This is a genomic window from Oceanimonas sp. MB9 (assembly GCF_011319775.1).
GTDB lineage: Bacteria > Pseudomonadota > Gammaproteobacteria > Enterobacterales > Aeromonadaceae > Oceanimonas > Oceanimonas doudoroffii.
In genome coordinates this window covers 111039-166480 of record NZ_VFBE01000003.1, presented here as the reverse complement: position 1 = coordinate 166480, position 55442 = coordinate 111039, and the positions used below count along the sequence as shown (strand labels likewise).

The 55442-nt window shown below is 60.6% G+C and carries 58 protein-coding genes (2 of these 58 cut by a window edge); 29 read left to right on the top strand and 29 right to left on the bottom strand.

Annotated elements, in window-relative coordinates; translation table 11 throughout:
- On the top strand, positions 1-217 hold the 3' portion of the coding sequence (gene hslO, locus OJHNALOF_RS02280) for an Hsp33 family molecular chaperone HslO (RefSeq protein ID WP_165661040.1). It extends 644 nt beyond the left edge of the window; only the last 217 of its 861 coding nucleotides appear in the window; its start codon lies off the left edge, out of view; its stop codon occupies positions 215-217.
- Positions 218-515: 298 nt separating this feature from the next.
- Entirely contained in the window at positions 516-2129 is a 1614-nt protein-coding gene (gene pckA, locus OJHNALOF_RS02275; protein ID WP_165661039.1) for a phosphoenolpyruvate carboxykinase (ATP), read from the top strand.
- 56 nt (positions 2130-2185) lie between these two features.
- Here the strand turns inward: pckA and OJHNALOF_RS02270 are convergent, their stop codons facing one another.
- Both OJHNALOF_RS02270 and OJHNALOF_RS02265 read right to left on the bottom strand, forming a co-directional pair.
- On the bottom strand, positions 2186-4627 hold the full coding sequence (locus OJHNALOF_RS02270) for a bifunctional diguanylate cyclase/phosphodiesterase (RefSeq protein ID WP_240919627.1): 2442 nt from the start codon (positions 4625-4627) through the stop codon (positions 2186-2188).
- A 205-nt stretch (positions 4628-4832) separates the two neighbouring features.
- Entirely contained in the window at positions 4833-5720 is an 888-nt protein-coding gene (locus OJHNALOF_RS02265; protein WP_165661037.1) for a LysR family transcriptional regulator, read from the bottom strand.
- Positions 5721-5861: 141 nt separating this feature from the next.
- Here OJHNALOF_RS02265 and fdhD point away from each other — a divergent pair, with 141 nt between their 5' ends.
- Entirely contained in the window at positions 5862-6653 is a 792-nt protein-coding gene (fdhD, locus tag OJHNALOF_RS02260; RefSeq protein WP_165661036.1) for a formate dehydrogenase accessory sulfurtransferase FdhD, read from the top strand.
- The gene (locus tag OJHNALOF_RS02255; RefSeq protein WP_165661035.1) at positions 6650-8941 is read left to right on the top strand and encodes an FdhF/YdeP family oxidoreductase; all 2292 of its coding nucleotides are present in this window, start codon (positions 6650-6652) and stop codon (positions 8939-8941) included. The genes fdhD and OJHNALOF_RS02255 overlap by 4 nt, the downstream gene beginning before the upstream one ends.
- A 28-nt stretch (positions 8942-8969) precedes the next feature.
- Here the strand turns inward: OJHNALOF_RS02255 and OJHNALOF_RS02250 are convergent, their stop codons facing one another.
- Positions 8970-9899, bottom strand: a complete 930-nt coding sequence (locus OJHNALOF_RS02250; RefSeq protein WP_165661034.1) for a LysR substrate-binding domain-containing protein — start codon at positions 9897-9899, stop codon at positions 8970-8972.
- Positions 9900-10060: 161 nt separating this feature from the next.
- On the opposite strand from OJHNALOF_RS02250, the gene OJHNALOF_RS02245 reads away from it, so the two are divergent.
- The 9 genes from OJHNALOF_RS02245 (at position 10061) to OJHNALOF_RS02205 (ending at position 17273) form a co-directional block, all read left to right on the top strand.
- Positions 10061-10618, top strand: a complete 558-nt coding sequence (locus tag OJHNALOF_RS02245) for a TRAP transporter small permease (RefSeq protein ID WP_165661033.1) — start codon at positions 10061-10063, stop codon at positions 10616-10618.
- Positions 10611-11909 (top strand): TRAP transporter large permease, encoded by a 1299-nt coding sequence (locus tag OJHNALOF_RS02240; RefSeq protein WP_165661032.1) that lies wholly within the window; start codon positions 10611-10613, stop codon positions 11907-11909. The genes OJHNALOF_RS02245 and OJHNALOF_RS02240 overlap by 8 nt, the downstream gene beginning before the upstream one ends.
- A gap of 18 nt (positions 11910-11927) precedes the next feature.
- Positions 11928-12929 carry a TRAP transporter substrate-binding protein DctP gene (gene dctP / locus OJHNALOF_RS02235; protein WP_165661031.1) on the top strand — a complete coding sequence of 334 codons (1002 nt, stop codon included), beginning with the start codon at positions 11928-11930 and terminating at the stop codon, positions 12927-12929.
- Positions 12930-12981: 52 nt separating this feature from the next.
- A complete protein-coding gene (locus tag OJHNALOF_RS02230; protein WP_165661030.1) occupies positions 12982-14106 on the top strand; it encodes an FAD-binding oxidoreductase in 1125 nt (374 codons plus the stop codon).
- Complete coding sequence (locus tag OJHNALOF_RS02225; RefSeq protein ID WP_165661029.1) at positions 14084-14416, top strand: (2Fe-2S)-binding protein; 333 nt, start codon at positions 14084-14086, stop codon at positions 14414-14416. Before OJHNALOF_RS02230 ends, OJHNALOF_RS02225 begins: the two co-directional genes overlap by 23 nt.
- The gene (locus tag OJHNALOF_RS02220) at positions 14403-15803 is read left to right on the top strand and encodes an NAD(P)/FAD-dependent oxidoreductase (protein WP_165661028.1); all 1401 of its coding nucleotides are present in this window, start codon (positions 14403-14405) and stop codon (positions 15801-15803) included. The genes OJHNALOF_RS02225 and OJHNALOF_RS02220 overlap by 14 nt, the downstream gene beginning before the upstream one ends.
- 52 nt (positions 15804-15855) lie before the next feature.
- Positions 15856-16212, top strand: coding sequence for a RidA family protein (locus OJHNALOF_RS02215; protein ID WP_165661027.1), 357 nt, complete (start codon positions 15856-15858; stop codon positions 16210-16212).
- Positions 16213-16523: 311 nt separating this feature from the next.
- A complete protein-coding gene (locus OJHNALOF_RS02210; protein WP_206063539.1) occupies positions 16524-17000 on the top strand; it encodes an Lrp/AsnC family transcriptional regulator in 477 nt (158 codons plus the stop codon).
- Positions 17001-17027: 27 nt separating this feature from the next.
- Positions 17028-17273 (top strand): Rho-binding antiterminator, encoded by a 246-nt coding sequence (locus tag OJHNALOF_RS02205; RefSeq protein ID WP_165661026.1) that lies wholly within the window; start codon positions 17028-17030, stop codon positions 17271-17273.
- Between the two features lie 4 nt (positions 17274-17277).
- Here the strand turns inward: OJHNALOF_RS02205 and OJHNALOF_RS02200 are convergent, their stop codons facing one another.
- The 5 genes from OJHNALOF_RS02200 to OJHNALOF_RS02180 form a co-directional block, all read right to left on the bottom strand.
- Positions 17278-18075: a hypothetical protein gene (locus tag OJHNALOF_RS02200; RefSeq protein WP_094201152.1), complete on the bottom strand. Its 798-nt coding sequence runs from the start codon at positions 18073-18075 to the stop codon at positions 17278-17280.
- Between the two features lie 215 nt (positions 18076-18290).
- The gene (locus OJHNALOF_RS02195) at positions 18291-18938 is read right to left on the bottom strand and encodes a DUF799 domain-containing protein (RefSeq protein WP_165661025.1); all 648 of its coding nucleotides are present in this window, start codon (positions 18936-18938) and stop codon (positions 18291-18293) included.
- Positions 18935-19294, bottom strand: coding sequence for a DUF4810 domain-containing protein (locus OJHNALOF_RS02190; RefSeq protein WP_165661024.1), 360 nt, complete (start codon positions 19292-19294; stop codon positions 18935-18937). Before OJHNALOF_RS02190 ends, OJHNALOF_RS02195 begins: the two co-directional genes overlap by 4 nt.
- Positions 19295-19317: 23 nt before the next feature.
- Entirely contained in the window at positions 19318-19989 is a 672-nt protein-coding gene (locus OJHNALOF_RS02185; RefSeq protein WP_165661023.1) for a CsgG/HfaB family protein, read from the bottom strand.
- Between the two features lie 155 nt (positions 19990-20144).
- The gene (locus OJHNALOF_RS02180) at positions 20145-20771 is read right to left on the bottom strand and encodes a DUF1826 domain-containing protein (RefSeq protein ID WP_165661022.1); all 627 of its coding nucleotides are present in this window, start codon (positions 20769-20771) and stop codon (positions 20145-20147) included.
- A 98-nt stretch (positions 20772-20869) separates the two neighbouring features.
- Here OJHNALOF_RS02180 and zigA point away from each other — a divergent pair, with 98 nt between their 5' ends.
- The 14 genes from zigA (at position 20870) to OJHNALOF_RS02110 (ending at position 35125) form a co-directional block, all read left to right on the top strand.
- Positions 20870-22069: a zinc metallochaperone GTPase ZigA gene (gene zigA, locus OJHNALOF_RS02175; RefSeq protein ID WP_165661021.1), complete on the top strand. Its 1200-nt coding sequence runs from the start codon at positions 20870-20872 to the stop codon at positions 22067-22069.
- A 349-nt stretch (positions 22070-22418) separates the two neighbouring features.
- Complete coding sequence (gene greB / locus OJHNALOF_RS02170; protein ID WP_094201157.1) at positions 22419-22901, top strand: transcription elongation factor GreB; 483 nt, start codon at positions 22419-22421, stop codon at positions 22899-22901.
- A 3-nt stretch (positions 22902-22904) separates the two neighbouring features.
- Positions 22905-25229 (top strand): Tex family protein, encoded by a 2325-nt coding sequence (locus OJHNALOF_RS02165; protein ID WP_165661020.1) that lies wholly within the window; start codon positions 22905-22907, stop codon positions 25227-25229.
- A gap of 118 nt (positions 25230-25347) precedes the next feature.
- Positions 25348-26586: an MFS transporter gene (locus tag OJHNALOF_RS02160; protein ID WP_165661019.1), complete on the top strand. Its 1239-nt coding sequence runs from the start codon at positions 25348-25350 to the stop codon at positions 26584-26586.
- Positions 26587-26699: 113 nt separating this feature from the next.
- Entirely contained in the window at positions 26700-27770 is a 1071-nt protein-coding gene (locus OJHNALOF_RS02155) for an ADP-ribosylglycohydrolase family protein (protein ID WP_165661018.1), read from the top strand.
- A 29-nt stretch (positions 27771-27799) separates the two neighbouring features.
- A complete protein-coding gene (locus tag OJHNALOF_RS02150; RefSeq protein ID WP_240919619.1) occupies positions 27800-28513 on the top strand; it encodes a pseudouridine synthase in 714 nt (237 codons plus the stop codon).
- 95 nt (positions 28514-28608) lie between these two features.
- The gene (locus OJHNALOF_RS02145; protein ID WP_094201161.1) at positions 28609-29028 is read left to right on the top strand and encodes a GNAT family N-acetyltransferase; all 420 of its coding nucleotides are present in this window, start codon (positions 28609-28611) and stop codon (positions 29026-29028) included.
- Between the two features lie 182 nt (positions 29029-29210).
- On the top strand, positions 29211-30773 hold the full coding sequence (locus OJHNALOF_RS02140; RefSeq protein ID WP_165661017.1) for a BCCT family transporter: 1563 nt from the start codon (positions 29211-29213) through the stop codon (positions 30771-30773).
- A gap of 179 nt (positions 30774-30952) precedes the next feature.
- Positions 30953-31354, top strand: a complete 402-nt coding sequence (locus OJHNALOF_RS02135; RefSeq protein WP_165661016.1) for a DUF2170 family protein — start codon at positions 30953-30955, stop codon at positions 31352-31354.
- Positions 31351-32037: a PspA/IM30 family protein gene (locus OJHNALOF_RS02130; RefSeq protein WP_165661015.1), complete on the top strand. Its 687-nt coding sequence runs from the start codon at positions 31351-31353 to the stop codon at positions 32035-32037. Before OJHNALOF_RS02135 ends, OJHNALOF_RS02130 begins: the two co-directional genes overlap by 4 nt.
- A gap of 75 nt (positions 32038-32112) precedes the next feature.
- A complete protein-coding gene (locus tag OJHNALOF_RS02125) occupies positions 32113-32754 on the top strand; it encodes a YjfK family protein (RefSeq protein ID WP_165661014.1) in 642 nt (213 codons plus the stop codon).
- A 161-nt stretch (positions 32755-32915) separates the two neighbouring features.
- Positions 32916-33332: a DUF350 domain-containing protein gene (locus tag OJHNALOF_RS02120; protein WP_094201166.1), complete on the top strand. Its 417-nt coding sequence runs from the start codon at positions 32916-32918 to the stop codon at positions 33330-33332.
- Between the two features lie 9 nt (positions 33333-33341).
- Entirely contained in the window at positions 33342-33959 is a 618-nt protein-coding gene (locus OJHNALOF_RS02115; protein WP_165661013.1) for a DUF1190 domain-containing protein, read from the top strand.
- Entirely contained in the window at positions 33959-35125 is a 1167-nt protein-coding gene (locus tag OJHNALOF_RS02110; RefSeq protein ID WP_165661012.1) for a glutathionylspermidine synthase family protein, read from the top strand. The genes OJHNALOF_RS02115 and OJHNALOF_RS02110 overlap by 1 nt, the downstream gene beginning before the upstream one ends.
- A gap of 125 nt (positions 35126-35250) precedes the next feature.
- Here OJHNALOF_RS02110 and OJHNALOF_RS02105 read toward each other — a convergent pair whose 3' ends face one another.
- The 3 genes from OJHNALOF_RS02105 to OJHNALOF_RS02095 all read right to left on the bottom strand — a co-directional run bounded on the left by OJHNALOF_RS02105 (position 35251) and on the right by OJHNALOF_RS02095 (position 37748).
- On the bottom strand, positions 35251-36231 hold the full coding sequence (locus tag OJHNALOF_RS02105) for a porin (RefSeq protein WP_165661011.1): 981 nt from the start codon (positions 36229-36231) through the stop codon (positions 35251-35253).
- An 80-nt stretch (positions 36232-36311) separates the two neighbouring features.
- Positions 36312-36608, bottom strand: a complete 297-nt coding sequence (locus tag OJHNALOF_RS02100; protein WP_094201170.1) for a hypothetical protein — start codon at positions 36606-36608, stop codon at positions 36312-36314.
- 405 nt (positions 36609-37013) lie between these two features.
- Positions 37014-37748 carry an endonuclease/exonuclease/phosphatase family protein gene (locus OJHNALOF_RS02095; RefSeq protein ID WP_165661010.1) on the bottom strand — a complete coding sequence of 245 codons (735 nt, stop codon included), beginning with the start codon at positions 37746-37748 and terminating at the stop codon, positions 37014-37016.
- Between the two features lie 97 nt (positions 37749-37845).
- Between OJHNALOF_RS02095 and OJHNALOF_RS02090 the strand changes: the two genes are divergently transcribed.
- Positions 37846-38220, top strand: coding sequence for a VOC family protein (locus OJHNALOF_RS02090; protein WP_165661009.1), 375 nt, complete (start codon positions 37846-37848; stop codon positions 38218-38220).
- 97 nt (positions 38221-38317) lie between these two features.
- Here the strand turns inward: OJHNALOF_RS02090 and cyoE are convergent, their stop codons facing one another.
- The 9 genes from cyoE to OJHNALOF_RS02045 form a co-directional block, all read right to left on the bottom strand.
- Positions 38318-39205 carry a heme o synthase gene (gene cyoE, locus OJHNALOF_RS02085; protein ID WP_165661008.1) on the bottom strand — a complete coding sequence of 296 codons (888 nt, stop codon included), beginning with the start codon at positions 39203-39205 and terminating at the stop codon, positions 38318-38320.
- Positions 39206-39299: 94 nt separating this feature from the next.
- Positions 39300-39620, bottom strand: a complete 321-nt coding sequence (gene cyoD, locus OJHNALOF_RS02080; protein ID WP_094201174.1) for a cytochrome o ubiquinol oxidase subunit IV — start codon at positions 39618-39620, stop codon at positions 39300-39302.
- Complete coding sequence (gene cyoC / locus OJHNALOF_RS02075) at positions 39617-40237, bottom strand: cytochrome o ubiquinol oxidase subunit III (RefSeq protein WP_094201175.1); 621 nt, start codon at positions 40235-40237, stop codon at positions 39617-39619. Before cyoC ends, cyoD begins: the two co-directional genes overlap by 4 nt.
- A complete protein-coding gene (gene cyoB / locus OJHNALOF_RS02070) occupies positions 40237-42219 on the bottom strand; it encodes a cytochrome o ubiquinol oxidase subunit I (RefSeq protein WP_094201176.1) in 1983 nt (660 codons plus the stop codon). The genes cyoC and cyoB overlap by 1 nt, the downstream gene beginning before the upstream one ends.
- 1 nt (position 42220) lies before the next feature.
- Positions 42221-43129, bottom strand: coding sequence for a ubiquinol oxidase subunit II (gene cyoA / locus OJHNALOF_RS02065; RefSeq protein ID WP_165661007.1), 909 nt, complete (start codon positions 43127-43129; stop codon positions 42221-42223).
- Between the two features lie 171 nt (positions 43130-43300).
- Positions 43301-43705 carry a hypothetical protein gene (locus tag OJHNALOF_RS02060; protein ID WP_240919625.1) on the bottom strand — a complete coding sequence of 135 codons (405 nt, stop codon included), beginning with the start codon at positions 43703-43705 and terminating at the stop codon, positions 43301-43303.
- Between the two features lie 136 nt (positions 43706-43841).
- A complete protein-coding gene (locus OJHNALOF_RS02055) occupies positions 43842-44450 on the bottom strand; it encodes a LysE family translocator (protein ID WP_094201178.1) in 609 nt (202 codons plus the stop codon).
- A gap of 101 nt (positions 44451-44551) precedes the next feature.
- Positions 44552-45481 (bottom strand): LysR family transcriptional regulator, encoded by a 930-nt coding sequence (locus OJHNALOF_RS02050; protein ID WP_094201300.1) that lies wholly within the window; start codon positions 45479-45481, stop codon positions 44552-44554.
- Positions 45482-45587: 106 nt separating this feature from the next.
- On the bottom strand, positions 45588-46439 hold the full coding sequence (locus OJHNALOF_RS02045; RefSeq protein ID WP_165661006.1) for a bifunctional allantoicase/(S)-ureidoglycine aminohydrolase: 852 nt from the start codon (positions 46437-46439) through the stop codon (positions 45588-45590).
- 170 nt (positions 46440-46609) lie between these two features.
- Here OJHNALOF_RS02045 and OJHNALOF_RS02040 point away from each other — a divergent pair, with 170 nt between their 5' ends.
- Positions 46610-47479 (top strand): LysR substrate-binding domain-containing protein, encoded by an 870-nt coding sequence (locus OJHNALOF_RS02040; RefSeq protein ID WP_094201180.1) that lies wholly within the window; start codon positions 46610-46612, stop codon positions 47477-47479.
- Between the two features lie 19 nt (positions 47480-47498).
- Here the strand turns inward: OJHNALOF_RS02040 and OJHNALOF_RS02035 are convergent, their stop codons facing one another.
- The 9 genes from OJHNALOF_RS02035 to bioH form a co-directional block, all read right to left on the bottom strand.
- Complete coding sequence (locus tag OJHNALOF_RS02035) at positions 47499-48197, bottom strand: GntR family transcriptional regulator (protein ID WP_094201181.1); 699 nt, start codon at positions 48195-48197, stop codon at positions 47499-47501.
- A 128-nt stretch (positions 48198-48325) separates the two neighbouring features.
- On the bottom strand, positions 48326-49759 hold the full coding sequence (locus OJHNALOF_RS02030) for an NCS1 family nucleobase:cation symporter-1 (protein ID WP_165661005.1): 1434 nt from the start codon (positions 49757-49759) through the stop codon (positions 48326-48328).
- A gap of 109 nt (positions 49760-49868) precedes the next feature.
- On the bottom strand, positions 49869-50675 hold the full coding sequence (locus OJHNALOF_RS02025; RefSeq protein WP_240919618.1) for an aspartate/glutamate racemase family protein: 807 nt from the start codon (positions 50673-50675) through the stop codon (positions 49869-49871).
- A 69-nt stretch (positions 50676-50744) separates the two neighbouring features.
- Positions 50745-52133 carry an NCS1 family transporter gene (locus OJHNALOF_RS02020; RefSeq protein WP_094201183.1) on the bottom strand — a complete coding sequence of 463 codons (1389 nt, stop codon included), beginning with the start codon at positions 52131-52133 and terminating at the stop codon, positions 50745-50747.
- 87 nt (positions 52134-52220) lie between these two features.
- Positions 52221-52955 carry an aspartate/glutamate racemase family protein gene (locus OJHNALOF_RS02015; protein ID WP_094201184.1) on the bottom strand — a complete coding sequence of 245 codons (735 nt, stop codon included), beginning with the start codon at positions 52953-52955 and terminating at the stop codon, positions 52221-52223.
- A 355-nt stretch (positions 52956-53310) separates the two neighbouring features.
- Entirely contained in the window at positions 53311-54027 is a 717-nt protein-coding gene (locus OJHNALOF_RS02010; RefSeq protein ID WP_094201185.1) for a YebC/PmpR family DNA-binding transcriptional regulator, read from the bottom strand.
- Positions 54028-54113: 86 nt separating this feature from the next.
- Positions 54114-54824, bottom strand: coding sequence for a ferredoxin--NADP reductase (locus tag OJHNALOF_RS02005; protein WP_094201186.1), 711 nt, complete (start codon positions 54822-54824; stop codon positions 54114-54116).
- Positions 54825-54842: 18 nt separating this feature from the next.
- A complete protein-coding gene (locus OJHNALOF_RS02000) occupies positions 54843-55163 on the bottom strand; it encodes a hypothetical protein (RefSeq protein ID WP_094201187.1) in 321 nt (106 codons plus the stop codon).
- A gap of 61 nt (positions 55164-55224) precedes the next feature.
- Positions 55225-55442: the 3' portion of a pimeloyl-ACP methyl ester esterase BioH gene (gene bioH, locus OJHNALOF_RS01995; protein WP_094201188.1), read on the bottom strand. 553 nt of this gene lie beyond the right edge of the window; the window shows 218 of its 771 coding nt (coding positions 554-771); its start codon lies off the right edge, out of view — the gene reads right to left on this strand; the stop codon is at positions 55225-55227.

Genomic DNA, 55442 nt, shown 5'->3' with positions numbered 1-55442 from the left:
GGAAGCGGTACGGGTGTTCGATCCGCAGCCGGTACGCTTTCAGTGCACCTGTTCAAAGGAAAAGTGCGAACAGGCGCTGCTGCAGGTGGGCCAGGAAGAAGCCATGGAAATTATTCAGGAGCAGGGCAATATTGAAATGCACTGCGACTATTGCGGCCGTCATTACCGCTTTGACGGCAGCGACGTGCAGAATCTGTTTGGCCAGACCCTGCACTAAGCCGGTGCATTGATGATCACGGGCGAGGCCGGTTGCCGGCCTCGCCCTATTTTCAACGGCCACGGCCTTTTCCTTCCCCGCCTTGCCCTGCCCCGCGCGCATAAGGCAAAATAAAGACACAGCCAATTAACAATAACACAGCATAAATCACGCCAATTTTACCCACCTCTCCTTAATTCGTTTCGCAAAATTATAAAATTTGAAGCAGATCCCCTAATTAACATTCTGTTGTTGCTAAGCTTGGATTTCAAAAAAACGAATAACCAACAACCCCTCTGTACCTATCCAGGAGTGAACAATGACGCCCAAGGCGCAACAACTCGGCTTGTCCCGCTACGGTATTACCGACGTCACCGACGTGCTTTACAACCCTTCCTACGAGCAGCTGTTTGAAGAAGAAACCCGCGCCGATCTGGAAGGCTTTGAGAAAGGCGTGGTAACCAGCCTGGGCGCCGTCGCCGTGGATACCGGCGTGTTCACCGGCCGCTCACCCAAAGACAAGTACATCGTGCGTGACGACACCACCCGTGACACCGTGTGGTGGGCCGATCAGGGCAAAAACGACAACAAGCCCATGACCCAGGAAACCTGGGAGCAGCTCAAGGGCCTGGTCACTCAGCAGCTGTCCGGCAAGCGTCTGTTCGTGGTCGATACCTTCTGTGGCGCCAACGCCGACACCCGCCTGGCGGTGCGTTTCATTACCGAGGTGGCCTGGCAGGCCCACTTTGTTAAAAACATGTTTATTCGCCCCAGCGAAGAAGATCTGCAAAATTTCGAGCCGGACTTCGTGGTGATGAACGGCGCCAAGTGCACCAACCCCAACTGGCAGGAACAGGGCCTGAACAGCGAAAACTTCGTGGCCTTCAACCTGACCGAGCGGGTGCAGCTGATCGGCGGCACCTGGTACGGCGGCGAAATGAAGAAAGGCATGTTCTCCATGATGAACTACCTGCTGCCGCTGAAGGGCATTGCCTCCATGCATTGCTCCGCCAACGTAGGCAAGGACGGTGACGTGGCCATCTTCTTTGGCCTGTCCGGCACCGGCAAGACCACCCTGTCCACCGATCCCAACCGTGAGTTGATCGGTGACGATGAGCACGGCTGGGACGACGACGGCGTGTTCAACTTTGAGGGCGGCTGCTATGCCAAGACCATCAAGCTGAGCAAGGAAAACGAGCCGGAAATCTACGCCGCCATTCGCCGCGACGCCCTGCTGGAAAACGTGACCGTACGGGAAGACGGCAGCATCGATTTTGACGATGGTTCCAAGACCGAGAACACTCGGGTCTCCTACCCCATTTACCATATCGATAACATCGTCAAGCCGGTGTCCAAGGCCGGTCACGCCAAGAAGGTGATCTTCCTGACCGCCGACGCCTTTGGCGTGCTGCCGCCGGTGGCCCGACTGACCCGGGATCAGGCCCAGTACCACTTCCTGTCTGGCTTCACCGCCAAACTGGCCGGCACCGAGCGCGGCATCACCGAGCCGACCCCGACCTTCTCCAGCTGCTTTGGCGCGGCCTTCCTGAGCCTGCACCCGACCCAGTACGCCGACGTACTGGCCAAACGCATGGACGCCGTGGGCGCCGAAGCCTACCTGGTCAACACCGGCTGGAACGGCACCGGCAAGCGCATCTCCATCAAGGCCACCCGCGCCATCATCAACGCCATTCTCGACGACTCCATCGAGAACAGCGAGTTTGTTGAACTGCCTTACTTCAACCTGGCCATTCCCACCGCGCTGGCAGGCGTGGAAGACGCGTCCATTCTGGATCCGCGCAACACCTATGCCGACGCCGCCGACTGGGAAACCAAGGCGAAGGATCTGGCCCAGCGTTTCGTGAACAACTTCGAGAAGTTCACCGACACCGCCGAGGGCAAGGCCCTGGTGGCCGCCGGCCCGCAACTGTAAGCCACGGCGCCTTCACTAAAAACCCCGGCCTCGGCCGGGGTTTTTGTTATTAAAGACTATTGCAACCGCAGCCGCTGGTTCCACTCCGCCAGCCACTGGTGCACCTCTTCGGCAGGCAGCGGGTGGGAAATGCCGTAGCCCTGCACATAGTGGCAACCCAGTTGCTGCAGGCGATCACTCAGCTCCGGCTGCTCCATGCCTTCTGCCAGCACCAGCATGCGCAACGCCGAAGCCAGCTGCACCACCCCTTCCACCATGCTGGCTTCATCGGAGCCGGCCAGCAGCTCGTTGATAAAGCGCCGATCGATCTTGATGATGTCCACCGGCAGCCGGTTGAGGTGCACCAGGGAGCCGTGGCCAGAGCCAAAGTTGTCGAGGGAAATCACCAGCCCGAGGTCCCGGCACTGCTCCAGTACCGCCGCCGCCTTCTGCACGTCTTCCAGCACCGCGCTTTCCTGAAACTCCAGCTCCAGTCGCTCCGGCGCCACCGAGGCATAGAGGCTCAGTAAGTAGGTGAGGTTGCTGAAGAACTCCTCATGCATCAGCTGACCGGCACTGACGTTGAAGCTGGCGCAGTAGTCATGGCCGGCCTGACTCCAGGCGGTCATCTGCTGTAACAACCGGCGAATCACCCACTGACCCAGTTCAAACTCCATGTCGCTGTCGAGCACCGCCGGCATAAACTCCACCGGGGTCAGCAGGCCCTTTTGCGGGTGCTGCCAGCGCAACAGCGCCTCCAGCCCGATCATGTGCCGGCTGAACAGATCGATCTTGGGCTGGTAGTGCAGCAGAAATTCGTCGTTGATCAGGGCCTGGCGCAACTCCTGGTAAAGGCGATAACGCTCCTGTTCCTGCAGGTGCAGCACCGGCTCAAAAAACAGGTGGCGGCGCTTGCCCTGTTTCTTGGCCTCGTACATGGCCTTGTCGGCATAGCGCAGCAGGGTCTGGCCATCGCTGGCATCCTTGTCATAGACCGACACGCCAATGCTGGCGCTCACCCGCGCCTGATGACCGTCAAGCCGCACCGGCACGTCGATGGCGGCCAGCACCCGGTCAAGGATCTCGGTGCACTCCAGTTCGTGATGCAGGCCAGTTATCATTAGGGCGAACTCGTCGCCACCCAGACGAGCCACGGTGTCGCAGTTTCTCAGCACCAGCTCCATGCGCCGGCCCATTTCCATCAACAGCTGATCGCCGGCGGCGTGCCCCAGGGTGTCGTTCACCTGCTTGAAACCATCGAGATCCAGGTAACACACCGCCAGCATGGTCTGGCTGCGATCCGCCGCGGCCATGGCCTTGTCGAGCAGTTCGCTGAACAGCTGGCGATTGGGAATGCGGGTCAAGGGATCGTAGAGGGCACGCCGGCGCAATTCGGCCTCGTGCTCCTTGAGCAGGGTGATATCGGTCAGCACCAGGGCATGGTATTGCACCTTGTCGGCCTTGTCCCGAATCACCGAGATGGCCAGCAACAGGGCGCATTCACTGCCGTTTTTGCGCTGAATAAAGCACTCGCCCTGCCAGTGCCGGGGCGATCCTTCCTGCGCCGGCAGCGGAATCTCATGGGAATCCAGCCCGAACAGGGCCGCGGGCTTGTCCAGCGCTTCGTCTGCTGAATATCCGGTGATGCGGGTAAAGGCCGGATTGACGTGCAGCACTCGGTTGTCGGCGTCGGTCAGTACGATGCCGTCATAGCAGGAGTCAAACACACTGGCCGCCAGCCGCTGCTGGTTTTCCAGCTTGCGCTGCTCGGTGATGTCGTGCCCCACGCAGATCATGTCGCCGTTGGGCAGCACTATATTGGCCCACAGCGTGGTCAGCCTGCGACCGGCCCGATCCACCGGATGCCATTCACGAAACTCACAGCCGGTGGGCGCCTCAAAGGTGGCAATGACCTGACGCCGGTCTTCCGGATCGGGGTAAAACACGCTGATGGGAGAGACTTCGGCCTGCAGCTCCTCAAAACGCCAGCCAAAGACCCGCTCGCACTCGTCGTTCCACAGAATACAGCGGCCATGGCGATCAAAGCCGTTGACCAGAATGGGGGCATTCATAAACAGGGGTTTCAACCGGCTTAGCAGTCGTTCGGTCGACAACTCGGGCCGCGCCCGTACTTGAGCCTGCTCCTGCTCCCGCCACAGCAGGGCACCGTGCCCGGCCAGCAGCGCCAGCAGCTCCCCCTGTTCGCATGGCACCTTGGCCTCGCCATACAGCAACAGCAGCAAGCCGCGAGTGTCGCCCCGCTCCGCCGGCACGACGGCATAAAAGGCGTCGCTGTCGAGGTGCAGCTCGCGACAGGGGCGCAACCACTCGTCCCCCGGCTGTCGTCCCGCCGCCGCGTAATGGGGTGGCGCCCAGCCGTGAAAACCGCCTCCGGGCACATGGGGCAACCCTGGGGTTGTGGAAGAAAAGAAAACGAAGCAGGCGTCGTCAGCCCCGGCCACTCCGGTGGCCTGCTCACACAACCTGCGCCACTCCCCGCCTTGGTCCTGCAACAGCATGGACACGACGGACGCTTGATCATCCTGTCTTTTTTGAGCTCGCATTTCCCTGCGTATCCTGGTGATGAACTGTTCTGAAGAGCACGTAAACCGCACGGCCCGGCCATCATCAGCGTCAGCACCATGATAAACAGCCGCCTGCCTCGCCATTACTCCGAATGGCTGAAGTTCAAGCATAGAACATCATTCCGGCCCGCGCGCCGGCCTAGCGTTGCCGCCACACCTCCTGTGCGGCCTCAAAAAAGCCCTGGGCCAGCAGGCTGGCCTGGCCATCGTTGCGCATCACCAGAGCTCCGACCCGAGCCATGGCCGGCATGGCCAGCGGCCGGCAGCGCACTCCGGGCAGCTCATCAAACAGCGCACTGCCCGCCGGGATCAGGGCACAGCCGAGACCGGCGCGCACCCAGTGCATCAGCCGGTACACCGAGTCGGAACTCAGCACCGGCTGCAGGGTGACCCCCTCGCGCTCGAAACAGGTTTCGAGGTAACGGCGAAAATACATGCCCGGCCTGGGCAGGCACAGGGGCAGGGCTGCGAGATCAGCCAGGCTCGGACGAGCAGGCAGGCGTTCGCTCCAGTCGGGGCCAAAGGCCAGCACCACCCCCTGCTCGGGCAGCGCCAGGCTGTCAAAGCGGGACAACACCTCGGGCTCGAAAAAGCCGCCACCAATGTCCAGGGTGTTGTGACTCAGTCCGTTGAGAATGGCATCGGCGGTCATGTCATTGATTTCAAAACCAATGCCGGGATGACGCTGACGCAGCCGGGCCAGCACCGGGCTCAGATCCATGCAGCTGAGCGGCACCAGCCCCAATCGCACCGTGCCGGTGAGCCGGCCTTTCATGGCGTCCACTTCCAGGCGCAGGTTGTCATACTGGCCCAGCAGGGCCCGGGCCCGGGCCAGCACTCGCTCGCCTTCCGGGGTAAAGCCTTCAAACTGCTTGCCCCGGTGCACCAGCACCACCCCCAGTTCCTGCTCCAGCTGGCGCACCCGCATCGACAGCGTAGGCTGGGTCACACAGCAGGCCTGAGCGGCACGGCCAAAGTGGCGGTGCTCGGCCAGGGCGCACAGGTAGTTCAGTTGCCTGATGTCCATAAAGGGCCGCCTTTCATCACAATTTAAAATCGATACTTCGCTCTTTAATAAATCATATCTTTCAGAATATCGAATCTTTCAATTAGAAACCCCGCCCGCGGCTCCTTACACTGGGGGCATTGCCTCAGCCCGGATAGCGCCATGCTCGATGCCGATACCCTGCCCGATTACCAGTTTGTCGCCACCACCGACGGCGACCGCCATGCCCTGGTCAGCGAAGTGCCCCTGGCGGTGGTGCTGAACGGCGTCAGCCATGCGGTGATGATGGTCAGCCCCAACCAGCTGGACGCCTTCGTTACCGGCTTTTTGCTGAGCGAGGGCATTATTCGCCATCACCGGGAAATCCATGACCTGGAGTTTTCCCGTGCCGGCCGGGCGCTGGAAGCCCACGTTACCCTGTCCAACGGCTGCCATTACCGCTGGCAGGCGCACAGGCGCAGCCTGGCAGGTCGCACCGGTTGCGGCCTGTGCGGGCTGGAATCTCTGGAGCAGGCGGTGCCCGAGCTCCCCGCCCTGTCCCCAACCCCGTTACCGGCCCTGGCCTCGGTAGAGGCGCTGCTCCGGCAGCTGAACGACTGGCAACCCCTGGGGCAGGAGTGTGGCGCCCTGCATGCGGCCTTTTACGCCAACGCCGAGGGCAGCATTGTTCATTCCTGCGAAGACGTGGGCCGGCACAATGCCCTCGACAAACTGCTGGGCTGGCACCATCGCCACGGCCCGGGTCAACCGGGTATGGTGCTGATCACCAGCCGCTGCAGCATAGAGCTGGTGCAGAAAATGGTACGCGCCGGCCAGCCCACCCTGATCACCCTGGGCGCTCCCACCGAACTGGCCGTGCACCAGGCCAAAGGCGCCGGCCTTAACCTGCTGCACCTGACTCGCCGGCAGGGCCCCCGTGTTTATTCCGTATCCAGCCATCACACAGTGTCATGACCAAGAAAATCAGCAATTACAAGGCCGCCGCCGGCGGCTGGGGCGCCCTCGCGTCCACCACCCGCTTCGTGCTGGGCAGCAAAAAACCCGCCGCCAACATTCGCAACCTGCTGCGCGCCAACAAGGTAAAAGGCTTTGACTGCCCCGGTTGTGCCTGGGGCGATGAACAGGGCAAACATTTTTCCTTCTGTGAGAACGGCGCCAAGGCGATCAGCTGGGAAGCCACCGCCCGCCGCGTCACCCCAGCCTTCTTCAAGCAGCACGCGGTCAGCCGGCTGCGCCGGCAGAGTGATTACTTTCTGGAATATCAGGGCCGGATTGAGCAGCCCATGTACCTGAACCGGGACACCGACCACTACGAGCCCATTTCCTGGGACGACGCCTTCGCGCTGATTGGCCGACACCTGAACCGGCTGGACCATGCTGATCAACTGGAACTCTATACTTCGGGCCGGGCCAGCAACGAGGCCGCCTATCTTTATCAGCTGTTTGGCCGGGCCTTTGGCACCAACAACTTTCCCGACTGCTCCAACCTCTGCCACGAGGCCAGCGGCGTGGCCCTGACCCGGGCCATTGGCGTGGGCAAGGGCACCGTGACCCTGCAGGACTTTGATCAGGCCGACGCCATTTTTGTGTTTGGCCAGAACCCGGGCACCAACCATCCGCGCATGCTGCACAGCCTGCGCAACGCCGCTCGCCGGGGCACCGCCATCGTGACCTTCAACAACCTCAAGGAGCGTGGGCTGGAGCGCTTTGCCGATCCGCAAAGTCCGGTGGAGATGCTCACCCCCAAGGACTCACGCATTTCCAGCCATTATTTCTGTCCGCGTCTGGGCGGCGACATGGCGGCGGTCAGGGGCATGGTCAAATTGCTGCTGGAATGGGACGCCGAGGCCCTGACCAAGGGTGAGCCGGGACTGCTGGATCGGCAGTTTATCGCCCAACACACGCAGGGCCTGGACGACTACATGGCACAGGTGGCAGCCACCCCCTGGCAGCACATTGAGCAACAGTCGGGCCTGAACCGAGCGCAGATTCAACAGGCCGCCGAGGTCTATGCCGGTGCCGAGCGGGTGATATGTACCTGGGCCATGGGCATTACCCAACACAAGCACTCGGTGGCCACCATTCGCGAGCTGGTTAATCTGCAACTGCTGCGCGGCCAGATTGGCCGCCCGGGGGCCGGACTGTGCCCGGTGCGCGGCCACAGCAATGTGCAGGGCAACCGCACCCTGGGCATTAACGAGCAGCCCGATGAGGCCTTTCTCGAGCGGCTGGAGCACCATTTCGACCTGCCCATGCCACGCCGTCCTGGCCATAACGCCGTGGCCGCCATTCAGGCCATGCTCGACGGCCACGCCCGCGTGTTTATCGCCCTTGGCGGCAACATAGCCGCCGCCGCTCCCGACACTAATGCCACCGCCGAAGCCCTGGCCAATTGCGACCTGACCGTGCAGATCAGCACCAAGCTCAACCGCAGCCACCTGATGGCCGGCAAGGAAGCGCTGATCCTGCCCTGCCTGGGACGCACCGAGGCCGATGTGCAAGCCAGCGGACCGCAGTTTATTACCGTGGAAGACTCCTTCAGCATGGTGCACGCTTCTCAGGGCGTAGGCACCCCCAACAGCCCGCACCAGCGCTCGGAAACCGCCATTATTGCCGGCATGGCCCAGGCCACCCTGGGTAGCAAGCCGGTGCACTGGCCGGCACTGGCCGACGATTACGACCGCATTCGCGATCACATTGCCGCCACCATTCCCGGTTTTGAGCACTTTAATGAACGGCTGCAGCAACCGGGCGGATTTTATCTGGGCAACAGTGCCGCCGCATACTGCTGGCACACCGCTACCGGCAAGGCCAACTTTGCCGCCGAGCCCCTTCCAGAAGCACTGCTGCCCGCCGCAGCCAACGGCGAGGTGGTGTCGACCCTGCAGACACTGCGCTCTCACGATCAGTACAACACCACCATCTATGGCATGGATGACCGTTATCGAGGCGTGTATGGCCAGCGCATGGTGGTGTTTATGCACCCGGATGAAATTCGCCGGCGTGGACTGAACAAAGGCGACGTAGTGGAGATGATCTCGCTCTGGCATGACGGCGTGGAGCGCAGAGTGGGCGGCTTCAAGGTAGTGCCCTACGACATTCCCGATGGCAACGTGGCCGCCTATTACCCGGAGACCAACCCGCTGGTGCCGCTGCACAGCACCGGCGACGACAGCCACACCCCCACCTCCAAGTCGGTAGCGGTGCTGATCCGCCGCCTGCAATCCGGCCGAATTCTATGATCCGAACGGCCTTGTCAGGACATTCTGCCTAGCCCCTGAGCCGAATCAGGCCATTGGCGTTTTCGGTGAGCCGCTGCAGTTCCCGCTGCAGCAGTTCACTGAATTCCAGCGTTGCCCGGGAGCGCGCTCGATGAGCCGGATACAACAGGTGGTAGGAAAACGACACCCAGGGTTCAAAGGGACGGAACACCAGGTTGGGGGACTGAAAGTGAAGGGCGGTGATCGGGTCGACCAGAGCCACTCCCGAGCCGGCATCCACAAAAGCGCAGGCCACGTGTGACAACTGGGTATCAAACACCAGCTGACGGCTGACCCTGGCCTGTTCAAAAGCCTCGTCTACCTTGTAGCGCACACTCTGCTCCGGTCCCAAAGAGATAAAGGGCTGATCCCGCAAATCTTCCGGTACGATCATCTCCTTTCTGGCCAGCGGATGGCTAGCCGGCAGGGCGCACACCAGGGCGGCTTCCGCCAATACGTCAACCGCCAATGCCGGATCCGCCACATTGATGGCACCAATGCCCACATCAAAATGCTGGGTGGCTATCCAGTCCGCCACCTGCTGGGAGCTGCGCACCTGCAGGGTCAGGTTTATCCCCTGATGGGACTGGCTGAATTGCTGCATCACTCGAGGCAAAAAACCAAGGGCGATGGCCGGCATGGCCGCCACCTTGAGGCTGCCGCGCTGAAAATCCCGTAACTCTTCCGCCATGCTGGCCAACCGATCGATGCCGACGAAGGAGCGCTCGACCTCTTCAAACAACAGTAATGCCTCCGGGGTCGGTGCCAGCCGTTTGTGATGGCGCTCGAATAATTTCACCTTCACCGCCGCTTCGAAATCATTCAGCAAGCGGCTCACCGCCGGCTGGGAAATATAAAGCAGCTCTGCGGCACCCGTGGTAGTGCCGGCGATCATCACCGCCCGAAACGCCTCCACCTGCCGGAAACTCAACTTGCCCATGGCTCCACCTCCACGTACAGCGATACTTTAGAATAACATTTTGTTATGCAAAGGCCATATAAAACGATTTGTTGTTATTTTTAAGTGAATCCAAAATAACCAATACGCAGAAAACGCAGTGTTTGCCGGCTTCTGCGGATGAACCGCACAAGGACAAAACTATGGAAACGGTATTCAAATACACACTGACACTGTTGATCACCACAGTGGCCGGCTTCCAGGCCGTACAGGTTATCTCCCGTTATGTGTTTGAAACACCACTGATGGGGCTGGAAGAAATGGCCCTGCTCCCCACCATGTGGCTGTACATACTGGGGGCGGTGAATGCCTCCCGGGAAGATACCCAGATACGGGCCAATGTGCTCGAGGTGTTCCTCAAAACCGATAGGGCCCGTTACTGGCTGGCCGCGATCGCCGAAACCATCAGCCTGATTATTTCCGGCTGGCTGACCTGGTGGGCCTGGGATTACTTCAAGTATGCCAACCGGGTCTGGAAGGAAAGCCCCACCCTCTACATTCCCACCATCATCTACGAGGCCGCCTTGTTCCTCGGCCTGGTCATGATGACCCTCTATGTCGGCTGGCATCTGCTCAAGCACCTGCGCACCCTGATGACCGGCGGCGAGGCCCACCCTGTCGACACTATCCCGGAACCGGCCGAAGTCACCGAGTTCAGTCTGCTCACGGAAGAACGGAAAGGAGAAAAGTTCCATGGTTGAAATCGCGATTCTGGCCTTTGCCGTGCTGGTGCTGCTGCTCACCATCGGCGTACCCTTACCCTACTGCTTCGGCGCCGGCCTGATGGTGATGACCCTGGTCGGCGACGCCACCATGAAGGGCACCATGCTGTGGGGCTTTAACCAGTTGGCCACCCCGGTACTGCTGGCCGTGCCACTGTTCGTTTTTGCCGGCACCCTGATGAGCGTCAGCGGCATCGCCGGCAGCCTGCTCAAATTCGTGAACCTGTTTGTCGGCCGTATTCGCGGCGGCCTGGGGGTGGTGGCGTCCTTCAGTTGCGCCATTATCGGCGCCATCTCCGGCAGCGGCCTGACCGGCATCGCCGCCATCGGCCCTCTGCTGATCCCGGAAATGGAACGCCAGGGTTACCCCCGCGCCTATGCCACCGCGCTGATCGCCAACTCCTCCATTCTGGGCCTGCTGATCCCGCCCAGCGTCACCATGATCGTCTACGGCTGGGTCACCGAAACCTCGATTCTGGCAAGCTTTCTCGCCACCCTGGGGCCGGGCCTGCTGATCATGCTCAACTTCGCCCTGGTTAACCTGGTCATGGCGCGTAAATTCCCGCTGGTGCTGGACGAGCCCAAGCCCTTTAACGAGGTGCTCCGCGAGGGTGCGTCCCGCACCGTGCATGCCCTGCCGGCACTGCTGATGCCGGTGATCATTCTGGGCGGCATCTACGGCGGCATCATGACCCCGACCGAAGCCGCGGCCATTGCCGTTATCTACGCCATTCCGGTGGGCTTCATGATTTACAAGGGCCTGACCTGGCGTACCTTTATCGAGTCCGGTAAAGAATCCGCCACCGCAGTGGGCGCCATCCTGATCATGGTGCTGTTCAGCCTGATGCTGAGTCAGATCTACGTGATGGAAGACATTCCCCAGGCGCTGGTGGATGCCATCTTTGAGATCACCACCGACAAGGTCATGCTGCTGATCTTGGTGAACCTGTTTCTGTTCCTGATCGGCATGGTAGTCAACGACGTCACCGCCATCATTCTGACCGCGCCTCTGCTGCTGCCGCTGATGTCGGCACTGGGCGTCAGCCCGGTGCAGTTTGCCGCCATCATGGGCGTCAACACCGCCATGGGTGGCGTGACCCCGCCCTACGCCAGCATCCTCTACATGGGGGCTCGCATCGGCAAGGTGCCGTTCACCCAGGTGGTGAAGCCGGCCATGATCCTGCTGCTGTTCGGCTACCTGCCGGTGGTGGTGCTGGTCTCGGTATGGCCCGACCTGTCCGAATATATTCCAGCCCTGTTTGGCTACTAACCCTCAAGGAGAATGACGATGAAAACACGGATTGAATACAGCACCCTGGCCAAGAGCCTGCTGCTGGCCCTGACCCTGGCCAGCACCGCCGTCGAAGCCGCCACCCTGAAGATTTCCCATGTGCGGCCCCAGGGCACCGCCATCGACCAGGACGTGCATCAGCTCTCCGACGAGCTGAAAGCCGCCACCGATGGTTCGCTCAAGCTCAAGGTCTATCCGGCCAACGCCCTGGGCGACTACACCGTGGTGCAGGAGCGGGTCAGCCTGGGTGCCATCGATATGGCGGTGCAGCCCCCTTCGGCCGGTGCCGACAAGCGCTTCCAGGTGATCTACATGCCCTACATGGTGAAAAACTGGGACGACGCCCGCGCGGCTTATACCCCGGGCTCACCGCTGCGTACCACCATTGATGAGCTGTACCAGGCGCAGGATATCAAGGTGCTGGCCGCCTGGCCGGTGTACTTTGGCGGCATCGCCCTCAGCAAGGAGGTAGAACAGGTGACCGATCCGGCCCACAACAAGGGCGTCAAGCTGCGGGTACCGCCGATGAAGTCGTTCCAGCTGCTGGCCGACAACACCGGCTATATCGGCTCGCCGCTGCCCTTCTCCGAAGCCTTTACCGCGGTACAGACCGGCGTGGTGGACGGTGTCATGGGCTCGGGCGCCGAGGGTTACTACGCCTCCTTCCGCGACGTGACCAAGTCTTATGTGCCGCTCAACACCCACTTCGAGGTGTGGTTCCTGCAGATCAATGCCGAGCGCTATGCGGATTTGGATGACGAAGAACGCGCCGCCCTGGATCAAGCCGCCCAGGCCTTTGAACAACGCCGCTGGGAGTCTGCCCGGGCCGACCAGGCCGCCTACGAGCAGCGCCTGGCCGAGGCCGGCGCCACCATCGTGGAAGTGACCGATGCTGACATCAATGCTTATGCCGATGTCGCCCGTCAGCAGATCTGGCCCGAGATCATGAAAGACATCGGCCAGGACTGGGCCGAGCAGGTTCTGACCCAATTCAAGTAACACCCACCGGGCCTTCCCGGCCCGGCTTTCTTATTTGCCAAAGGAGAATACGATGTCGGTTCGCAACCTTGCCAACCGCCACGATACCGATGTGGCCATCATCGGCGGCGGTCTGGTGGGCATGTCCCTGGCCTATGGCCTGTTGCGTCAGGGTAAAACGGTCACCGTCTTCGATGAGGGCGATCAGGCACTGCGAGCCTCACGGGGCAACTTCGGCCTGGTCTGGGTTCAGGGCAAGGGTGATACCTGCCCCGACTATGCCCGGCTTACCCGGCTGTCGGCCCGGCTCTGGCCTGAGCTGGCCAGCGACCTGCAGCAGGATACCGGCATCGATATCGAACTGCAGCAGAACGGCGGCCTTTACGTTTGCCTGGATCAGGTCAGCCTGCAGCAACGGGCCGACATGCTGGCCAAAATGCAACAGGATGCCGGCGGCGATTATCCCTTTGAGGTGCTCACCGCCGCCCAGGCGCAGGAAAAGGAGCCGGCACTGGGCCCCGACATCGCCGGCGCCACCTGGTCTCCCATGGATGGCCACCTCAACCCTTTGCTGTTGCTCCGTGCCCTGCACCAGGCATTTGCCGTCCGGGGCGGCCGGCTGATCAATGGCCAGCCGGTACAGCATATTCAGCCGGTGCAAGGCGGCTTTGAAATACGGTTGCAGGACGCCCGCCTGAAAGCCGGTAAGGTAATACTGGCCGCCGGCCTCGGCAACAAGGCACTGGCCCCGCAACTGGGCCTGCATGCACCGGTGGAGCCCAACCGGGGGCAGGTGCTGATCACCGAGCGGCTCAAGCCCTTTATCCACTACCCCACCGGCCATGTTCGCCAGACCGGCGAAGGCACGGTCCAGCTGGGCGATTCCAAGGAGGATGTGGGCCTGGACACCGGCACCACCGCCGAGGAAATCGGCACTATTGCCGCCCGCGCCATCCGCATGTACCCGGTGCTGGAAAAGGTTCGCCTGATCCGCGCCTGGGGCGCGCTGCGGGTAATGACCCCGGACGGCTACCCCATCTATCAGCAGTCGGCGCGATATCCCGGCGCCTATGTGGTGACCTGCCACAGCGGCGTCACCCTGGGCGCCGTGCACGCCGGCCCCCTGGTCGACTGGCTGCTTGGCAAAGACATCGAGATTTCCCTGGAGGCGTTCAGTGCAGACCGATTCCCCCTTTAACCGGCTGGAGACGGCATCCGCCGGTACCGTCACCATTGAGATTGACGGCCAGCCCTTTACCGCCCGCGAAGGCGATTCGGTCGCCGCCGCCCTGCTCGCCGCCGGCGCCATACCGTCACGCACCACGCCGGTGTCCGCCAGCCCCCGCGCCCCTTACTGCATGATGGGTGTGTGTTTCGAGTGCCTGGTAGAGGTGGATGGCCTGGCCAATGTACAGGGCTGCATGGTGCAGGTGGCCGAAGGCATGAAGGTGCGTCGTCAGTCGGGCGCCCGTGAGATGACAGTGGGAGACTTTCATGAAGCAGTATGACCTGGTGATCGTGGGCGCCGGCCCGGCCGGCATGGCCGCCGCCACTGCCGCCGCCGAGCAGGGCCTGACCGTTACCGTACTGGATGAACAGGCCGCGCCCGGCGGGCAGATCTACCGTGCCATCTCGGCACCCGCCCCGCGGGATGAACGCATTCTGGGGCCGGATTATTACCATGGTTGCCGGTTGCTGGCGCCCTTTCACCAGGCCAGTGTGGACTACCTGCCTTCTGCCACCGTGTGGGAAATCACCCACGAGCGTGAAGTCCGCTTTTCGGCCGGAGGCCAGGCCCGCACCCTGCGTGCCGGCAGAATTCTGCTGGCCACCGGCGCCCAGGAGCGCCCGGTGCCTTTTCCCGGCTGGCAGCTGCCCGGCGTCATGAGCTGCGGCGCCGCCCAGATCATGCTCAAGACCAGCGGCCTGACACCGCCAGCGCCTCTGGTGCTGGCCGGCAGCGGCCCGCTGCTGCTGCTGATTGCGCTGCAACTGCACCGGGCCGGTGTCGAGCTCGCCGCCGTGCTCGACACCACCCCCAGAGAAAACTACCTCAAGGCCGGCCGTCATATTGGTGGTGCCCTGCGCGGCTGGAAAATGCTGCTCAAGGGACTCGACTACATGGCCAGGCTCAAGGGCTCGGGTGTCCCCTGCCTGAGCCGAGTAAGCGGCCTGCGGGCCGAAGCCGGCGCAGACGGCAGGCTGGCCCGGGTACACTTCAGCCATAAGGGCAAGGCGCAGACACTGGATGCCACCAGCCTGCTGGTGCACCAGGGCGTGGTGCCCAATGTGCAGCTGAGCCGGTCCATTGGTATTGACCACCAGTGGGATGAACAACAGCTATGCTGGCGCCCTGTCACCGATGCCTGGGGTGAGACTGATGTTCCGGGCATATTCATTGCTGGTGATGGCGCGGGCATCGGCGGTGCTGTTGCCGCCGAGCAGGCGGGGCGTCTTGCCAGCTGGCAGGTAGCTCATCAGCTTGGCAACCTTAACCAGCAGGAGCGGGATCGGCTGGCAAACCCAGTCCACCGGGTCCTGCCCCCCCTACTGGCCATTCGTCCGTTTCTAGATGTGCTCTACCAGCCCGCAAAAGAGTTTCTTACGCCTTCCGACGACACTTTGGTATGCCGTTGTGAAGAGGTCACTGCCGGTGACATTCGCCGCTTTGCCCAGCTGGGCTGTACCGGCCCCAATCAGACCAAGTCCTTCAGCCGGGTTGGCATGGGGCCCTGCCAGGGTCGCATGTGCGGCCTGACGGTGGCACAGATTATTGCCGATACTCGCCAGACCACTCCGGCGGAGGTGGGGTATTACCGTATTCGCTCTCCCATTAAGCCGCTGACTCTGCAGGAGCTGGCCAACCTGGGCAACACAGATCAACCCAAACCCTGACCTTAACCGCCGTGCCCATGCACGGCGGTATGACTTTTTTGCAGGAGACAACATGACCCCGATACGTCACCACACCGGTAAGCGCATGAGCCGCACCGTAATCCACAACAACACCGTTTATCTCTGCGGCCAGGTGGCCGAAGATCGCAGCCAGGGCATTAGCGAACAAACCCGTACCATGCTGGCCAAGGTCGACACTCTGCTGGCTGAAGTGGGCAGCGACCGCCAGCATCTGCTGAGCGCCACCATTTATATAAAAGACATGAGCCTGTTTGCCGAGATGAACCGAGTATGGGATGCCTGGGTACCCGCCGGTCATGCCCCTGCCCGGGCCTGCGTGGAGGCCGCCATGGCCAGCCCCGAGCTGCTGGTGGAGATTTCGGTGATCGCCGCCCTTCCCAAAGCCTGATCGCCAGAAACACCAAAGCCAGCCTCAAGTGGCTGGCTTTTTGTGCCCTTGGCAAGCTTTTGGCTTGCTCTCCCCGCCCGGTCACTCTCTTAAAGTGTGGCGATTGTGGGGCGCCCCGAAAGGATATTCCGGTTTGCGGCAGGGTACGGTGATGCCGGCCTGCTGTTCCCGTTAAGGTGAAATCATAGTAACCCCAAGCCGTGGGTGAGTGGTTGCAAAGTCACCTTTTAAAATCATTCTTTTCGCAATCATTCACCCCATATAAACTAACAACTAGTTAGTTATTGTTTTTGGGCATGAGTATGAGCAAACTGATACAACTGGATCGCACCGACAGGCGTATTCTCGATCTGATGCAGCGTCATGGCCGCATCAGCAATCTGGAGCTGGCCGAGCGGGTGGGGCTGTCGCCGTCGCCCTGTTCGCGCCGGGTCAAGGCGCTGGAAGACGCCGGGCTGATCGCCGATCACGTCACCCTGCTCGACGCCACTCGACTGGGGCTGACCCTGCAGGCCTATATTCATATTTCCCTCGACCGGCACACGCCGGAGCGGTTTGAAGCCTTTGACGCCGCCGTGCTCGGCTTTCCCGAAGTGCTGGAATGTGATCTGATCACCGGCACCGAGGCGGATTACCAGCTCAAGGTGATCGTGCGCGATATGGAGCATTATCAGCAGTTTCTGCTGGGCAAGCTGACCCGGCTCGACGGCGTAACCGGCGTGCGCTCCAGCTTTGTGCTCAGGCGCATCAAGCACGACACCGCCTTGCCACTGGACCATCTGGCGTAAAACACCGCTAGGAATGAGGGGAAGCACATGCTGAGCTGTGATCAATACGACTATATCGAAATCGCCTGCCTGTACCATTATGCGATTACGCTGACCCTGGTGTCGGGGGAAGTCATCAGCGGCACCGCCCTCGATACCGCCCGCAATGAGGCGCGGGCGGAATGCATTAAACTCGCCGTGGGTGACGGCGAGCGACTGCTGCCCCTGGCCAGCCTGACGCACATGACGGCGGCGCAGCCCAATCCGCATTTCACGCAGGTAGACTTCGACTGAGCGATTACACCGGGTTGCGAGCGGTGCCCTGATGGCAGAATCGGCTGCTGTCGTAATAGAGCAGGCCATGATGGCGCGCCAGGGGAGCCAGCCGGCGGGCAATTTGCCGACCCATGCGCTGACCGTTGCGGCTGGTGTAGTCGGCGTCGAACTGCATTGCCGGCGGTGCCGGCAGTTCATCGGGCAGTGCCTTGGCCAGCGGAGCCGACAACACGCGGCACACCAGCTCGGTCACCACTCGGTTGACCGCCGAGCCCACGCCGTAACCCTGCCATTCCGGCAGTACATATAGGCTGTTGAGGGTCATTTCCAGCGCCGGCGCAGGGCGCGCTTCAGGAATCTCCACGGCAAAGCTCAGCACCCAGTTTCCCACCATACGGGGGGTGTCGGCTTCGTGGTCCAGCAGCGCCACATTGCAGCGATAGTGCATGCCGTAGTCGTAAATGCGCGGGGCCGCGTTGACCCCTTGCTGCTCGGGCTGGCTTTCTCCCCAAAACAGCGGCCTGGGGGCATACACGTCTTCGTGCTCATGCAGGGCACGATGACGAAAGTGCTCAAACAGGGGCTGATGCGCGGGGTGGTGCCAGTCCATCAGATCAAGGGAGAGCCGGTCGAGCCATTCGGGCAGCAACCAGGGGTAATCGGAAAATTCGTCACGCAGACGGGTGTAGTCCAGCAGGTGATTGAGGGTCCAGTGGCCACGCTTGAGGTGACTGGCCTCGCGGACAAAGGCGTATTTGAGGTGTTTGAACAGGGGGTAGGTATCGGCGGCCACCCGCCGGCGCTGGCAAGGAGCAGACATCAGGTAAACCACCCCTTCTCGCTGTATTCACCGGTGGCCACACATAACAGCGGCCGCGCCGCCAGGCTGATGCCGCCCGGCCATGCACAATGAGAAAACTGCATAGGCTTTGTCTCCATTTTCGACACAAAGCAAGGCATTGTAAGGCGAGGGGCAGGGATGTAAAGGATGGGCGTTTAAAAAAGCCGCATCATATGATGCGGCATTTCTTGGTATCAATATGCGGGGTGAAGTGCACGCGGCCCGAACAGGATTCCATTAGGCATGCCTGCCGACAGCAGTCTCGCACTGGTAATTCCAGAGATTTCATGACCTTTATCGGTAAGGGTGTGGGCAATTTGTTCAATTGCCGCCTGCACCAACATACCAATCAAGCCACCCGAATTAGTGTTCTGTTCAGTGCTGGATGCAGTAGCCCGACCTGACCACAGTTTGGTACCGGTTTTCGCATCAATGAGTTCGGCATTTGCCGTCACCCGAGTGTCGCTGCTGATAATTTGATAACTGGTACCGTACTCTTCTACGTCGATATACAGCACCGCATCTGCACCAAATATTTCATGCAACTTATTCAGGGGAACATTATGAATTTCTTCCGGGTTTGCCAATCCATTCTGACGAAAGGTTTCATCCACCACAGCTACAGGAAAAACATAATAACCAGACTCGGCCAATGGGTAAGTTACCTGTGAAAGCATGCTGTAGCTTGCCTTGACATCTGGGGACTGATTCGTCGGCGGCAGCACTAAAATTGACGTTGGCTTGGCTTCCCTGAATGCAGAGTAATCATAAGGTTCGGGTGTTACACATCCTGACAACAGCCCACCCAGTATCCAAAGTAATGGAAAAAATACCCGCTTCATTTCACTTCGTCCCTATTCTTCTGTTTGAGCAGAAAATTCATGAAATCGGCCGACTCGGGAAACAGCTGTTTTTCCAGCTCGAACTGCTCCATGGCTTGCTGACCTCGGCCACTGTTGGCATATAGTAACCCCAGATGGGCATGCAGCCCCGGAGCTACAATACGGTCCTTTGCCTTCGCCTCCTCAATGCTTTCTTCAAGCACTGCCACCTGCTCGTCCATATCACTGCCATCTTCCTGATAATGCTGGTACACGGAAGACTGGTAACCATCCCAGTGATAAAGGGTCTTTGGGCCGGCGCAGCCAGCAAGCAGAGCTGTGACAACCATCAATGACAAAGAATGGATTGTTTTCATTTAATCTTCCTTGACATCTGTTATTAAAGAACCGGGTTCCATTGACCACGATCAATGCCAGTCACCAAGTTGTTCACCGCCTCACGAATAGCAAGATCCAGTACCTTTCCATTGAGAGTCGAGTCATATCCGGCCGTACCACCAAACCCAATAATTTCTCGATTAGACAGACTGTATTCACCTGCCCCCTGAGAGGAAAAGACGACTTCTGATGTCTGTACATTGACGATATTAAGGTTGACCTTGGCATATGCCACTTGCGATTTACCTCGACCAAGAATACCGAATAATTGGTGGTCACCTACTGTTTTGCGGCCAAATTCAGTAACGTCGCCAGTGACAACGTAGTCGGCACCTTTTAATTTCTGGGCCTGGCCCTTGATACCTGCTTCAGCCTGGATTTCCCTCATATTGGTTCGATCCAACACATTAAAACGGTTACTTTGCTGAAGATGAGTAACCAGGATGGTGGTTGCCTGATTACCTAAGCGATCTACACCATCAGAAAAAATGCCACGCTGAAAAGTAGAGCGATTTTCAAACTTGCCAACAGAAATAGGAGCACGAACACCCGTATATTGCTGTTGGTACGTGTTCACTTTTTCAACAGCCAGAGATCGGGATGATTCCGTCGCGCAGCCGCTGATCAAAGAAGCCGACAAAACGGTCATGCCTAAGATCATTTTATTTTTCATGAAGAACGTCCTTCAGGGTAAGACAAAGTTTGTCGCACCATGATAACACCATGATGTTCCTCACATGAACACTATCAATGAGAGATCTCTTTTATCGCGGCCATTACTCAGTTGAAGGGCGTTTATATTTGAGCATAGGTACTCAATCCACAGATTTAATCCGCAAAATCCATCGACAGAAACAGGCGACGGTAACCCGTCGGCACCGGCGGTGAACGATGCCACAAGCCTCGGCCTTCTTCTCCTTCCCAGCCGTCGCCTTTCATCAGCCCCACATCGCCAATCGTCAGTTGCTGCCAGTGCTCCGGCTCCTGGCCTTTTTGCTCCAGCAGCTGCTCGCGCTGCTGAGTATTAAGCCAGTGAGTACCCGGTCCGGAATAGGTGCTCACCAGCCGACAGGGCAGCCGGTCCACATGAAAGCGCGGACACATGGCGGTTTGCAGGCTGGCCAGGCGTACTCCAACCCGCTTCAGCCCAAACAAACAGGCAAACATCTCCGCCAGTTGCTGCACGTCGTCGGCCAGGGCCTGGCGGCCCGAAAAGTCCGGTAACTGTTTGATCAGCGCATCGGCAACCGTGTCCGGTGGCAGCAGCTCCCGCACACTGATGCGGCTACCCGCCTGCAGCAGCTGCTGAACATAACCCTCCACATCGGCCGGCAGGGAACGCTGCCACACCGCCAGATTGCAGTCGGGCTGGTAGATACGAGTGAAAATCGCAGGCCCGCCGCCCTGCACGTCGACAGGGGCGACATGGGACAACGTCGGTTCGGTGATGCTCATGGCCGGAGTTCCTTACTGATACACGGGTCAAAAAGATTATGTTATGTTATAACAACCAAAATTATCATAAACCATGGCAAGCAAGCGGAGCAAACACCATGTCCAGCCGTTCCCCCCTTCCCGTCACCGTGCTGTCCGGTTTTCTCGGCGCCGGCAAGACCACGGTGCTGAACCACATTCTCAACAATCGCCAGGGCCTGCGAGTAGCGGTGATCGTCAACGACATGAGTGAGGTGAACATTGACGCCGCCACCGTGCAGCAGCAGGTCAGCCTGCAGCGGGCCGAGGAGCGGCTGGTGGAAATGAGCAACGGCTGCATCTGCTGCACCCTGCGTGAGGATCTGCTGCTGGAAGTGCGTCGGCTGGCCGACGAAGGCCGCTTCGACTGCCTGGTGATCGAATCCACCGGCATCTCCGAGCCAATGCCGGTGGCGGAGACCTTTACCTTTGAGGGAGAGGATGGCCTTCGTCTGAATGACGTTGCCCGGCTCGACACCCTGGTCACCGTGGTGGATGCGGTCAACTTTCTGGCCGACTTTCAGGCCGCCGAGGCCCTGGCCGAGCGGGGTGAAAGCCTGGGGGAAGAGGATGAGCGCAGCGTAACCGACCTGCTGATTGAGCAGGTGGAATTCTGCGATCTGCTGCTGGTGAGCAAGACCGATCTGGTGACCGAAGCGCAACTGGCGGAGCTAACCGCCATTCTTGGCCGGCTTAATCCGAAAGCGGAAATACTGCCCATTCGCCAGGGCGAGGTGCCACTGAACAAGGTGCTGGGTACCCAGCGCTTTGACTTTGAGCGGGCCGCCAGCGCTCCCGGCTGGCTGCAGGAGCTGCGTGGCGAGCACCAACCGGAAACCGAAGAGTACGGCATTGGCAGCTTCGTCTATCGCGCCCGCCGCCCCTTTCATCCCCAGCGCTTCTTTGATTTTCTGCACAGCCCCAAGGAACAGGGCCGGTTGCTGCGCTCCAAGGGCTTCTTCTGGCTGGCCAGCCGGCCGGATTTGGCCGGACAGTGGAACCAGGCCGGGGGCATCGCCTATCACGGCGGTGCCGGCCTGTTCTGGCAGGCGGTGCCCGAGGAAGAATGGCCCGAGGATGAAGAAAGCCGAGAGCATATTATGGCCAGCTGGATCGAGCCCCACGGCGACCGTCGGCAGGAACTGGTGTTTATCGGTCAGGGGCTGGATCAGGCCGGGTTGTGTCGCGAACTGGATGCCTGTCTGCTGACCGACGAAGAAATGCACCAGGGCATCGACGCCTGGCAACGGCTACCCGATCCCTTTCCGGCCTGGGAATAACCCTAGGTCGACGGCCAGCCTGTCAGTTAACCAAGGTAAGAGTCGGTTACAGCACCCGGGCCAGCACGGGCGCAAGCAACACCATGGCGATGCCGGTAAACATCATGGCCAGGCTGGCCACCACACCGGGCGTCAGGCTGATCCCCCTTGATTCAGCCACACTGCGCGGCGGCCTTCGGTGATTTGGCGGAAAAAGACAACCTTGTCCCCTGCGACCCAGGCCATGATGCAGCTGGTGCGAGAACGCTTTGCCAGCGCCCCGAATCCTCATGCCTAGCCTTCCCCGACCTTTTCTCTTGCTCTGCTCTGACGCACAATAACCGCCATTGTCGAGCCACGAGTCAGTTCAATGAAAACCAATCTGATCACCCGCGCCGGCTGGCACAAGCTGGACGACGAGCTCAAACACCTGTGGAAGGTGGAACGCCCTGCCGTGACCCAGTCGGTGTCGGAAGCCGCCGCCCTTGGCGATCGCAGCGAAAACGCCGAATACATCTACGGCAAGAAGCGGTTAAGGGAAATCGACCGCCGAGTTCGCTACCTGATGAAGCGGCTGGAGGCGGTGAAAATCATCGATTATGACCCGCGCCAGGACGGCAAAGTGTTTTTTGGCGCCTGGGTCGAGCTGGAAAACGAAGCGGGCGAGATTGCCCGTTACCGCATCGTCGGCCCCGACGAAATCGACACCAAAAACAATCACATCACCATCGACTCGCCCATGGCCCGGGCGTTGATCGGCAAGCAGGTGGACGACGAAGTGCAGGTCCGCACGCCTTCCGGCATGAAGGAATGGTACGTCAACCACATTCGCTACACCCCTTTTGAAGATTAATTTATGACCAATATCAATCACATTCTGGCGCAGGAACTGGGCGTGGCCCAGGCGCAGGTTAACGCCGCCGTGGGCCTGCTCGACGAGGGCGCCACGGTTCCCTTTATTGCCCGTTACCGCAAGGAAGTCACCGGCGGCCTGGACGACACCCAGCTGCGCAACCTCGACAGCCGGCTGGGCTACCTGCGCGAGCTGGAAGACAGACGCGCGGTGATCCTCAAGTCCGTAGACGAGCAGGGCAAGCTGAGCCCGGAACTGAAGGCCGAACTGCTGTCCGCCGACACCAAGACCCGGCTGGAAGATCTCTACCTGCCCTTTAAGCCCAAACGCCGCACCAAGGGCCAGATGGCCATTGAAGCCGGCCTGGCGCCCCTGGCCGACACCCTGTTTGACGACCCGAGCCAGGATCCCCAGGCCCTGGCCGAGCAGTTTATCAACTCCGACGCCGGCGTGGCCGATGCCAAGGCCGCCCTGGACGGCGCCAAATACATATTGATGGAGCGCCTGGCCGAGCAGGCGGATCTGCTGGAGGCGGTGCGCACTTACCTGCAACAGCACGGCCAGCTGCAGGCCCGCGTGGTGGAAGGCCAGGAGCAGAATGGTGCCAAATTCAAGGACTACTTCGAGCACCAGGAAGCCATCAGCAAGGCGCCGTCGCACCGGCTGCTGGCCATGCTGCGCGGCCGCAACGAAGGCGTGTTGTCTTTGGGGCTGGTGGTCGACACTGAAGCCGAGCGCCACCCCTGCGAGGCCATTATTGCCCACCACGCCGGCTGGCAGGACCAGGGCCGGCCCGCCGACAAGTGGCTGGCCGGGGTGTTCAGCTGGACCTGGCGGGTCAAGCTGTCTTTGCAGATGGAAACCGAGCTGCTGGGCCTGGCCCGGGAGCGGGCCGAAGAAGAGGCCATTCGCGTGTTTGCCCTGAACCTCAAGGATCTGCTGATGGCCGCCCCCGCCGGCGCCCGCGTCACCATGGGGCTGGATCCGGGCATTCGCACCGGGGTCAAGGTGGTGGTGGTGGATAACACCGGCAAGCTGCGCGAGCATGCCACCGTGTATCCGTTTCAGCCCCACAACAAGGTGGAGCAGAGCCTGCGCACGCTGGGGGAGCTGTGCCGTAAACACGGCGTCAACCTGGTGAGCATCGGCAATGGCACCGCCTCCCGGGAGACCGAACGGCTGGTGGAGCAACTGATGAAGCAAAGCCCTGAGCTGAAGCTGCAGAAGGTGGTGGTGAGCGAGGCCGGCGCCTCTGTCTATTCCGCCTCGGAACTCGCCGCCAACGAGTTCCCCGATCTCGATGTGTCTCTGCGCGGGGCCGTCTCCATCGCCCGTCGGTTGCAGGACCCGCTGGCCGAGCTGGTGAAGATTGATCCCAAGAGCATTGGTGTGGGCCAGTATCAGCACGATGTGTCCCAGACCCAGCTGGCCCGCAACCTGGATGCCGTGGTGGAAGACTGCGTCAACGCCGTGGGCGTGGACGTGAACATGGCCTCGGCACCACTGCTGGCCCGAGTATCCGGTCTGACTCCTACCCTGGCCCAGAACATCGTCAGCTACCGGGACGAGCAGGGCGTGTTTGCGGATCGCAAGCAGCTGCTCAAGGTGCCCCGCCTCGGCCCCAAGGCCTTTGAACAGTGCGCCGGCTTTTTGCGCATTCAGGGCGGCAACAACCCGCTGGATGCCTCGGCGGTGCACCCGGAAGCCTACCCCGTGGTCCAGCGTATGCTGGAGCGGCTCAAGCAGCCGGTAAAAGACGTGCTGGGCAACGCCGGTCTGCTCAAGACCCTGAACCCGAAAGACTACACCGACGAGCACTTCGGCCTGCCCACGGTGCAGGACATCCTCAAGGAGCTGGACAAACCAGGCCGGGACCCCCGCCCCGAGTTCAAGACCGCCCGCTTTATGGACGGGGTGGAAAAGCCCGCAGATCTCATTCCCGACATGGTGCTGGAAGGGGTGGTGACCAATGTCACCAACTTTGGCGCCTTTGTGGATGTCGGCGTGCATCAGGACGGCCTGGTGCATATCTCGGCGCTCACCGACCGCTTTGTGCAGGACCCGCGCGAGGTGGTGAAGGCCGGCGATATCGTCCGGGTGAAGGTGCTGGAGGTGGATCTGCAGCGTAACCGCATTGCCCTGACCATGCGCCTGGATCAGAGTGCCGCCGAGCATGCCGAGGGCAAGAGCGCGCCGCGCCGGGACGATCGCAGCCGGGGCGGCAAACCCGCGAGCCAGCGCCAACAGCGCCCGGCCCGCCGGGAGCAACCGGCTCCGCAAGGCGCCATGGGCGCGGCCCTGGCGGCGGCACTGCAAAAGAAAAAGTAAGGCGATTGCCGTCATCACACCAACGCGGGCCTCGGCCCGCGTTTTCATTTTTGCAGCAAAACAACCCCGGCGGTGCTGTCTATAGTGAGAGCATCGCGTTCGGCACAAGGACATTGCCATGACCACCCTTACCCTTAAAAACCGTGCCGCCTGGTCCTGGGCACTGTACGACTGGGCCAACTCCACCTTTGCCACCACGGTGCTGGCCGGCTTTTTTCCGGTGCTGTTCAAGCAATACTGGGCCGGAGAGATGGCGGCAGCCCAAAGCACCTTCTGGCTGGGGCTGTTCAGCTCGGCAGCCAGCCTGCTGGTGATGCTGATGTCCCCCTGGCTGGGGGCGGTGGCCGACCGGCGCGGAGCCAAGAAGCGCCTGCTGCTGCTGTTCACCCTGATCGGCGTGTTGCCCACCCTGGGGCTGTTCTGGGCCGGCGAGGGCCAGTGGTTGCTGGCGGCGCTGCTGTTCGCCGCCGCCAGCGTCGGCTTCTTTGGCGGCCTCACCTTCTACGACGCCCTGCTGGTGGACGTGGCCGCTCCGCAAGAGAGCGACCGGGTCTCGGCCTGGGGTTACGCCCTGGGCTACCTGGGCGGCGGCCTGCTGTTTGCACTCAACGTACTGATGGCCACTCAGCCCGAATGGTTCGGCCTGACCTCGGCCACCCAGGCGGTGAAGGTCTCCTTCGTGATGGTGGCTGCCTGGTGGACCCTGTTCGCCCTGCCGCTGTTCCTCTGGGTGAAGGAGAGGCCCGCCAGCGCCAGCGACGGCACCGGCTTCGCTGCCCTGCTGGCCATACTGAGACGGGCGGTCAAGACCCCGGGGGTGCTGACCTTCCTTATCGCCTACTGGCTCTATATCGACGGGGTGCACACCATCATCCGCATGGCGGTGGACTTCGGCATGGCCCTGGGCTTTGCCAGCAACAGCCTGATCGTCGCCCTGCTGCTGGTGCAGTTTGTCGCCTTTCCCGCCGCCGTGGCCTTTGGCTACCTGAGCGAGTACATCGGTACCAAACGGGCCATCTATCTGGGGCTGCTGGTCTATGCGCTGGTCACCGCCGGCGGCTATGCCATGCAGACCGAGGGCCAGTTCTTCCTGCTGGCCGGCGCCATCGGCCTGGTGCAGGGCGGGGTTCAGGCGCTGTCCCGTTCCTTCTACGCCCGGCTGATCCCCGCCGATCAGGCCGGCGCCTACTTTGGCCTGTTCAACATGATAGGCAAGTTCGCGGCGGTGCTGGGCCCCCTGCTGGTTGGGGTGGTGGCGCTGGTGAGCGGCAGCAACCGGTTGTCCATCCTCAGCCTGCTGGTACTGTTCGTGCTCGGGGCCGTGCTGCTGGCCCGGGTGCGCGAGCCCGGCCACTGAACACGGGCCGCCACGGTCTGAACTCAATTCCGCTGACGTGGCTTCCAGGACGGCCCGGCATTCCTCGCCATGGCATATAGTGAGGACAGATCCATCATCATGAGGAAGAGAGCATGACGCCACTGCAGGACAGGGCCGCCGGTGCCCTGATGGGGGCCTTTATCGGTGAGGCGCTGGGCGTGGGGCCGCACTGGTATTACGATCTCGGCGCCCTGCGCCGGGATCACGGCCACTGGATCAGTGACTACACCAGTCCCCTGCCCGGCCGCTATCATGAAGGCCTGCAGGCCGGCGACGGCACTCAGCCCGCCTTTATTCTCAAGCTGCTGCTGGGCTCCCTGGTGGACTGCAACGGCTACGATCACACCAACTTCTGCCACCGGCTTGACCAGCAACTGCTGCCGCTGCTGGATGGCAGCCCCAGCAATGGCCCCGGCGGCTACACCAGCCAGTCGATACGGGATGCCTGGCACCAGCGGGTGGAGCAACGACTGCCCTGGAGCGACTGCGGCGGCCATGCCGACACCACGGAAGCCATTGAACGCACCCTGGCGCTGGCGGTGCGCTACGCCACCCAGCCCGCCCGGCTGGCGCACACCGTGGCGGCCAATGCGGTGATCACCCAAAGTGACGACAGCATACTGGCGATGACGGTGGCCTATGGCGCCGTGCTCGGCCAGCTGGTGCAGGGCCAGCCCCTGAACGGGGAAGTCTCGGGCAAGCTGATGGCACTGGTTGCCGGCGGCGAGCTGCCCTTTCATGCGGTCACCACCCAGAGGCTGAACCCGCCCGCCCCCGGCGCCAAGCCATCCCGGGCCGGCAACTTTGCTTCCCCTGATGCCCTGCTCACCCCCTCTTGTGTGGCCCAGGCCGCCCTGGATCCCGGGGTGCGCATTGAACCGGCCTGGAAGGTGTCACTGGTCTATGGCATGCCCTGCGCCAGCTATCATGTGCTGCCGGCGGTCTATTACCTGGCGGCGCGTTTTCATGATGACTTTGAATCGGCGGTGCTGCACGCCATCAACGGCGGCGGTCAGAATCAGGCCCGCGCCATGCTCACCGGCGCCCTGGCAGGGGCGCAGTGCGGCTTGTCGGGCATTCCCGAGCGCTTTATCACCGGCCTGACCGATGACAACCTGCTTCCCCTGTGCCGGACGCTGGCCCTGCAAATAACGCCGGCGTGACCTGAAGGTTTGGTGGCTGTCGTGCGATAATGGCGCTCTTTGCCAGCACCCTGAACGCCATGCGACTCGATAAATTCATCTGCAAAAGCACCGAGCTGAGCCGGGCCGAGGCCAGACGGGCCATTCATGCAGGCCTTGCCCTGGTCAACGGCGCAGCGGTCACCCATGAGGAGGCCCAGGTGCATGAAAACAACCACATTACCCTGGACGGCCAGCGGCTCAAGCCCCGGCCTTCCCGTTACTTTATGATGCACAAGCCCGCCGGTACCCTGTGCTCCAACGTGGACGGAGCCTATCCGTCGCTGTTTCGCGGGCTGAACATAGACAAGCCCGACGAGCTGCATATTGTCGGCCGCCTCGATGCCGACACCACCGGCCTGGTGCTGCTGACCGATGACGGCCGCTGGTCGTTCAATATCACTCACCCTCAGCGGCAATGTGACAAGGTATACCGGGTCAGCCTGCGGGATCCGCTGAATGAGCAGGTGGCGCACCGCTTTGCCCAGGGACTGCAATTACAGGGAGAAAACGCCCCCACCCTGCCGGCCAGGCTGGAGTCCATCGCTCCCAGGGAGGTGTTATTGACCATTACCGAAGGCCGTTTTCATCAGGTCAAGCGCATGTTTGCGGCGGTCGGCAACCGGGTCACCGGCCTGCACCGGGAGCAAATCGGCAACATTCGGCTGAATGTGCCGGTGGGCCAGTGGCGCGCCCTGACTCCGAATGAGGTGGCCGGGGCCTGATATGGCCAAAGGCTACGCACAAAGCCTGCATACTTGCACAAACCCGGATAACATGATGGTGTCTTTCCCTTATCAATTAATACCTGGAGTCAGCCATGCACATTGAACTCGTCTCTTTTGATCACGAGCACCAGCCGGCCATTCGCGCCGTGCGCAACGCCGTGTTTATTCAGGAGCAGCACATCAGTCCGGAGCTGGAGTTCGACGGCCTGGATGAAGACGCCCTTCATGTGCTGATCAAGGTTGATGGCGAATGGGCAGCCACCGGCCGCATGCTGGACGACGGCCATATCGGTCGCATCGCCGTGCGCAAGGAATTCCGCGCCAAGGGACTGGGCGCCAGGGTGGTACAGGCACTGGTGGACGAAGCCGCTCGCCGGGGTCAGGAGCGGGTATATCTGGGGGCGCAAAAATACGCCACCGGCTTCTACCGAAAGCTGGGCTTCACTCCTTACGGAGACGAATTTCTTGATGCCGGCATCGTGCATGTGCACATGGAAAAAGCACTGCAGTAAGCTTGCACAAAACCAATAAAAACCCTATAAAAACAGAATATTATCTTATCAAGCCGGCACTTTTCCGCCGTTATATTCCGGTAATGGCGTGCCGGCCGTTTGTTTTGCATTCTAATCAAATTTCACTTTTTAGCGCTTTTTCCGTACAATTGGCGCGTTCATGCATTGAACAAAGTGAATTGATGAAAGTTTCCAACCTCAGCTTTACCGAGCAGAGGCTGGTGGCCGGCCTAAGCGGCGGCTTCCTGCTTCTTTTCGTGATCCTCGCCTTTTTTGACCTGCAACGAATGACCCAATGGATTAACCAGGGCTTTGCCTGGACCCTTGATGTATTTGGTCCTCTGTGGCAGGTGTGGATGCTGGCCAACCTGGTCATTGCCCTGGTGCTGGGCCTGACCCGCTACGGTGACATTCGCCTGGGCGGCGCCGTGGCCCCCGACAGCTCCACCTTTCGCTGGCTGGCGGTGATCATGTGCACCCTGCTGGCCGGTGGCGGCGTATTCTGGTCCGCCGCCGAGCCCATGTATCACTTTGTGACCACACCGCCGCTGTTTGCCGACGCCGACAGCGGCGTGTCGGCGGTGTCGGCCGCCCTGGCCCAGAGCTTTATGCACTGGGGTTTTCTGGCCTGGGCTGCCCTCGGCACCCTGTCGGCCATCGTGGTGGTGTACGCCCACTATCACAAGGGGCTGGCCATGCGCCCACGCACCCTGCTCTATCCACTGCTGGGGGACAAGGTGGAAAGCCACTGGCTGGGCACCCTGGCCGACGTGGTCTCCATTATCGCCGTGGCCGCCGGCACCATTGGCCCCATCGGTTTTCTCGCCACCCAGCTGGGTTTCAGCTTTGAGGCGCTGCTGGGCTGGGACAACAGCTACGGCCTGCAACTGGCGATTCTGGGCGGCCTGGTGCTTATCTACACCCTGTCGGCCTCTACCGGCATAGACAAGGGCATTCAGTGGCTGTCGAGTGCCAACGTGGTGCTGGCGGTGGTGCTGCTGGCCATTATTCTGCTGGCGGGCCCGGGCAACTTCATCATTGACGCCTTCCTCAACGGCATGGGCGTGTATCTGCAGGACTTTATGCCCATGGCCCTGAACCGGCAGGACGACGCCTGGCTGGGCTGGTGGACCCTGTTCTTCTGGGGCTGGTTTATCGGTTACGGCCCCATGATGGCGCTGTTTATCGCCCGCATCTCCCGAGGCCGCTCCCTGCGTGAGCTGGTGATGGCGGTGGCCATCATGGCCCCCCTGGTCACCAACTTCTGGTTCTCCAGCATCGGCGGCGCCGGCATCTTCTACGAGCAGGCCGCCGCCGGCGTGGTGTCGGGCCCGCTGCAGGAAAACGGCCTGCCCGCGGCCCTGCTGGCGGTAACCCAGCAACTGCCCCTGGCCGAGCTGATGGTGCCCGCGTTTCTGGTGCTCACGGTGATCTTCGTGGCCACCACGGGTGACTCCATGGCCTATTCCATCGCCATGGCCATCAGCGGCGACCACACCCCGCGCACCAGCCAGCGCATTTTCTGGGCCCTGACCATGGGGCTGGTAGCGGCGGTGCTGCTGCGCATGGGCGAAGGCGGCATCAATGCGCTACAGTCCTTTATCGTGATCACCGCGGCCCCGGTGTCGCTGCTGCTGCTGCCGGTGCTCTGGACCGGTCCGCGCATGGCCCACGCCATGGCCTATGAGCAGGGCATCGTCACCGAGGCGCCCCGAGGCAAGACGGTGAGCGAGAGCGCCTCCTGATCCCACTTCGGCGAGGTCCCTTCGGATCTCGCCGGTCTCATTGCTACGGTCTGCCAACCCGACAGCCGCCGCGCCCTGCCCTCGCAACGCGCTCAAACAACATCCTGATTCGTGTAGCTTTTGGAACCATCTTTGTTCTATCTTGTCTGGGTTATGGCCCATACAACACGGAGCACCCCATGTCCTGGAACCTGGAACAACTGCACGACTTGCTGGCCAAACGCCAAGGCTGGCGCTGTTCACTTGAGCACGACTCCCTGCTGGTAACCAATGAAGAAGGGCTGGACGCCTTTCTGGCGGTATCCGGCGAGCAAATCATCGCCGAAACCCTGCTGTTTCCCGCCAGCGCCGTCAGCCATGCCGCCGCCCTCAACGACACCATATTACGCACCCATCAGTTGTTTCCCCTGACCACGGTGGGCATCAGTCATATCAACGGCGACGACTACTACATTGCCTTTGGTGCCCTGTCGTCGGGGTCAAAGGAAGAGAGCGTGCTCATCGAAGTGGAAACGTTGTTCCGCAACACCGAAGCCTTTCTCGAGCTCTATCAGGATCATCTGCAAGGAGTCAGCGCATGAGCGTATGGAAAAAACTGGTCACCGCCATCAAGGGCGGTGCCAACGAAGCCGCCGAAGCCGTGGCCGACAGCCAGGCCCTGCGCATTCTGGAGCAGGAAATTCGTGAAGCCAAACAGGAGCTGCGCCGCTCCGACGAGGCCCTGACCGGCATCATGGCCAAGCGCAAGCTGGCCCAGCAAAAGGTGGACGCCATCGGCGCCAGCATTGCCGAATATGAGGGCCACGCCCGGGCCGCCATGGCCAAGGAAAACCGCGACCTGGCGCTGGAATGTGCCCAGCGGGTGAGCGAGCTGAAAAACGAGCAGGACGCCGAAACCGCCTATCTGGAACAGTTCACCGCCTCCGAGCACACCCTGAAAGACAATATCGGCACCGCCAAGAATCGCCTGCGCCAGCTGGAACAGCAGCTGGATGTGGTCAGGGCCACCGACAGCGTGCAAAAGGCCCAGGCGGCGGTGTCGTCCCGCCACACCGGCGCCAACTCGCGCATGAAAACCGCGGTGGAGTCCCTGGATCGCATCAAGCAGAAGCAGACCCAACGTCAGGCCGAGCTGGACGTGGCCGCCGAGCGCGCCGCCAGCGAAAGTGGCGACGCCCTGGAACAAAAGTTGAAGAGCGCCGGCATCACCGGCAGCCAGTCGGCCGGGGCCGAAGACGAGCTGGCCCGCATTCTTGGCAAATAACCGGCGCTGCCGAGCAACACACTCCGCCGGCGATGCCACGAGCCGAACCGGCAACAAACAGACGGGGCAACTAACATGTTCGACTGGCTGAAAAAGAAAATGCAGCCCGCCGTGCCCGAGCGCGAGCCGGCCCCGGAAGTGCTGGGGCTGCGCCTGGGCGGCGGCGTCGAGCTGGACGCCCTGCGGCTGTCGCTGCTGGAAGATCAGGTGACCTTTGAGGGTGCCGCCAGCACCCAAATCATTCAGGCGGTGGGCCGGGTGATGCTGGATGAAAGCCACCAGCTGCTGCGCTTTTACACCGACGATGACGGCTTTGTACAGGTGCTGCTGAGCGGCGGCACCACCGACGACTGTGTGTCCGAGGTCAAGCTCTGGTACTTTTACCAGACCCGGCCGGTGGACGGCGACGCCGCCTGGAACCGCCTGCTGGAGAAAGAGCTGGTGCAGCCCGAGTGGGATCTGGATGGCCAGGCCTTCAGCAAGGCCTGGGACAATACGCGGCCGGTTGCCATGACCGAAACCACCTGGCTGCACAATGGTGGCCGCAGCGACACCGATCAGTTCGTGATGCTGTATGAGCGCCCCCTGAACAACGACGACGCCGAAATGCTGATGGTGGCCGGCGAGGAAAAGCTCAACGGCCCTCGCCCCGAACGCAGCCTGGTGCTGGCCACCGGTATCGATCTGAGCCCGACGGATTTTCGGTTTGTAAGCTGATGCTTGTCGGCCTTGATCAGCAAAGTAGGCTGGAATGAGCGAAGCGAATTCCGGCATGAAAGCGGCGGTGACCTGTTGGAATTCGCCGAGGCTCATTCCAACCTACGACTCCTGCAAAAAATGACAGATTTTCATATTCAAAACGGAATAAAAGGATATCCATGGACGCCTTGCTGACTTCTCTTTCGGGCCTAGGCCCCTTTGTGCTGTATTTCGGCCTTTCCATACTCATGCTGCTGGTGTTCAAGTGGCTCTATGTGCTGATCACCCCCTGGGACGAATGGCGGCTGATTCGAGAAAATCAGAACCTGGCGGCGGCCATTGCCCTGGTGGGCGCCGTTATCGGATTTTCCCTGGCCATAGCCAGCGCCGCCGCCAACTCGGTGTCGCTGCTCGATTTTGTGGTCTGGGGCGTGGTGGCGCTGGTGGCCCAGCTGCTGGCCTTTGCCCTGGTCAGGCTGATCTTTCTGCCTCGCGTGTCCGAACGCATCTGCGCCGGCCAGGTCTCCGCCGGCGCCGTGGTCGGTGGCCTGTCGGTGGCCGTGGGCCTGATCAACGCCGCCTGTATCACCTACTGAGGAGGGCCCATGAAACGCTCCCGACGCCAGCTGTTGACCAGCATGACACAACGCATCGGCAAGCCGGTGGGCGCCGCCCTGGCCGGCTCGGTGCTGCTCAGTGCCTGCGGCCAGAACGAGCCCGAGGTGCAGGTATATCAGTCGCCGGACGACTGCCACAACGACAATCCGGAACTGGCCGAACAGTGCCGGGCCGCCTATCAGCAGGCCCTGGTCGAATCTGCCGACACCGCCCCCAAATACGACCGTCAATACGACTGTGAAGCCGACTTCGGCGGCGGCAACTGCGTGCCCTACCAATATCAGGGCAACAACTGGTTTATGCCCGCCATGGCCGGATTTATGTTTGGCCGCCTGCTCGACCGGGATCGCTATATTCACCAGCCGGTTTATACCTCCTACAACCCCTACTCTCCCTACTACGGCCACTGGACCACGGCCGGCGGCTACCGGCTGGGCAAGGCCAGTTACGGCAAACGCATGCCGGTCAGTCGGGACGTGCTCAAACCCAAGCCCAAGGTCACCCGCACCATTTCCCGGGGCGGCTTTGGCTCCACCGCCCAGGCCAAGAGCAGCTGGAGCAGCAGCAAGCGCTCCGGCAGCCGTTCCCGGGGCTGGGGCGGCTGATGCTGCGGGTCGGTCACCGGGAACGCCCCCGCTGGCGCACCCAGGCAGAGCAACTGGGCTTTGGCTTTCACACCATGTATGGCGAGCCCTACTGGGACGAGACCGCCTATTACCAGTTCACCCTGGCCCAGATAGAGCGGGACCTGGAAGACCCCACTGCAGAGCTGCATCAGATGTGCCTGGAGGTGGTGGACCGGGTGGTACGTGACGAACGATTGCTGCGCCGCTGCGGCCTGCCGGCGGCTCGCTGGCAGGACATCGCCGATTCCTGGCACAGGCGCGATCCCAGCCTCTATTCCCGGCTGGATCTGGCCTACGACGGCCGCGGCCCGGCCAAGCTGTATGAAAACAACGCCGACACTCCCACCAGCCTGTTTGAGACCGCCTTCTGGCAGTGGCTGTGGCTGGAAGACAACGTCGATGCGGGCTGGCTCAGGCGGGACGCGGATCAGTTCAACCTGCTGCAGGAGCGGCTGGTGCGTCGCTTTGCCCGACTGGCTAAAGGCCATCCCGGCCAGCGGCTGCATTTCTCCTGCTGCAAGGACACGGATGAGGACAGGGGCACGGTACAGTATCTGGAAGACTGCGCCCGGGAAGCCGGGCTCGACACCGCCTTTGTGTTTGTGGAAGACATCGGCCTGGGGCAAGGCGGCTGGCTGACCGACAGCCAGAACAACACCATCGACTGGCTGTTCAAACTCTACCCTTGGGAGTTTATGTTTCAGGAACAATACGCCGAACACCTCACCCCCAGCCGGGTCAACTGGCTGGAGCCCATGTGGAAATCGGTGCTGTCCAACAAGGCGCTGCTGCCGCTGCTGTGGCAGCAGTTTCCCGGCCATCCCAACCTGTTACCCGCCTATTTCGGCGACGATCCCGCCCGTTCACAACTGCACGAATACGTGCAGAAGCCGCTGTTTTCCCGGGAAGGGGCCAATATTCGCATCGTGCGCCATGGCGAGGTGGTGGCCGAGGTAGACGGCCCCTACGGTGAGGAAGGCATGATCATTCAGGCCTGGCACCCGCTGCCGGTGTTTGGCGGCCGCCATGCGCTGGTAGGCAGCTGGCTGGTGGACGACGCCCCCGCCGGCATCGCCATGCGCGAAGACGAAAGCCCCATCACTCAGGATCTGTCCCGCTACCTGCCCCATATTATTTTGGGTTAATGAGTCTCCCTGATACTCGAGAAAGCGGTAACTTGGAATGAGGAACGAATCCCAACATGTCAGCCACGGCAATGTTGGAATTCGCTTCGCTCATTGCCAGCCTACGTCTGAGCCGATTATGTCTTTTAGAAGTAATACTGCAGCCCCACGCCGTAGAGATCGTCTTCACTGTCGGCGCGGTTCACCATATATTCGGCATACACCTTGGCCCTGGGCATCAGATAATATTCGGTGGCGAGGATCACCCTGTCTTCCCAACGCTCGCGAGCGGGCTGCTTCAGGCTCAGCCGGTTATAGCCCAGGCCCAGGGCCAGCTGCTTATAGCTGTAGGACAGCACCCCTTCCCAGTACTCAAAGCGAAAACGGTCGATGCAGCCCGGCCCAACCCAGCACACGTCCTGATAATCGGCCCGGCCCCGGGTCAGTGCCGCATAAAAGCCGCCCGGCGTCCGGTAACTCAGGCCCAGTGCCAGGTCGCGAATATCGCCGTTGGGCGCCCCCTGGTGCTGGTTTTCCGCCGCCAGCACAATGCCCAGGCCGTTGTTCGCCTGATAGCCGGCCGAGGCACCATACTGGGATTTGACCCCGCTGTTACCATCCTGCCTGTCGGCGTCGTTAGCGGCATAGCCGGCGCGCACATCCCAGCCGTCACTGGCCCAGGTCAGCTTGATCTGATCGTCCAGGGTGGACGTCGCCATATAGCCGTGACCGCCAAACAGATTGAACACGTCGGTCAGATCCCGCAACTGGTTAAAGGGACTGTCGCTGCGCCCGACGGTCAGCTCCAGCTCGTTCCTGATACGCACACCCAGCCAGGCTTCATCCGAGTAAATTTGGTCGCCGTAACGGGAGTCGCTGAGCAGATCCCAGCTCAGTTCACCAATCAGGATCACCTGCTCGTTCAGCCGGCCGGCACCGGACAGCCCCAGCGAAGCATGAGTATCGCCGCCAAAGGATTCGGCCCGGTAGCCCTGCTGATAGCCCAGGGCACCGAAATCCTGCTGAATTTTGCCGTGAAACGCCAACATCTGTTGTCGATCGTCGGTGCTCCAGGTCAGCGCCATGGCCGGCGCGGTGAAAAGAAGAAGGGAAAGAATCGCGCGCATCGTAAGAATTACCGGTTAACCATGAAAAAAGGGTGCTGCAATCAGCACCCTTTTACGTTACTCACTGACAAACTGGCTGATTAACGGCCGAAGTTTTTCTTGTAGGAGTACTCTTGACCGTTCACGTTCTTGTTGATGGTTACACCGTTCTCGGTCACCTGCTTGTCAACGGTGTAGGTATAGGTTTCGCCGTTGGCCTTGGTGACGGTCTTGGTGAAAGACACGGTGCCGTCTTCGGATACGGTCTTGTTCACTTCAACATTGGCGTAGCCGTTGTCGTAGCTGTTGTTGTACGAGTGGTTGCCACCGAAACCGGCGTTGGCGGACGCGGCGAGTACCAGTGCAGCTGCGGAAATAACCCATTTGGCTTTTTGCATTTTTATCTTCCTTATTATGTGCTTGACGTCTTGGTTCACGACTGGCGTGACCGCTGCGAAAAACGCCCGCAACCAGAGTGGCATTCAGGCCGGTGGGCCGCGGACAGGGTCAATGTACACACAAAACATTGAGCACAAAACAGCATTAATTATGTATACAAAAAGTGAAGCAAGGCGTTCTTTGCGACATTGGTGAGCGGTGAAATAAATCCTTTTGTAACCTTCACCTGATGTCGAAAACAATACTGACTAATGGGTCAAAAAAAGCATATTACGCTGGGTCAAGGTTTGTCACTGGGCCGAACCGGCTTCGAACGATAACCTTTTTAACCTTGTATTTACCGTGAAAAAACCAACCAAAACCCGCCCTTAAAGGATTTATCGGCTAAACCGGCGCATTTTCGCTCACAGCAGAAAATTCGCATGAATGGGATTATGGTCCGACACGCCGGGCATATTGATGGCGGTGGCCGAGCGCAGCTGCAGATCCCGATAGAAGATAAAGTCCAGGGGCTGGCGCAGATAGCTCTTCACATGGTGGGGGTTTTCCATCACCGCCTGGCGCAGGCCCACGGCCCGGCAGAATTGACGCAGATACAGCCGCCGCTGCCGGCTCCAGGCGTTGAAGTCGCCGGCCACGATCAGCGGACCCTGGTGGCGCAACAGTTCGGTTCGCAGCAACTCCATTTCGCTGATAAACAGGCTGGCGTGCACAAAGTTGATGGCGTGCATATTGGCCACCAGCAGGGTGCCGTCCTCAGGCAGCGGATGGCGGGTCAGCATCAGGCTTTTATGGGTGGCAAAACGCAGCTCCCGGCTGCGGCTCAGCAGCGGCACTATGTCATCAAAGGCGCAGCGTCCGGCGGTCAGCACGCCAAACAGCTGAGTGCGGGTCTGCATATTGGGGGCCACCGCCCAAGACCAGCCGTCCAGCCAGGCTTCGCCCCTCGGTGCCAGCCGGGCCTCCTGCAGCAACAGCAGGCTGGTAGGATACAACCCGGTCAACTCTGCCAGGCTGTGGTGAAAGCGCACATCCTGGGTCAGCTTCTGGGTGTTCCAGCACAGCACCCCTATCTCCTTGCCGGCCAGCGGCTGGTGTTGATGCAGCAACCGGCTGGGGGTAACACGGGGCCTCAGCATGGGATCTCGCCTTTGCAACGGAACATCATCGCCAAAGTGTAGGCCAGCACCGGCGAGCTCCTATACTGATCTCTCCGCACGCTTCAAGGAGAACATCATGAACCCCGTTGTCTGGTTTGAAATCTATGTGGCCGACCTGGCCCGCGCCCGTACCTTTTATGAAAAACTGCTCAAAATCACGCTGGAGCCGATGGAGCAGACGGAAGGCGACTGGCCGGAAATGTGGCTGTTCCCCGGTGAAGAGCAGGGCCAGGGCGCCTGCGGTGCCCTGGTGAAAATGGACGGTGTCGGTCCGGGTCCCGGCGGCACCCTGGTGTATCTGCACTGCGACGATTGCGCCGAACCCGCCGGCCGCGCCGCCAGTCTTGGTGGCGGCCTGATTCGGGACAAGTTCGCCATTGGCCCTTACGGTTTTATTGCGCTGATCAGCGACAGTGAAGGCAACATGATTGGGCTCCATTCCATGACCTGAGCGCCGGCAGAACGGAATGCAGCAAGAAGAAAACAGGAAAAAAGGACCGAAACGGCGGCTGCCGTTTCGGTCAAATGGGAGAGAAACGGAAAACGATTTACAACGACATCGCCAGCCACGCCTCGGGCGCGGTGCGAAAGTCAAACGCCATGGTAATGCTGATGGCGGTGATGGTAACAATGGACAGCACAAACACACGACGGGCCCAGCCCAGCTCCTCGGCGCCCCGGCGATAGCCGTTAAAGGCCATTACCAGCCACCACAGACTGGTGGCGCAGGCCACCGTCATAAAGGTGAGGCCGGTATAACCACTCAGCGGCAGCAGGGCGGTCACCACACAGAACAGGGCAATATAGAGCACGATCTGCCGCTTGGCCTTGGCCACCCCTTCCGCCACCGGCAGCACCGGAATATTGGCCGCCGCATAATCCTCGTAACGGAAAATGGCAATGGCGTAGGAATGGGGCATCTGCCACAAACTGAACATCAGCAGCAAAATGGCGGCACCGGCGTCAAACTGCCCGCTCACCGCACAGTAACCCACCACAGGTGGCACCGCGCCGGACAGGCTGCCCACCAGGGTGCCGTAGACCGAGGCCCGCTTCAGCCACAGGCTGTAAAAGCCCACATACACCACATAACCAAAGGCGGCAAAGCCGGTGGCCACTGCGTTGGTAAACCAGCCCAGCAGGCCAAAGCCCGCCACGCCCAGCACCAGACCATAGATCAGCGCGGTGCGTGCCGACAGCTCGCCGGTCACCGTGACCCGGTTTCGAGTGCGGCGCATGCGCGCGTCGATATCGCGGTCAATGCAGTTGTTCACGGCACAGCCGGACGCCACCACCAGTGACAACCCGAAAACGGTGGCCCACATCAGCGACCAGTCGATGTCGCCGCGGGCGGCCATGAAAAAGCCGCCGGCCACCGAGATCAGGTTGCCCATGATAATGCCCGGCTTGGTGACCTTGAGATAAGGCCGAATCATAGAATGCCCCTTGGGATGAAACCCGGTTTACCTGTGTTTGTGCATAACATCAGAGGAGTGCACCGGCCCGGGTCACTCCGGGCCGGAAGCCGCCTCAGTACATCATCATTTCGTTGGCGCTGAGGATGATCCACACCGACAGGCCCACCACCATCACGATAATGAGGGCGGAGAACAGGAACGCCACCGTGTTTTCCCGGCTGCCGGGCTTGAAGCTCAGGTGCAGGAAATACTTCAGGTGCACCACAATCTGTACAATGGCCAGGCCCACCACGGTGGCCAGGGTGGCCCCCGGGCTGAGCTCGCCGGTCATCACCGCCCAGAACGGAATGGCGGTCAGGATCACCGACAGCACAAAGCCGGTGAGATAGGACTTCACACTGCCGTGATCCACGGCGTCATGGTTGTGACTCATGCCATTGCCCCCATCAGATACACCACGGTAAATACACAGATCCAGACCACGTCGAGGAAGTGCCAGAACATGCTCAGGCAGCCCAGACGGGTCAGGGTGCGCGGGCCGGTGCCCCGCTTCACCAGCTCAATCATCAGCACCAACATCCACACCAGGCCGGCGGTCACGTGCAGACCGTGCATGCCCACCAGGGTGAAGAAGGAAGTGAGAAAGGCACTGCGGCTGGGGCCGTTACCAGACTCGATCAGGTGATGAAACTCATAGAGTTCCATACCGATAAAGGTGGCCCCCAACGCAAAGGTCACCAGCAGCCACAGCAGGGTCGAGCCCCGCTTGTGGTTGTGGCCGGCCAGCATGGCAAAGCCATAGGTGATGCTGGAGACCAGCAGCACCGCGGTTTCCACCGCCACAAATTTCAAATCGAACAGCTCGCGGCCGCCCGGGCCGCCGGCGGTGTTCATATAGAGCACCGCATAGGTGGCGAATACCGAAGCGAACAGCAGGCAGTCGGTCATCAGGTAGAGCCAGAACCCGAACAGGGTATTGCCCCCGGTGTCGTGGTGCTCTTCGTGGTGGTGCGCCTGCACCTGTTTGAGATCAACGGATACGGCTTCCATCAGGCCTCCTTCATCATCACGTTGCGCAGGTGTTCCTGCTCGATGCGCTCGACCTCGTCGGGCTGCACGTAATAGTCGGTGTCGGTGTCATAGGCCCGGCACAGGAAGATCACAAAGCTGGCCACCAGACCGGCGATCACCATCCACCAGATATGCCAGATGGCACCAAAGCCGGCGGCGGTCGCGGCCGCGCCAATCAGCACGCCGCAGGCGGTGTTCTTTGGCATGTGAATGGGCTGGTAGTTGCCCGCCTGGTAGGCGTCACCCTGTTCCTTCATGTCGGTAAAGGCGTCGATATCACGCACGCGCGGCAGTTTGGCGAAGTTGTAGAACTGGGGCGGTGACGCGGTGGACCATTCCAGGGTATGGCCGTTCCAGGGGTCACCGGTCAGATCCTTGTTCGCTTCGCGGTCACGGAAGGCTTTATAGAGCTGGTAGAACTGCACCACGATGCCAGCCAGAATAAACACGGCACCCACCGCGGCCAGATACAGCCAGAAGTTCCAGGCCGGGTTGTCGGTGCTGTTGAGGCGACGGGTCATGCCCAGGAAACCCAGCACATACAGCGGCATAAAGGCCACGTAGAAGCCGATCTGCCAGCACCAGAACGACACTCGGCCCAGCTTCTCGTCGAGGTGAAAGCCCATGGCCTTCGGGAACCAGAAGGCAAAGCCCGCCAGGTAACCGAACACGGCGCCACCAATGATGGTGTTGTGGAAATGGGCGATCAGGAACAGGCTGTTGTGCAGCACAAAGTCGGCGCCGGGCACCGCCAGCAATACACCGGTCATGCCACCAATGGTAAAGGTGGTCATAAAACCCAGGGTCCACAGCACCGGTACCGTCATGCGCAGGCGGCCGCGATACATGGTGAACAGCCAGTTGAACAGCTTCACCCCGGTGGGCACGGCAATGATCATGGTCATCACGCCAAAGAAGGCGTTGACGTTGGCACTGGAGCCCATGGTGAAGAAGTGGTGCAGCCACACGATAAAGCCCAGTACCGAGATGGCGCCACTGGCCCAGACCATGGAGTTGTAGCCAAACAGGCGCTTGCCGGTAAAGGTGGAGATCACTTCGGAGAAAATGCCAAAGGCCGGCAGGATCAGAATGTACACCTCGGGATGACCCCAGGCCCAGAACAGGTTGATGTACATCATGGCGTTGCCGCCGGCGTCGTTGGTAAAGAAGTGGAAGTCCAGGTAACGGTCCAGGGTCAGCATGCCCAGCACCGCGGTCAGGATCGGGAAGGACGCCACGATCAGAATGTTGGCCCAGGTACAGGTCCAGGTGAAGATCGGCATCTGCATCAGCTTCATGCCCGGCGTACGCATTCTGAACACGGTCACCAGGAAGTTCACCCCGGTCAGCAGGGTACCGATACCGGAAATCTGCAACGCCCAGATGTAGTAGTCGACCCCCACGCCCGGACTGAAATCCAGCTCCGACAGCGGCGGATAGGCCACCCAGCCGGTCTTGGCGAATTCACCCAGACCGAGGGAGATGTTCACCAGCACGGCGCCGGACACCGCCAGCCAGAAGCTGAGGTTGTTGAGAAAAGGAAAGGCCACATCGCGGGCACCGATCTGCAGCGGCAGCACAATGTTCATCAGGCCGATCATGAATGGCATGGCCATAAAGATGATCATGATGACACCGTGGGCGGTGAAAATCTGGTCGTAGTGCTCGGGCGGCAGATAGCCGTCGGCCCCGTTGGTGGACAGCGCCAGTTGCGCCCGCATCATGATGGCGTCGGCAAAGCCGCGGATCAGCATGACAAAGGCCAGGATGATATACATGATGCCCAGCCGCTTGTGGTCCACCGAGGTGATCCAGTCGCGCCAGAGCACGCCCCACTTGTTGTAGCGGGTAACCAGAAAGGCGATCACCACGGCGGCGATGGCCACAACGCTCAGGGTTACCATGATAATGGGCTCATGGTAGGGCACGGCGTCGAGTGTGAGTTTACCTAATAACGACATATTATTTCTCAGCCTCCATCATCATGCTGGCGGACAGATGATGCGAATGTTCATCGCCCGCGATGGGGTGATGATCCTGCATGAACTTCATCACAACGTCATGGAACAGGCCTTGGCTGACATCGCCAAAGTATTCCACCGGATGGTTTTCACTGGGCTCGGCCAGCTGCTGGTACACGCTCAGGTCGAGGGTGTTGCCGGCGGCCTTCACCTTGTCGACCCAGGCCTCAAAGCCGGCCTCGTCGGGGGTGGCGATGGCGTCAAACTTCATGCCAGTAAAGCCTTCACCGCTGTAGTTGGCGGAGATGCCGTCGTAACGGCCGGGCTCGTTGGCAATCAGGTGCAGCTGGGTCTCCATGCCCGCCATGGAGTAGATCTGGCTACCCAGCTGGGGAATGAAGAAGGAGTTCATGGTGGTGTCGGAAGTAATGCGAAACTCCACCGGCACATCGGTGGGAAACGCCAGCTCGTTGACGGTGGCAATGCCCTGCTCCGGATAGATGAACAGCCACTTCCAGTTCAGTGACACCACCTGCACCACCAGGTGGTCCTTGTCGTGCTGAAGCTTCTTGTACGGGTCCAGCGCGTGCGTGGAGCGCCAGGTGATGATGCCCAGCACCACGATGATGATGATGGGAACCACCCACACCACGGTTTCGATTTTGGTGGAGTGGGCCCACTTGGGGGCATAGATCTCGTCGCGGCCTTCACGGTATTTCCAGGCGAAGAACAGCGTCATCACGATCACCGGAATCACCACCAGCAGCATCAGGCAGGTGGCGACGATGATCAGATACTTCTCATCGGCGCCGACCTGACCCTTGGGATCCAGCACGCCGCCTTCGCAGCCGGACAGCGCAAAGAACGCCGCCCCTGCCAATAGCAGGTTAACTAACTTTCGAATAAACAAAGGAAACCTTCCCCTATCCCTAAAGGTGCCAGCTTGCCGCACAGCACGGCAAGACAGTTATGGGTATCGAGCGATACGCAGTGGCGGGATCGACCGCCTTGACAAGCACGGCTGGCAGACGGCTACCGGCAGACGCGGTAACGGCGCCCTACAACAGCGTTTGAAAAAGGATCAGAACCCGAATGAAAACATCGGTGGAGCCCGGCAGCTGTGCGCCCTCAGCAGGGCACGGCGAGGCTTTGGAGATGTGGAGAGAGCCGGCCTGGAATGGTGTGTTCTCGGCCAGTTAAGGTGTTGCAGCAGCAGATGCAGCAACATCAGCAGCCACTGCAGCAGCAGCGGTGCAAACACCAGCAGGCTGGTGCAGAGCAGGGATTTCAGGGCATCAATGGGGAACAGATCCGCCAGTTGCGCCTGGTATTCAAAAATATCGGCCGACAGTCCGGTCCAGCTCAGCAACCAGTTGCCCAGCACTTCCAGCACCATGATGGCACCGAGCACCCCAACTCCGTCCATACCGATCCGTGACAGCGACATCAGGTCGTGCCATTGTTCGGCGGTGGGCAGATACAACATGGGACTCAACTGCTGGCTTCCATTGGTTGCAAGTGTGATTAAAACCGTGACCGGGTTAACAGGCCGATTTTTTGACCGCGAAAGGCTACCAAACTTTGATCCAGCGCACAACCATGACGCACGTTTCGAGCTCGGCTTACAACACCACCTTGCAGGCCAGCGCCAGCAGCACCAACCCACTGATCTTGTCGATCAGCGCCGCTTTGGCCTTCAGCCAGGCCAGCACCGGCCCGCGGGACAGCAACAAGGCCACCAGCACATACCAGAGCGCATCAATGCCGCCGGCGGTGAGCATCATGATGCCACCCTGCTGCCAGCCGGTGTCGGCGCGGACGAACTGGCTGAACAGGGCCACGAAGAAAATCGCCAGCTGGGGGTTGAGAAAGGCCACCATAAAGCCCTCAAAGGCGCCCTGACGGCCGCGCACCGAATGGCCGCCTTCATTTACCGTCCCCGGTTGCGGCTTCGCCAGCAAGGCCTTGATGCCTAGCCAGGCGAGAAAGGCGGCACCGCCGTAGCGAATCACGTCAAACAACAGCGGATTGCGGGTGATCAACAGCGCCAGCCCCAACGCGGTGATCAGCGCATAGAGCCCCACGCCCAGGCCGTGCCCCAGGGCGGTGAGCACGCCGTGCCCCTGACCACCGCGCACCGTGTTGCGGATCACCACCGCCAGGCTGGGGCCGGGGCTGATGGCCCCCATGATGCAGATGGCCGCCAGGGCCAGCCAGCTGGAAAATTCCATCGTATCGTTCCTGTATATACCTGCCTTTGAATGACACTCAGCTTAATGCCGCCAACACCATTCAAAAAATGAAAGTTATGAATACAAGCCATAGCCTATGGCTATAGACTGACACGACTCTCGCGAACGGTGCGCCGCAGGTGATCCCGTAAAAAGGGGTAGGCCAGCTCTCGAAACCAACGATGGGCCGGATCCTGATGATGCCGTTGATGCCACATCAGATGGTATTGCTGAGGCCGGGTGGCAAACGGTAGGGAGCCATAAGTCAGTTCATGCTGCTGCGACAAGTGCCAGGCGATGTGCGCCGGCGTGGTCATCAGGCAGTCGGTGCGACACAGCACCTCGACGGCCGCCTGAAAAAAGGGAACCCGGGCAAACCAGCGCCGGCTTAGCCCTTGAGGAGCCAGTACCTGCTCCACCGGGCTGTCCTTGTCACCGCCACCGCTCACCTGCAGGTGCGGCCAGTCCAGGTATTCCGACAGGCTGATGGCCCGGCCCGCCAGGGGGTGCCTTTGCCCCATCAGCACCACCAGGCTGTCTTCCCCCTGATACAGGCCACGAACAAGCTCGGGCACTTCGTCGGTAATGGTCGACACCATATCCAGCCCTGAATGCCACAGGTTCGGCAACTGGCTCTTGTCCCACGACACATACTCCAAGGCAGCCAGCGGCGCCTGACGCATCAGCTCGGCACAGATATGCGGCAGTATGTATTGGGCCACATAGTCGGACGATGCCAGCCGAAATACCCGTTGGCAGCGGGCGGGCTCGAAGTCGGGGGTGGCATAGAGCCGCTCCAGGGCTCCCAGCGAGTCGGCCAGCTCCTGCGCCAATGCTTCGGCCCTGGGCGTCAGCAGCCAGCGCTGCCCCTCGCGGACCAGCAACTCGTCGTTGAACTCTCGACGTAATTGCGTCAGTTGCTTGCTGATGGAAGGCTGGCTCAGGTGCAGCAGCTCGGCCGCTCGACTGAGATTGCGGGTATCCAGCAATGCCTTGAGGGTGGGTAACAGGTTAAGGTTGGCCTTGTGCACCTTGGAACGTTCCAGAATGGTTTTGCCGGTTATCTTAGGTCAGCCCGCGAATGAACAGAAACAAAAAAGGGCGGCCCATGGCCGCCCCTTGTCTGGCAGAGACTGCTTACTTGCGGTTGCCGCGGTAAGCAGGGGACGAGTTCAGCACCATGTGGCGGTTCACGTCCTTGTACAGCAGGTAGCGGAAGCGGGTCGGGCCGGCCGCGTAGCAGGACTGCGGGCAGAAGGCGCGCAGCCACATGTAGTCACCGGCTTCCACTTCAACCCAGTCCCGGTTCAGGTGGTAAACCGCCTTGCCTTCCAGCACGTACAGGCCGTGCTCCATAACGTGAGTTTCGTCGAACGGAATCACACCGCCAGACTGGAAGGTCACGATGTTCACGTGCATGTCGTGGCGCAGATCGGTCGGATCGGTGAAACGGGTGGTGGCCCACACGTCATTGGTGTCCGGCATGGAGGTCGGCGCAATGTCGTTCTCGTTGGTCACGAAAGCCTCCGGCACGTCGATGCCGTCTACATATTCGTAGGCCTTGCGCAGCCAGTGGAAACGCACGGGGGCGTCGCTGTTGTTCTTCACGGTCCACTTGGCACCCGGCGGCAGGTAGGCGTAGCCACCCAGATCCATGTGATACTCTTTGCCTTCCAGGGTCAGGGTCATTTCACCTTCAACGATGAAGATAACGCCTTCGGCACCGGCATCCAGCTCAGGCTTCTCGCTGCCACCCTGGGGAGATACTTCCATGATGTAGTGAGAGAAGGTCTCGGAGAAGCCGCTCATCGGACGGGCGATAACCCACAGGCGGGTTTCATCCCAGAACGGCAGGAAGCTGGTCACGATGTCGCTCATTACGCCTTTCGGAATAACGGCGTAGGCTTCGGTGAATACGGCACGATCGTGGATCAGTTGAGTCTGCGGGGGCAGACCGCCCTTGGGGGCATAATAGGTATTACGGGCCATTACTTCGTCCTTTTATGCTTGAAATGGTTGGTCATTGCCAACGAAGGCAGCACGGCAACTCATGGGCCATACCGCTTAAATGCTGAACACATGGATTGTAGAGCATACCTGGATAATTTATAAATTAAATAATACACTGGCACCCAGTGACTTTCCCACTGGAAGACGGAATGACCCAACTGACCACCCTGGATCCGGTGTTGCTGCGCAGCTTTGTCGCCGTGGTCGACACCGGCAGCTTTACCCGCGCCGCCGACAGCACCCACCTCACCCAGTCCACCGTCAGCCAGCAGGTGCGCAAGCTGGAATCCCAGCTCGGCTGCGAGCTGCTTAACCGCAAGGGCCGCTATATTACCGCCACCCTGGAAGGCGAACGGGTGCTCAACTATGCCCGGCGCATTCTGCAGCTGATGCACGAAGCCGTGGCCCAGACCAGCCTGAGCATAGAGCAGCAGAAAATTCGCCTGGGGGTGCCGGAAGACTTTGCCACCCACGCCATCATGCCCGCCCTCTCCGCCTTTGCCGATCAGTATCCCGGCATTCGGCTGGAGGTAAAAAGCGGCCTGTGCAGCGATATCTGGCGGCAGTTTCAGCGCGGCGAGCTGGATTTGGCTCTGGTCAAGCAGCGGCCGGGCAGCGTGCCGGGCCTGGCCAGCTGGCCCGAGCCGCTATGCTGGATAGACGGCCTGGACAGTGACAACCTCGCCAGCCAGCCGGTGCCGCTGGTGACCTTTCCCATCGGTGGCCTGTATCGGGGGGAAATGGCCCACACCTTTGATCGCCTGGGCCGCAGCTGGCGGCTGGCTTATGTCAGCACCAGCCTGTCAGGAGTATGTTGCGCGGTGGAAGCCGGCTTTGGCATCTCGCTGCTGCCGCGACGACTGGTGACCGCCAACCACCGCATCCTCTCCGAGGACGACGGCCTGCCGGACGTACCGGATCTGGAGCTCACCCTGCACGCCCAGGACCAGCTCTCGGCCCACAGCAAGCTGCTGGCGGAACGGCTGATCAGCGCCTGCAACGACACCTGCCGGCAATAACACCGAGCCGCAGTCCGCCTCAGAGGTCGGCGAAGATATGCTTGAGGTTGACGTCTTCCTCGGTCTGCGGCTCCAGTTGCAACTGAGCCTCAATGTCGTTGAGGTGGTCAATCATCAGCTGCACCGCCCGCTCGGTATGGTGGCCGGCAATGGCTTCCAGCAGCTCGTTGTGATCACCGCAAGACGGCCTGATGCCATGATGATGTCCCTTGCGCGCGCCGCTCTGGTACAGCGCCACAATCAGCGAGGAACGGGGAATGATCTCGTGCAGGAAAGACGTCAGTACCGGCTTGTTGGCCAGCTTGCCGATCAGCAGGTGAAACTCCCCAGACAGCCGAATGCGCAGGCTCTGCTCCCCCTGCTCGGCCGCCTGATGTTCCTTCTCCAGGTGTTCCTGCAGCAGCTTTTTCTCCCGCAGGGTGCACTTGCTGGCCAGTTCCCGCACCAGCTCGGCCTCGATCAGCCGGCGGGCCTGAAAAATATCCCGGGCCTCTTCCGGCGAGGGCTCGGTCACGAAGGCACCGCTGTTGGGCACCAGATTAACCAGCTTGTCGTGTGATAACTGCAGCAGCAGCTTGCGCACAAAGCCCCGGCTGAGCCCAAAGGTTTCACATAACTCCTCTTCCTTCAGCCGCGTGCCCGGCAGCAGCTTGTGGGCGACAATGGCCTCCCAGATACGCTGGTAAACCTTGTCCAGATCATTGTTTTTATTGTTCATGGGCGTTTCCTGTGTGCTCGTTGCTTAACCAAAGATTAACATGGCTTTGCATTGTCAACAATCATGCCCACATTTGTTAAAAACAATAAAAAAGCGACCTCACCGAGGCCGCTTTTCGCCACAACGTGTCAGCCCCGGCTGCGGGAAGCAAGCCAGTAATAGAACAGGCCGCCCAGCGCCGCGCCGATCAGCCAGCCGTAGCCATTGAGATCGGCCAGGGCCGGCACCCAGACGGTGGCGATGGAAAACAGCGCCGCCAGACCAAAGGCTGTCAGCGCCTTTTTGTTCCAGCCGTTCTGGTAAAAATAGGCCCCTTCAGGATCCCGGGAAAACAGCTGCTGCATGTTCAGTTGCTGTCGCTTCACCAGGTAGTAATCCACCACGATGATGCCGTAGAAGGGCGCCACTATGGCTCCCAGCGCATTGACGAAGCCGGGAATACCAATCTGGCTTATCACCGACACCCAGAGCGCGCCCACAAAGAAGGCAACCACGGCGGTGATCAGGCCGCCGATGCGAAAACTGATCGCCCTGGGAAACAGGTTGGCCAGGTCATAGGCCGGCGGAATAAAGTTGGCCACCAGGTTGATGCCCACGGTGGCGGCAAAGAAGGTCAGCGCCGCAATAATGGTCAGGGGCAGCGAGTCCACCCGCTCCACGATGTCGGCGGGGTTGGTGAGCGCCTCGCCAAACAGCACTAGGGTGCCGGCGGTGATGATCAGGGCGATAAAGGAGAAAAAGGCCACGTTGAGGGGCAATCCCACTAGGTTGCCGATTTTCATCTCCCGCTCGCTGCGTACAAAGCGGGTGAAGTCGCCGAAGTTGATCACCACGGCGGCAAAATAGGCCACCATGGTGCCGACAATGGCGGTAAAGGCCGCCAGGTCGCTGCCCTGGTAGTCGCCGCCGCCATCAAAGATGGTGGCCACCGCCGGCAACAGCTGATCACCGGCCTGATACCAGACGATGGCCATCAGCGCCAGCATCACCACGTAGACTAGGGGGCCGGCCCAGTTGAGGAAGATCTTGATCTTGTCGATACCCTGCCAGAACAGCATGATCTGGAACAGCCAGACGATCACGAACGACAGCCAGGCGGTGCCCGACAGCCCCAGATACTGGCTGTCGCCGGCGCCCCACAGGGCGGTAAGCAGCAGGGTCACGGCGGTGGAGGCAAAGTAGGTCTGCACCCCATACCAGAAGATGCCGATAATGGCCCGCAGCAGGGCCGGAAAGTTGGCGCCGCGCACCCCCATGCTGGAGCGAATCATCACCGGAAAGGGAATGCCGTATTTAACGCTGGGTTTGCCGGTCAGATTGACCAGCACCATAACGATAACCCCGGCCAGAATAATGGCCGCCATCACCGCCCAGCCATTCAGGCCGTAACTCAGAAACAGCGAGGCGGCCAGGGTATAGCCGAACAGGCTCTGAATGTCGTTGGACCAGACGTTGAAGATCTCAAACCAGCCCCAGCTGCGATCACTGTGCTTGATCGGGGCCAGATCCTCGTTATAGAGCAGTGGATCGTGATGGGTTATTTCGAGTTGCTTGTCATCCATGACGTTCATCCTGATGGTTAAAATACACTAGGCCCCACTCGACACATGGACCGAGTGGGGGCTTACTGACGCGCTTAGCATCGCGGGACGCCGGCAAAACGGTGCCGGCCTATTCCCCCTGAATCGCTGCGACGGCCGCACGGGCAGCGGCATTGACCGCGACGACCAATGGCACATCAAAGTGCGGCTGCAACCTCAGTGCGGATGCCGAAAGCGGGCCTCCCCCCATAATTACAGCCTTTGTCTCATCTTTTTCAAGTGACTCCTGCACCGCGCCCGCCAGCGCCGCATCAAGCTTTTCTGGTGATTTGACCAGCTCCAATGGATCACCGGACGTCACCCTGACGCCTCGATACAGGTGCGCATAGCCCAGGGCCTCGGCCTTTTGCCGGAACGACTCAATCAACGCCTCATCCGGGGTAACGGTCACAATGCTGAATGCTCGATTGCCGCGAGCAGCCTCATGAAACACTTCCTCACCGATACCAAACACCGGAATGTCTACCGCCGCGCGCAGTTCTTCCAGCCCCGGATCACTGAAGGCCGATACGATGAGCGCCGCCACCCGCTTGTCTTGGGCGGCTTCTACCCCTACCGCCACCACGCCTGGCGCCGCGTCAATCATATCCTGAGGCGTCGTGAGCAAGGGCGGGGCATCCATGTTGCTTCTTGCCACCAGCCTGGCGACGCCTTTGGTTTCCAGCCTGGCAAGCTCAGCCATGGATTCAGTGGCCTTGGTGTTTGAATTGGGGTTGATAAGCACAATGGTTTTGATGGTATCCGCTCCTTTCGCTCCGGTCATATGCACATTCTGGACCTGTTGCTCTGCCTGCACGACCGAGGGCAGGGCAAGAATACTGAGCAGGCCGCAAGTAGAGAGTTTGAATGTAGATAACCATGACTTTAGCTTTGGCATAAGGTGCTATCTCCATGAAATGACAGGGTCGTGATGGTGAAGCCCCGTCCGATGGACGGGGCGGGTGCGTTACTGACGGAAACGCTGACAGGGCTGCCAGTACTGCATCAGCAGGAAGTAGGTGAGGCCGGCAGGGATCAGGCTGGCGTACCAGGACACCGAGGAGAAGGTCAGGGCCACCACGGCGCCGGTAAGGGCAGCGATCACGGCGGCGTAGTTCACGCCCTTGTAAGGGCCATTCTCGTCATACAGCTTGTCGATATCCAGCTTGCGGCGACGCAGAATGAAGTAGTCCACCACCATCACTGCAAAGATGGGACCGAGAAAGGCGGAGTAGGTCTGCACGAACAGCTGCAGGCCAGCGGACGACTCTTCCTTCACCAGTTCCCAGGGGAAGGTGCAGAAGGCCAGCAGGCCCACCAGAATGGTGGAGGTGCGGAACTTCAGCTTGAACACGTCCATCAGGATGTAGGTGGGCGGCACCACGTTGTTGAGCACGTTGGTGGTGACCTGGGCAAAGGCGATAAACAGCAGGGTGGTCACCAGCAGCGGCGTGTTGTCGACGGCGCTGGAGAACACCTGAATGGGGTCGGACACACCGGTGGCGCCGGACACCATCAGACCGATCAGACCCATAAACAGGGTGCAGGGCAGAATGGACATGGCGTAGATCAGGGTGAGCAGGCCCGGCTTGGTGCCTTCCTTCAGCTCACGGGAGTAGTCGCTCACGTTCAGCATCATGGTGCTGTAAATGCCGAGGAACAGCATGGTCGCGCCCCAGAAGGGCACACCCCAGGTACCTTCCATGTTCACCAGGTTGGCGGTGATCTCGTCGCCATAACGGTTGATCACGCTCCAGAACATGTACACCAGCGCCAGCAGAATAAAGCCGCTGCCCACGTTTTCCAGCCACTTGATGCCCTGGAAGCCAAAGATGGACAGGCCGATCTGCAGGAACTGGAACAGCACGAAGAACAGCACCAGGTTGTCAAAGCCGAACAGGGTGGCCGACACTGCGTTCAGCGCCCCCGCCCCTATCCAGCTCTGAAAGCCGTACCAGACAATGGCCGGCACCGCCCGCACCAGGCCGGGAAAGCGAGTGCCGGAAAAACCAAAGGCGGCCCGGGCCTGCACCATGAAGGGAATGCCGTACTTGTAGCCGGCGGCGCCGTTCAGTGCCAGGGCAATGCCGATCACAAAGCAGCCGATGGCGATGGCCACCACCGCCTGGGTCAGGTTGAGGGTGCCGACAATGCTGGAGCCCATGGTAAAGGTGCCGATCGACACGCAACCGCCAAACCAGGCCAGCAGGTAGGAGACCCGGCCCATAATGCGGTGCTTTTGCGGTGCCAGGGATTCCTCTCCGGCCTTTTTGTCGTGACCGGCGGCGGGTGCCGGTTCGGCCTTGCCGGTGGTCATGGGAATGGCGGCTTCGCTGTTGATATTCTGAATAGCCATAGTCTAGTCCTCGGTATTCCATCACATGAAGGCGTTGCCGCCCTCATCCTGCGCCGGCCGTCGTTGGCCGTGCGTTTACGGGTGGGCTCAGGCGATTTTCAGCCCCTTGCCCGGTGCGGCCAGCTCGGGGCGTGGCCAGTTAAAGGTCAGCACCTTGCTGGTCCCCAGTTTCATATCCACCATGGCCTCGCACAGCTTGACCGCGGCCACGGTGCCGTCGATCACCGGAATGCCTATCTCGCGCTCGATAAACTCCCGGTGGGCCGACATGCCGGCGCAGCCCAGTACAATGGCCTCCGCCTTGTCTTCTTCCATGGCCAGCCGGCACTCGGCAATGACCTTGGCGATGGCAGCCTCGGGCGATGTGGCCAGATCCAGCACGCGCATGGGGGTGGTGCGAATACGCTTGCAGTGCTCGCCAAAGCCGTAACGGCTGACCAGGTGCTCGGTCATAAAGCGCACTCTGGGGGCCGTGGTCACCACGCTGAAGCAGGCGCCGGCCATGCTCGCCATGTGAAAGGCCGCTTCGGCAATGCCCAGTACCGGCTTGTCGGTCAGCTCCCGGGCCGCATACAGGCCGGGGTCGCCAAAGCAGGCCAGCACATAGGCGTCGATGTTTTCTTCCCGGTCACCCCGAGCGATTTCCTCCAGTACACCGGGCACCGCCAGCGCCTCATCGTAAAAACTTTCAATTGAAGCCGGCCCGCTGGCCGGGCTGACCGCCAGCACTTCGGTGTCGGGCCGGGCCACGCCGTCGGCCAGCCGCTGCAGCGCATCGGTAAACGACTGGGTGGTGTTGGGGTTGATGATCTTGATCCGCATACTGACTCCTTGTTCACAGCAAACCTGGTTAATCGTTAACGATTTTATTATGGGACAATCGTTAACGATCTGTAAACACGAATGTGCATCCTGTTTTGCTGCCGTCCGGCCTGAGGATCCATGATACCGCTCCGGCACCACCCTCACGAAAAACAAAAAAACCACTGATAAAAAAGAAAAAATAAAAACCGTATGCTGTATAACTGACTCAGAAAGGGACACATTAAGCACCCCTTTCATTCTCGTAATTTCACAAAAATAAAAAATATTGTTATCAATTTTGTGATCAGTGGCACGCAATCGGCCATAAAAAAACCCTCCGAGCGGAGGGTTTTTCTGCAACAACTGTGCGAACTCAGTATTCGGCGTTGTGATAGACGTTCTGCACGTCGTCCACATCGTTGAGCATGTCGAGGAAGCGCTCCATCTGGGCCACATCGTCACCGCCGATTTCCACCGTGGTCTGGGGCACGAACTGAATGGCGTCCACCTCGAAGTCGATACCTTCAAAGGCCTCACTCAGGGCCTGCTTGGCCTTGAAGTATTCGGTATTGGGGGCGAACACGGTCACCTTGCCGTCTTCCAGCTCGATGTCGGTCACGTCCACGTCGGCCATCATCAGTGCTTCCAGTACCGCTTCCTCATCGTCGCCCTCAAACACCAGAATGGCGCAGTGGTCAAACATGTGGCTGACGGTGCCGGAGCTGCCCAGTTTGGCCTTGACCTTGTTGAAGCACTGACGGATGTCACCGATGGTGCGGTTGGGGTTATCGGTGAGGCAGTCGACGATGACCATGCAGTTGCCCGGGCCAAAGCCTTCGTAGCGGGCCGGGGAGAAGTCTTCGCCGGCACCGCTGGTGGCTTTTTGCAATGCCTTTTCAATCACATGGGAAGGCACCTGATCTTTTTTGGCGCGATCGATCAGGCCACGCAAACTCAGGTTGCCATCGGGGTCGGCGCCGCCCGCTTTGGCGACCACGTAAATTTCGCGGCCGTACTTGCTGTAGACCTTGCTCTTGGCGTTGGCGGTCTTGGCGATGGATTCTTTGCGGTTTTGATAGGCTCTGCCCATGGCGTGATCTCGTTGTTCAACAAAAAGAGCACGAATTTTACACACAGAGCCGAATCAGGTCTATTTTCGCGGATGTCACACCGTCGCTAATATCCGGCGAATTCCTCGGTACGCACGCGATCCTCGGCCACACCGGCCTCGCTCAGCACGGATCTCATGGCACTCACCAGCCCGGGCGGACCGTCCAGGTAATACAGCGGCGCAGTCAGATTCATAACATGGCGACGCAGCATGGCCACATCCAGGTGGCCTGTTTCTCCCTGCCAGCCGGCATCCTGGGTCATGATCGGCACCACCCGATAATTGCTGCGCCCGGCACAGGCCTGCCGCAGCTCGTCGAGAAAGGCGGCGTCTTTGGGTCTGCGGTTGGCATAAAGCAGGGTGATGGCGCCGTTATGCCCCTCGCTCAGAGACTGCAGCACCATGCTGCGCACCGGAGTAATGCCAATGCCGCCGGTAATAAACACCACGGGCACCTGGCCATCGGCGGGCAGCACGAAGTCACCGTAGGGGCCCTTGAGGGTGAGCGCGGCGCCGGGCCTGAGCCCGCCCAGTACCCGCTTGAAGGCAGTATCGCGCAGGCGGGTGGCCACCATCAGCTCTCCCTCGGCGGGAGCCGACGCCAGTGACAAAATGCGGCCATTGCCTTCGTCGTCGGTTTCCGGCGGATCCACCAGCGCCAGCCGGGCACACTGCCCGGCCTTGTAGTCAAAGCCGGCGGGCCGCTCAAAGAACAGCGCCAGGGTGCCGTCGGCCACCGGCTCGGAGCGCTTGAGCGTAAGATCATAACTGGCCATGAATGCCTCCCCGTGAGATCAGATCTCAATGTCCAACGCGGCGCCGGTATGGGCTTCGCCTGCGTGGTAGCGCCGGTGGATCACGTCCAGGCGGCGGCTCATGGCCGCACTGGTACCAATCAGGCACACGGCTCCCTGATGCAGGCTGAGCCAGGCTTCCATGGACTCCTCATGCCGGTTGCGCTGACGTTGCCGATCTCGCTGACGAAGGGCGACATAGGGCTGCACCGCCCGTATCACCGGTATCGCCGGCCGGCGCACATTGTCGGTGCGAGCCGCCTCGGTGGCCGGCTGGGCCGGATTGGGCGGCAGGTTGGGCAAAATTACCGGAATGGCCATGAAAGCCCCCTTGTACCTGTTCGCCTTCCAGTATGGTCCCTGTCACCCTTTTCTGCTTGGCTCAGCGCGGCCCATGCAGAAAGCGACGGATCTGCTCGGCGGTGGCATCGGGGTGGGAAATAAAGGGCGCGTGGGACGCCTTGGGCTCCATATGACTGTGGCTGGCCGGGGCCAGATCATCGGTGAGCGCCGCGGCCTTGCGTGGCACCAGGCCGTCGAGCCGGCCGTAGAGGCGCAGCAACGGCATCCCCAGGTCGGCCAGCCGGGTCCGCAGATCCA

Excerpts from the sequence above, each read along its gene's own strand:
- pckA (WP_165661039.1), top strand. The coding sequence starts at position 516 with ATGACGCCCAAGGCGCAACAACTCGGCTTGTCCCGCTACGGTATTACC.
- OJHNALOF_RS02270 (WP_240919627.1), bottom strand. The coding sequence starts at position 4,627 with ATGCTGTTGCAGGACCAAGGCGGGGAGTGGCGCAGGTTGTGTGAGCAG.
- OJHNALOF_RS02265 (WP_165661037.1), bottom strand. The coding sequence starts at position 5,720 with ATGGACATCAGGCAACTGAACTACCTGTGCGCCCTGGCCGAGCACCGC.
- fdhD (WP_165661036.1), top strand. The coding sequence starts at position 5,862 with ATGCTCGATGCCGATACCCTGCCCGATTACCAGTTTGTCGCCACCACC.
- OJHNALOF_RS02255 (WP_165661035.1), top strand. The coding sequence starts at position 6,650 with ATGACCAAGAAAATCAGCAATTACAAGGCCGCCGCCGGCGGCTGGGGC.
- OJHNALOF_RS02250 (WP_165661034.1), bottom strand. The coding sequence starts at position 9,899 with ATGGGCAAGTTGAGTTTCCGGCAGGTGGAGGCGTTTCGGGCGGTGATG.
- OJHNALOF_RS02245 (WP_165661033.1), top strand. The coding sequence starts at position 10,061 with ATGGAAACGGTATTCAAATACACACTGACACTGTTGATCACCACAGTG.
- OJHNALOF_RS02240 (WP_165661032.1), top strand. The coding sequence starts at position 10,611 with ATGGTTGAAATCGCGATTCTGGCCTTTGCCGTGCTGGTGCTGCTGCTC.
- dctP (WP_165661031.1), top strand. The coding sequence starts at position 11,928 with ATGAAAACACGGATTGAATACAGCACCCTGGCCAAGAGCCTGCTGCTG.
- OJHNALOF_RS02230 (WP_165661030.1), top strand. The coding sequence starts at position 12,982 with ATGTCGGTTCGCAACCTTGCCAACCGCCACGATACCGATGTGGCCATC.
- OJHNALOF_RS02220 (WP_165661028.1), top strand. The coding sequence starts at position 14,403 with ATGAAGCAGTATGACCTGGTGATCGTGGGCGCCGGCCCGGCCGGCATG.
- OJHNALOF_RS02215 (WP_165661027.1), top strand. The coding sequence starts at position 15,856 with ATGACCCCGATACGTCACCACACCGGTAAGCGCATGAGCCGCACCGTA.
- OJHNALOF_RS02205 (WP_165661026.1), top strand. The coding sequence starts at position 17,028 with ATGCTGAGCTGTGATCAATACGACTATATCGAAATCGCCTGCCTGTAC.
- OJHNALOF_RS02200 (WP_094201152.1), bottom strand. The coding sequence starts at position 18,075 with ATGTCTGCTCCTTGCCAGCGCCGGCGGGTGGCCGCCGATACCTACCCC.
- OJHNALOF_RS02195 (WP_165661025.1), bottom strand. The coding sequence starts at position 18,938 with ATGAAGCGGGTATTTTTTCCATTACTTTGGATACTGGGTGGGCTGTTG.
- OJHNALOF_RS02190 (WP_165661024.1), bottom strand. The coding sequence starts at position 19,294 with ATGAAAACAATCCATTCTTTGTCATTGATGGTTGTCACAGCTCTGCTT.
- OJHNALOF_RS02185 (WP_165661023.1), bottom strand. The coding sequence starts at position 19,989 with ATGAAAAATAAAATGATCTTAGGCATGACCGTTTTGTCGGCTTCTTTG.
- OJHNALOF_RS02180 (WP_165661022.1), bottom strand. The coding sequence starts at position 20,771 with ATGAGCATCACCGAACCGACGTTGTCCCATGTCGCCCCTGTCGACGTG.
- zigA (WP_165661021.1), top strand. The coding sequence starts at position 20,870 with ATGTCCAGCCGTTCCCCCCTTCCCGTCACCGTGCTGTCCGGTTTTCTC.
- greB (WP_094201157.1), top strand. The coding sequence starts at position 22,419 with ATGAAAACCAATCTGATCACCCGCGCCGGCTGGCACAAGCTGGACGAC.
- OJHNALOF_RS02165 (WP_165661020.1), top strand. The coding sequence starts at position 22,905 with ATGACCAATATCAATCACATTCTGGCGCAGGAACTGGGCGTGGCCCAG.
- OJHNALOF_RS02160 (WP_165661019.1), top strand. The coding sequence starts at position 25,348 with ATGACCACCCTTACCCTTAAAAACCGTGCCGCCTGGTCCTGGGCACTG.
- OJHNALOF_RS02155 (WP_165661018.1), top strand. The coding sequence starts at position 26,700 with ATGACGCCACTGCAGGACAGGGCCGCCGGTGCCCTGATGGGGGCCTTT.
- OJHNALOF_RS02150 (WP_240919619.1), top strand. The coding sequence starts at position 27,800 with ATGGCGCTCTTTGCCAGCACCCTGAACGCCATGCGACTCGATAAATTC.
- OJHNALOF_RS02145 (WP_094201161.1), top strand. The coding sequence starts at position 28,609 with ATGCACATTGAACTCGTCTCTTTTGATCACGAGCACCAGCCGGCCATT.
- OJHNALOF_RS02140 (WP_165661017.1), top strand. The coding sequence starts at position 29,211 with ATGAAAGTTTCCAACCTCAGCTTTACCGAGCAGAGGCTGGTGGCCGGC.
- OJHNALOF_RS02135 (WP_165661016.1), top strand. The coding sequence starts at position 30,953 with ATGTCCTGGAACCTGGAACAACTGCACGACTTGCTGGCCAAACGCCAA.
- OJHNALOF_RS02130 (WP_165661015.1), top strand. The coding sequence starts at position 31,351 with ATGAGCGTATGGAAAAAACTGGTCACCGCCATCAAGGGCGGTGCCAAC.
- OJHNALOF_RS02125 (WP_165661014.1), top strand. The coding sequence starts at position 32,113 with ATGTTCGACTGGCTGAAAAAGAAAATGCAGCCCGCCGTGCCCGAGCGC.
- OJHNALOF_RS02120 (WP_094201166.1), top strand. The coding sequence starts at position 32,916 with ATGGACGCCTTGCTGACTTCTCTTTCGGGCCTAGGCCCCTTTGTGCTG.
- OJHNALOF_RS02115 (WP_165661013.1), top strand. The coding sequence starts at position 33,342 with ATGAAACGCTCCCGACGCCAGCTGTTGACCAGCATGACACAACGCATC.
- OJHNALOF_RS02110 (WP_165661012.1), top strand. The coding sequence starts at position 33,959 with ATGCTGCGGGTCGGTCACCGGGAACGCCCCCGCTGGCGCACCCAGGCA.
- OJHNALOF_RS02105 (WP_165661011.1), bottom strand. The coding sequence starts at position 36,231 with ATGCGCGCGATTCTTTCCCTTCTTCTTTTCACCGCGCCGGCCATGGCG.
- OJHNALOF_RS02100 (WP_094201170.1), bottom strand. The coding sequence starts at position 36,608 with ATGCAAAAAGCCAAATGGGTTATTTCCGCAGCTGCACTGGTACTCGCC.
- OJHNALOF_RS02095 (WP_165661010.1), bottom strand. The coding sequence starts at position 37,748 with ATGCTGAGGCCCCGTGTTACCCCCAGCCGGTTGCTGCATCAACACCAG.
- OJHNALOF_RS02090 (WP_165661009.1), top strand. The coding sequence starts at position 37,846 with ATGAACCCCGTTGTCTGGTTTGAAATCTATGTGGCCGACCTGGCCCGC.
- cyoE (WP_165661008.1), bottom strand. The coding sequence starts at position 39,205 with ATGATTCGGCCTTATCTCAAGGTCACCAAGCCGGGCATTATCATGGGC.
- cyoD (WP_094201174.1), bottom strand. The coding sequence starts at position 39,620 with ATGAGTCACAACCATGACGCCGTGGATCACGGCAGTGTGAAGTCCTAT.
- cyoC (WP_094201175.1), bottom strand. The coding sequence starts at position 40,237 with ATGGAAGCCGTATCCGTTGATCTCAAACAGGTGCAGGCGCACCACCAC.
- cyoB (WP_094201176.1), bottom strand. The coding sequence starts at position 42,219 with ATGTCGTTATTAGGTAAACTCACACTCGACGCCGTGCCCTACCATGAG.
- OJHNALOF_RS02060 (WP_240919625.1), bottom strand. The coding sequence starts at position 43,705 with ATGTTGTATCTGCCCACCGCCGAACAATGGCACGACCTGATGTCGCTG.
- OJHNALOF_RS02055 (WP_094201178.1), bottom strand. The coding sequence starts at position 44,450 with ATGGAATTTTCCAGCTGGCTGGCCCTGGCGGCCATCTGCATCATGGGG.
- OJHNALOF_RS02045 (WP_165661006.1), bottom strand. The coding sequence starts at position 46,439 with ATGGCCCGTAATACCTATTATGCCCCCAAGGGCGGTCTGCCCCCGCAG.
- OJHNALOF_RS02040 (WP_094201180.1), top strand. The coding sequence starts at position 46,610 with ATGACCCAACTGACCACCCTGGATCCGGTGTTGCTGCGCAGCTTTGTC.
- OJHNALOF_RS02035 (WP_094201181.1), bottom strand. The coding sequence starts at position 48,197 with ATGAACAATAAAAACAATGATCTGGACAAGGTTTACCAGCGTATCTGG.
- OJHNALOF_RS02030 (WP_165661005.1), bottom strand. The coding sequence starts at position 49,759 with ATGGATGACAAGCAACTCGAAATAACCCATCACGATCCACTGCTCTAT.
- OJHNALOF_RS02025 (WP_240919618.1), bottom strand. The coding sequence starts at position 50,675 with ATGCCAAAGCTAAAGTCATGGTTATCTACATTCAAACTCTCTACTTGC.
- OJHNALOF_RS02020 (WP_094201183.1), bottom strand. The coding sequence starts at position 52,133 with ATGGCTATTCAGAATATCAACAGCGAAGCCGCCATTCCCATGACCACC.
- OJHNALOF_RS02015 (WP_094201184.1), bottom strand. The coding sequence starts at position 52,955 with ATGCGGATCAAGATCATCAACCCCAACACCACCCAGTCGTTTACCGAT.
- OJHNALOF_RS02010 (WP_094201185.1), bottom strand. The coding sequence starts at position 54,027 with ATGGGCAGAGCCTATCAAAACCGCAAAGAATCCATCGCCAAGACCGCC.
- OJHNALOF_RS02005 (WP_094201186.1), bottom strand. The coding sequence starts at position 54,824 with ATGGCCAGTTATGATCTTACGCTCAAGCGCTCCGAGCCGGTGGCCGAC.
- OJHNALOF_RS02000 (WP_094201187.1), bottom strand. The coding sequence starts at position 55,163 with ATGGCCATTCCGGTAATTTTGCCCAACCTGCCGCCCAATCCGGCCCAG.